Source organism: Photobacterium sp. GB-50 (assembly GCF_003026755.1).
GTDB lineage: Bacteria > Pseudomonadota > Gammaproteobacteria > Enterobacterales > Vibrionaceae > Photobacterium.
In genome coordinates this window covers 173,014-222,410 of the sequence record NZ_PYNX01000006.1, presented here as the reverse complement: position 1 = coordinate 222,410, position 49,397 = coordinate 173,014, and the positions used below count along the sequence as shown (strand labels likewise).

General features: G+C 39.2%; 43 protein-coding genes and 1 pseudogene (1 of these 44 running past the window's edge). 23 read left to right on the top strand and 21 right to left on the bottom strand.

The features are described 5' to 3' along the window. The first annotated feature begins 474 nt into the window (after nt 1–474). Both C9J41_RS10965 and C9J41_RS21920 read left to right on the top strand, forming a co-directional pair. Nucleotides 475–1,677 carry an ion channel gene (locus tag C9J41_RS10965; protein ID WP_107294561.1) on the top strand — a complete coding sequence of 401 codons (1,203 nt, stop codon included), beginning with the start codon at nt 475–477 and terminating at the stop codon, nt 1,675–1,677. A 91-nt stretch (nt 1,678–1,768) separates the two neighbouring features. Next, nucleotides 1,769–2,065 (top strand): hypothetical protein, encoded by a 297-nt coding sequence (locus C9J41_RS21920; protein ID WP_199194436.1) that lies wholly within the window; start codon nt 1,769–1,771, stop codon nt 2,063–2,065. 356 nt (nt 2,066–2,421) lie between these two features. Here C9J41_RS21920 and C9J41_RS21805 read toward each other — a convergent pair whose 3' ends face one another. Continuing rightward, nucleotides 2,422–2,592 (bottom strand): hypothetical protein, encoded by a 171-nt coding sequence (locus C9J41_RS21805; protein ID WP_158259622.1) that lies wholly within the window; start codon nt 2,590–2,592, stop codon nt 2,422–2,424. A gap of 35 nt (nt 2,593–2,627) precedes the next feature. Then, a complete protein-coding gene (locus C9J41_RS10955) occupies nt 2,628–2,936 on the bottom strand; it encodes a helix-turn-helix domain-containing protein (protein ID WP_107188500.1) in 309 nt (102 codons plus the stop codon). Between the two features lie 101 nt (nt 2,937–3,037). On the opposite strand from C9J41_RS10955, the gene C9J41_RS10950 reads away from it, so the two are divergent. From C9J41_RS10950 to C9J41_RS10910, 9 genes are all read left to right on the top strand, one after another. Next, nucleotides 3,038–3,565: a hypothetical protein gene (locus C9J41_RS10950; RefSeq protein ID WP_107294560.1), complete on the top strand. Its 528-nt coding sequence runs from the start codon at nt 3,038–3,040 to the stop codon at nt 3,563–3,565. Continuing rightward, nucleotides 3,559–4,935 carry a DEAD/DEAH box helicase gene (locus tag C9J41_RS10945; RefSeq protein ID WP_107294559.1) on the top strand — a complete coding sequence of 459 codons (1,377 nt, stop codon included), beginning with the start codon at nt 3,559–3,561 and terminating at the stop codon, nt 4,933–4,935. The genes C9J41_RS10950 and C9J41_RS10945 overlap by 7 nt, the downstream gene beginning before the upstream one ends. Nucleotides 4,936–5,057: 122 nt before the next feature. Further along, nucleotides 5,058–7,517, top strand: a complete 2,460-nt coding sequence (hsdR, locus tag C9J41_RS10940) for an EcoAI/FtnUII family type I restriction enzme subunit R (protein WP_107294558.1) — start codon at nt 5,058–5,060, stop codon at nt 7,515–7,517. A gap of 176 nt (nt 7,518–7,693) precedes the next feature. Further along, complete coding sequence (locus tag C9J41_RS10935) at nt 7,694–9,169, top strand: N-6 DNA methylase (protein WP_107294557.1); 1,476 nt, start codon at nt 7,694–7,696, stop codon at nt 9,167–9,169. Nucleotides 9,170–9,171: 2 nt separating this feature from the next. After that, on the top strand, nt 9,172–10,866 hold the full coding sequence (locus C9J41_RS10930; RefSeq protein ID WP_107294556.1) for a restriction endonuclease subunit S: 1,695 nt from the start codon (nt 9,172–9,174) through the stop codon (nt 10,864–10,866). Between the two features lie 2 nt (nt 10,867–10,868). Beyond that, nucleotides 10,869–11,075 (top strand): DUF262 domain-containing protein, encoded by a 207-nt coding sequence (locus C9J41_RS10925; protein WP_233220409.1) that lies wholly within the window; start codon nt 10,869–10,871, stop codon nt 11,073–11,075. A 101-nt stretch (nt 11,076–11,176) separates the two neighbouring features. Continuing rightward, nucleotides 11,177–13,384 carry an AAA family ATPase gene (locus C9J41_RS10920; RefSeq protein ID WP_107294555.1) on the top strand — a complete coding sequence of 736 codons (2,208 nt, stop codon included), beginning with the start codon at nt 11,177–11,179 and terminating at the stop codon, nt 13,382–13,384. A 2-nt stretch (nt 13,385–13,386) separates the two neighbouring features. Beyond that, nucleotides 13,387–15,969 carry a nuclease domain-containing protein gene (locus C9J41_RS10915; RefSeq protein ID WP_107294554.1) on the top strand — a complete coding sequence of 861 codons (2,583 nt, stop codon included), beginning with the start codon at nt 13,387–13,389 and terminating at the stop codon, nt 15,967–15,969. Nucleotides 15,970–16,005: 36 nt separating this feature from the next. Beyond that, nucleotides 16,006–16,998, top strand: a complete 993-nt coding sequence (locus C9J41_RS10910) for a hypothetical protein (protein ID WP_107294553.1) — start codon at nt 16,006–16,008, stop codon at nt 16,996–16,998. Between the two features lie 291 nt (nt 16,999–17,289). Here C9J41_RS10910 and C9J41_RS10905 read toward each other — a convergent pair whose 3' ends face one another. The 4 genes from C9J41_RS10905 to C9J41_RS10890 are packed head-to-tail and all read right to left on the bottom strand — an operon-like array spanning nt 17,290 to nt 24,060. After that, entirely contained in the window at nt 17,290–18,714 is a 1,425-nt protein-coding gene (locus C9J41_RS10905; RefSeq protein ID WP_107294552.1) for a tyrosine-type recombinase/integrase, read from the bottom strand. After that, nucleotides 18,711–19,238 carry a hypothetical protein gene (locus C9J41_RS10900; RefSeq protein ID WP_107294551.1) on the bottom strand — a complete coding sequence of 176 codons (528 nt, stop codon included), beginning with the start codon at nt 19,236–19,238 and terminating at the stop codon, nt 18,711–18,713. Before C9J41_RS10900 ends, C9J41_RS10905 begins: the two co-directional genes overlap by 4 nt. Further along, nucleotides 19,238–21,706, bottom strand: a complete 2,469-nt coding sequence (locus C9J41_RS10895; RefSeq protein ID WP_107294550.1) for an integrase — start codon at nt 21,704–21,706, stop codon at nt 19,238–19,240. The genes C9J41_RS10900 and C9J41_RS10895 overlap by 1 nt, the downstream gene beginning before the upstream one ends. After that, nucleotides 21,700–24,060: a hypothetical protein gene (locus C9J41_RS10890; protein WP_107291359.1), complete on the bottom strand. Its 2,361-nt coding sequence runs from the start codon at nt 24,058–24,060 to the stop codon at nt 21,700–21,702. Before C9J41_RS10890 ends, C9J41_RS10895 begins: the two co-directional genes overlap by 7 nt. Nucleotides 24,061–24,209: 149 nt before the next feature. Between C9J41_RS10890 and C9J41_RS10885 the strand changes: the two genes are divergently transcribed. Further along, nucleotides 24,210–24,515, top strand: a complete 306-nt coding sequence (locus tag C9J41_RS10885; RefSeq protein ID WP_199190656.1) for a GNAT family N-acetyltransferase — start codon at nt 24,210–24,212, stop codon at nt 24,513–24,515. Nucleotides 24,516–24,588: 73 nt separating this feature from the next. Here the strand turns inward: C9J41_RS10885 and C9J41_RS10880 are convergent, their stop codons facing one another. The 5 genes from C9J41_RS10880 to C9J41_RS10860 form a co-directional block, all read right to left on the bottom strand. Next, nucleotides 24,589–24,921 carry an SMR family transporter gene (locus C9J41_RS10880; protein ID WP_199187113.1) on the bottom strand — a complete coding sequence of 111 codons (333 nt, stop codon included), beginning with the start codon at nt 24,919–24,921 and terminating at the stop codon, nt 24,589–24,591. Nucleotides 24,922–25,340: 419 nt separating this feature from the next. Next, nucleotides 25,341–26,276: an amino acid ABC transporter permease gene (locus C9J41_RS10875; RefSeq protein ID WP_107206870.1), complete on the bottom strand. Its 936-nt coding sequence runs from the start codon at nt 26,274–26,276 to the stop codon at nt 25,341–25,343. 4 nt (nt 26,277–26,280) lie between these two features. Continuing rightward, the gene (locus C9J41_RS10870; protein ID WP_107206871.1) at nt 26,281–27,093 is read right to left on the bottom strand and encodes a transporter substrate-binding domain-containing protein; all 813 of its coding nucleotides are present in this window, start codon (nt 27,091–27,093) and stop codon (nt 26,281–26,283) included. A gap of 29 nt (nt 27,094–27,122) precedes the next feature. Beyond that, nucleotides 27,123–27,941 carry an amino acid ABC transporter permease gene (locus C9J41_RS10865; RefSeq protein WP_107206872.1) on the bottom strand — a complete coding sequence of 273 codons (819 nt, stop codon included), beginning with the start codon at nt 27,939–27,941 and terminating at the stop codon, nt 27,123–27,125. 7 nt (nt 27,942–27,948) lie between these two features. Continuing rightward, nucleotides 27,949–28,689, bottom strand: coding sequence for an amino acid ABC transporter ATP-binding protein (locus C9J41_RS10860; protein ID WP_369917496.1), 741 nt, complete (start codon nt 28,687–28,689; stop codon nt 27,949–27,951). 451 nt (nt 28,690–29,140) lie between these two features. On the opposite strand from C9J41_RS10860, the gene aroG reads away from it, so the two are divergent. After that, entirely contained in the window at nt 29,141–30,193 is a 1,053-nt protein-coding gene (aroG, locus tag C9J41_RS10855; protein WP_107206874.1) for a 3-deoxy-7-phosphoheptulonate synthase AroG, read from the top strand. Nucleotides 30,194–30,288: 95 nt separating this feature from the next. Here the strand turns inward: aroG and C9J41_RS10850 are convergent, their stop codons facing one another. Beyond that, on the bottom strand, nt 30,289–30,477 hold the full coding sequence (locus C9J41_RS10850) for a hypothetical protein (protein WP_045082326.1): 189 nt from the start codon (nt 30,475–30,477) through the stop codon (nt 30,289–30,291). A gap of 278 nt (nt 30,478–30,755) precedes the next feature. Between C9J41_RS10850 and C9J41_RS10845 the strand changes: the two genes are divergently transcribed. The 5 genes and pseudogenes from C9J41_RS10845 to C9J41_RS10825 all read left to right on the top strand — a co-directional run bounded on the left by C9J41_RS10845 (nt 30,756) and on the right by C9J41_RS10825 (nt 35,142). Continuing rightward, nucleotides 30,756–31,229 carry a hypothetical protein gene (locus tag C9J41_RS10845; RefSeq protein ID WP_107247267.1) on the top strand — a complete coding sequence of 158 codons (474 nt, stop codon included), beginning with the start codon at nt 30,756–30,758 and terminating at the stop codon, nt 31,227–31,229. Nucleotides 31,230–31,682: 453 nt separating this feature from the next. Continuing rightward, nucleotides 31,683–31,976, top strand: a pseudogene (locus C9J41_RS22035) (transcriptional regulator); the annotation flags it as partial. Between the two features lie 475 nt (nt 31,977–32,451). After that, on the top strand, nt 32,452–33,930 hold the full coding sequence (locus C9J41_RS10835; protein ID WP_107247268.1) for an aerolysin family beta-barrel pore-forming toxin: 1,479 nt from the start codon (nt 32,452–32,454) through the stop codon (nt 33,928–33,930). 219 nt (nt 33,931–34,149) lie between these two features. Further along, nucleotides 34,150–34,743 carry a rhomboid family intramembrane serine protease gene (locus C9J41_RS10830; RefSeq protein WP_107294549.1) on the top strand — a complete coding sequence of 198 codons (594 nt, stop codon included), beginning with the start codon at nt 34,150–34,152 and terminating at the stop codon, nt 34,741–34,743. 51 nt (nt 34,744–34,794) lie between these two features. After that, nucleotides 34,795–35,142 (top strand): DUF1840 domain-containing protein, encoded by a 348-nt coding sequence (locus C9J41_RS10825; protein WP_107206879.1) that lies wholly within the window; start codon nt 34,795–34,797, stop codon nt 35,140–35,142. Between the two features lie 4 nt (nt 35,143–35,146). Here the strand turns inward: C9J41_RS10825 and C9J41_RS10820 are convergent, their stop codons facing one another. Then, on the bottom strand, nt 35,147–35,764 hold the full coding sequence (locus C9J41_RS10820) for a DJ-1/PfpI family protein (RefSeq protein ID WP_107206880.1): 618 nt from the start codon (nt 35,762–35,764) through the stop codon (nt 35,147–35,149). A 177-nt stretch (nt 35,765–35,941) separates the two neighbouring features. Between C9J41_RS10820 and C9J41_RS10815 the strand changes: the two genes are divergently transcribed. Together C9J41_RS10815 and C9J41_RS10810 are read left to right on the top strand one after the other, a co-directional pair. Further along, a complete protein-coding gene (locus C9J41_RS10815; protein WP_039871979.1) occupies nt 35,942–36,148 on the top strand; it encodes a DUF2986 domain-containing protein in 207 nt (68 codons plus the stop codon). Between the two features lie 147 nt (nt 36,149–36,295). After that, nucleotides 36,296–37,789, top strand: coding sequence for a DEAD/DEAH box helicase (locus C9J41_RS10810; protein ID WP_107206881.1), 1,494 nt, complete (start codon nt 36,296–36,298; stop codon nt 37,787–37,789). A 136-nt stretch (nt 37,790–37,925) separates the two neighbouring features. Here C9J41_RS10810 and C9J41_RS10805 read toward each other — a convergent pair whose 3' ends face one another. After that, nucleotides 37,926–38,984 carry an endonuclease/exonuclease/phosphatase family protein gene (locus tag C9J41_RS10805; RefSeq protein WP_107294548.1) on the bottom strand — a complete coding sequence of 353 codons (1,059 nt, stop codon included), beginning with the start codon at nt 38,982–38,984 and terminating at the stop codon, nt 37,926–37,928. A 78-nt stretch (nt 38,985–39,062) separates the two neighbouring features. Next, a complete protein-coding gene (locus C9J41_RS10800) occupies nt 39,063–39,686 on the bottom strand; it encodes a PolC-type DNA polymerase III (protein WP_107294547.1) in 624 nt (207 codons plus the stop codon). A gap of 219 nt (nt 39,687–39,905) precedes the next feature. Between C9J41_RS10800 and mrdA the strand changes: the two genes are divergently transcribed. Next, on the top strand, nt 39,906–41,891 hold the full coding sequence (mrdA, locus tag C9J41_RS10795) for a penicillin-binding protein 2 (protein WP_107206884.1): 1,986 nt from the start codon (nt 39,906–39,908) through the stop codon (nt 41,889–41,891). A 111-nt stretch (nt 41,892–42,002) separates the two neighbouring features. On the opposite strand, the gene C9J41_RS10790 is transcribed toward mrdA, so the two are convergent. From C9J41_RS10790 to C9J41_RS10780, 3 genes are all read right to left on the bottom strand, one after another. Next, nucleotides 42,003–43,733 (bottom strand): ATP-binding protein, encoded by a 1,731-nt coding sequence (locus C9J41_RS10790; protein WP_107206885.1) that lies wholly within the window; start codon nt 43,731–43,733, stop codon nt 42,003–42,005. Further along, a complete protein-coding gene (locus tag C9J41_RS10785; protein WP_107247274.1) occupies nt 43,733–44,269 on the bottom strand; it encodes a heme NO-binding domain-containing protein in 537 nt (178 codons plus the stop codon). The genes C9J41_RS10790 and C9J41_RS10785 overlap by 1 nt, the downstream gene beginning before the upstream one ends. A 162-nt stretch (nt 44,270–44,431) precedes the next feature. Next, nucleotides 44,432–44,953, bottom strand: a complete 522-nt coding sequence (locus C9J41_RS10780) for a hypothetical protein (protein WP_107206887.1) — start codon at nt 44,951–44,953, stop codon at nt 44,432–44,434. A 265-nt stretch (nt 44,954–45,218) separates the two neighbouring features. On the opposite strand from C9J41_RS10780, the gene C9J41_RS10775 reads away from it, so the two are divergent. Continuing rightward, entirely contained in the window at nt 45,219–45,674 is a 456-nt protein-coding gene (locus tag C9J41_RS10775; RefSeq protein ID WP_107292222.1) for an Ivy family c-type lysozyme inhibitor, read from the top strand. A 435-nt stretch (nt 45,675–46,109) separates the two neighbouring features. Continuing rightward, nucleotides 46,110–46,748 (top strand): glutathione S-transferase family protein, encoded by a 639-nt coding sequence (locus C9J41_RS10770; RefSeq protein ID WP_107247275.1) that lies wholly within the window; start codon nt 46,110–46,112, stop codon nt 46,746–46,748. Between the two features lie 360 nt (nt 46,749–47,108). On the opposite strand, the gene C9J41_RS10765 is transcribed toward C9J41_RS10770, so the two are convergent. The 3 genes from C9J41_RS10765 to C9J41_RS10755 form a co-directional block, all read right to left on the bottom strand. After that, nucleotides 47,109–47,900, bottom strand: coding sequence for a nitroreductase family protein (locus C9J41_RS10765; RefSeq protein ID WP_107287830.1), 792 nt, complete (start codon nt 47,898–47,900; stop codon nt 47,109–47,111). A gap of 257 nt (nt 47,901–48,157) precedes the next feature. Beyond that, entirely contained in the window at nt 48,158–48,898 is a 741-nt protein-coding gene (locus tag C9J41_RS10760; RefSeq protein WP_107206446.1) for a DUF2931 family protein, read from the bottom strand. 81 nt (nt 48,899–48,979) lie between these two features. Beyond that, nucleotides 48,980–49,397, bottom strand: the 3' portion of a protein-coding gene (locus C9J41_RS10755; RefSeq protein WP_107206447.1) for a DUF2931 family protein. The gene runs 317 nt beyond the window's last position; 418 of the gene's 735 nt are visible here — the last part of the coding sequence; its start codon lies off the right edge, out of view; it ends in the stop codon at nt 48,980–48,982.

Sequence of the window (49,397 nt, the reverse complement as noted above, 5' to 3'; positions counted from 1 at the left end):
CTGACTAGCCCATATTGATAGTCAAAGAATTACGTAAAAATGGAGACCGTCAATTTCCCTCGGTAATTAAGCAAGCGACAAAGTCGCTTGGTAGTTAGGGTACGACAGAATCGCTTGGTGATCACATCGTTTCATTCGTTCAGGCTGAAACATTTCTGCCCCATTCTCATTCAGAGCAAATACTCATTCATATCGTATTAACGTGATTTGGGATTAGTTTTATTTACTGTGTATCACCAGTTATTATGAAACGTGGTGATTTTATCGCTTTAGTTCTGTTTTTAATAAGACTGATTAAATACATTTCTTACTTATCACATCCTCTCATTGAGCGTTAGACGTGAAAAATTGTTATCAATTTCATGATATATATAGATTATATCTAGTATGATAAAGGTTTTTATGTGTGTGTTTTTGCGCGAAAGTAAGAATGCTTATTAATATACTGTTAGGTGAAAAAGGTAAAAGGAAGATATGTACTTACCTGAAAAAGTAGAAAAAACTCTCATGAAGCTAGGGTGGGATACCTCTACAAATATCGCAGAGTTTTGGTTCGGAAATAGATGCACTATCGCAGAAGAGCTACGACGATTTTTTATCGATACCGAAATACAGAAATTTGAAACACAAATTAGATGGAAATCTGAAGCTGGGATTGAGTGTCAAAAAGCTGTTCTTGCTTACATTGAAAACCGAGTTAAAGAAATAGAAGAAGCTGCCAATGATGCAGTTAAAACTGGCACCTGGCATCTCCCCGAACATATAAAAACAATAGAATTTTCTTCATTTAGGTTCAAATTCAACGGCAAAGACTTATCTCTTGATGATTTTCAACAGATGTATGCTAATCCTAAAATCAGCCCTTCAGAAAATCTGATGGGCATAGATTTAAATGGTATAAAAATAAATCACTGCATATTAGTCAACACTTGTCTTGCTAACGCAAACTTAACTAATGCTCAACTAGGCTCTATCACATTTAGGGATTGCTCATTAAATGGAGCCATTCTGGTAAATGCTAGGCTAGGTCAGGTAAAGTTTCAGTGCTCATCTATGGCTGGAGCGGATATTGATGGAGCTTTTTTAAATGTCGTGGAGCTGAGCGATCAATCCGCCCCTGATGGACTATCTTACAAAAAAGTTTCATATTTATATTTATTAAAATGCTTATTCTTAGCAATATTCAGAAGTGGGATATTCTCTGAATCCCCCAAAAACAGTCAAAAACATACTATATTTCTGTTCAATGACACAGCTAAACTAACTAGCCCTTACAATTTATCATTCAAAAACTATGTAGACTGGTATCAATATATATTTGTCCAGCTCAGGAACTTTAAAAGGTTACCGATTGGTGAAAAACTTCTTTTTTCGTTTTCACTTATAATAACAAAATCATGGACCTCGTACGCTGTTCTAGGGATTTTTGCACTAATCGCAAACATAGTTTTCGCATTAATCTATCAGGTTAACTCGTGTGGTCTTAAAGGTTTTGACGGTAGCTTTCTTACTGCTTTCTATTACAGTGTGGTCACATTCACAACTCTTGGTTATGGTGAAATTACTCCGTTAACTGATTTCACAAGAATTATTGTAATAATTGAGGTTCTACTTGGGTATATCACACTTGGTAGTTTTGTTTTTCTTATTGGGCATAAGGTTAATGATAGATTCTGAGAAATATCACCTAACAAGTGCGTCAATTAGGACGCTCGCAAACTCGCGCCTATTACGCAGGCGTTAGGGCTCATAGGAAGATTCAGTGTAAATGAATGAAATGATAGAAAAGTTGGGCTTCGTTTTACTAGGAGCTCTCACGACTGGCATTTGTTATCTTATAAAGCGAAAAATCGAATCAAAGCCTGAATTAGAAATTTTGGATAAGCAGCAAAAAGTTCTAGATATACATAAAAAAATGAGTGAGCAAGGTTTAGATATCTCAGGCTTTAACCAATTTGCTCTCAATGCAAGGGGGCTTGCTGTAAAACCTGCTTTGAAAAGGGGGGTTAAACAGTCGACAGGAAAAATGAAAATAAATCTAGTTGCACGTAGGTGGTCGGTTTAACGTAACTGCACTTGGTATATATGAATAGAATTACCTCTAAATGACTGCCCACAGTGGCGGTCTTTTTCTATTCTTAAAGGAACGTCATGGAGGAGTTATCAAAACTTTTCCTAATACTTACCAGCCTAAATAAATTAGAAAGCCTAACAATGTTATGTCCAAAAACGAGCTAGCTTCCATGGCTAGCTTATGTCTTGTGTCGCTTGTTGTTCAGCCTAACCTTACTGTACGTGCTTTGTTTATATACCTTCAAAGTGTATTACCTTCAAGTAACTAAGACTTTTTAACACTAAGCTCAAAATACAAACCTAATATAGATACTTCTTACTTAGGTTTGATGAGATGGTACTCTCGCATTAACTATTCCGGCTTGAGAGTTTTTTGGCTTCAGCGATAGTTTTATTTTGAGTATCACAAACTACTGCCAGAATTTTTTTGAATATTTTCTCTTTTTCTTCTGGTGATGTATTTCTTACAAAGTTAGATAATGCAGTCGAGGCAACTTTATTAACTGTATCTTTTCTCATAACCTATTAATTAAATTCATATTTTAAATATCCTCTTAATTAGAGGAACACAACTTTTCAAGTAACGAAGCTTTATCTTCATCACTTAGCTTTTCAATGGCGCACACAAGTTCTGCACTTAATTCATTCTCACAGAAGAAATAATGCAGCGGAACACCTAGCTCTTCTGCCATACGCTTCAAAGTACCAATATCTGGGACATGTCGCCCTTTTTCATAATGATTCATTCGGCCGCTTGCAGAGCTTTCTTCCATACCTATTTTCACCCCTAAATCCTTCTGGGTGATTTTTGCTTTTTTACGCGCAGCTTTGAGCCTCGCTGGAATGGGGTTGTTGTATTCCACTTAGACATTTCTTTTAAACCTATAGATAACTTAGATTGTCTAAGTTTTACCGATTTTTGTATACTTAGCAATCCTAAGTTTTTATTGGTCTAAATTTACACATGAATACAATCATCAAAATAAATGCTCATATGTTTAACCTATTGATTGAAAATAAGATGGATGATTTTTCGGTGATAGAGCTTAGAGATGCGCTACTGAGTCAAGATGTGTCGTTTACTGATAAAGAAGAAGCAAGGCAATATGTCTATAGACAACTTCTATCGTTTGAAAAAAATGGATGGCTAACATCTTTAGGCAAAAGAAGAGATAAACGTTACTCAATAACAGATAAATTTAGAGCTCAATCTTTTGCGCCAAAAAGTGATGAAAAAGTAAAATCACCAAATTGTGTTGGCAACATTATTGAAATCCTAGTTCAAGAGAAAAAGGAGTATGAGGCTGAGCTCGCAATTACACTGGGCGAAGTAGAAGAATACCAATCACTGCTTAATCGTTTTCCTAATGACGAGGAAATATTGATCCCGCTTTTTGATACAGCTAAAGAACGTTCCGCTAAACTTTTGGGCAGAGTAAATGCATTAACAAATCGTTTGCAGGTAAAAAATACTAAGGTGTCCCTATGCTGAGGTTTTGGCAGTCGGAATGCGCTAATAAAGCGTTAGATAAATATATAAATGGACATTCACACTTCTTTTGCCAAGCAACTCCAGGTGCTGGAAAGACCATTATGGCTGCAGACGTCGCCAAATCATTATTGGATAATGATGAAATAGACTTAGTACTCTGTTTTTCGCCTTCTTCTGCAGTCGCAGAGGGAATTAAAGCGACATTTTCATCTTATTTATCATGCGCGTTTAGTGGCGGGTTAGGAACTTTAGGAGCATCGTACACATATCAAAGCATCAAATATCTTGATGATTCCTTTTGGGAAACGTTAAAGAAATATCGAATATTTGTCGTGTTTGATGAAATCCATCATTGTTCGTTTGATGAGGATGGGAAAAGTAATTCATGGGGAGAGCAAGTCGTATGTAAAGTACAGCGACTAGCTAAATATACATTAGCGCTATCTGGTACGCCTTGGCGCTCTGATCGTTTCCCTATCGCAATGGCGGAATATTCTGATCTTGAAGGAATGCTTGTCTGTGATTATCAATATACGTTAAATCAAGCTGTTAAAGATAATGTCTGTCGTCGGCCTAAGATTGTATTGGTTGATAATGAAGGTTTATCGATTAAAGATGAATCTAGTCACTCATTTTCATCAATTGCCGACTTACTTCAACATACAAAAGCGTCATATCAATCGATTATTCATAATCAAGCTGCTGTTATCTATATATTAAAATTAGCTTGTACAAAGCTCTGCGAGATTAGAAAAAGAACACCGAATGCAGCAGGGCTGATTGTTGCAGCTTCAGTATCACACGCTAAATGGATACAAAAGTTGTTAGATGTTGAACTTAAGCAAACTGTTTCTATCGTTACTTATCACCATCAATCTCCAATGGAAGAAATTCAACGTTTTAGAAATGATAAAACACAATGGATAGTCAGTGTGGGAATGATTAGTGAAGGTACTGATATACCAAGACTTCAAGTTTGTTGTCACTTAAGTGCGGTTAAAACTGAGTTATATTTTAGACAAGTCTTGGGGCGTATTTTGCGTGTAACTAATAGCGTTAATCAAGATGCATGGCTTTATACATTTGCTGAAAGTAATTTGGTCGAGTTTGCTGAGCGTATAGAGCAAGATATACCAGAGTCTTGTTTGTATATCGATGCAGCTCAGCCTGTCGAAGACATCATTAGTAACACGAAAGTAAAAGCAACTGAAAGTAGTACGACTACAGGTAGTGTCTGTTCTTCAATTTTAATTGATTGGGAAGACGAAGTGTCAAATAGCACTAACAGTAGTAGCGAAATGATTTATCAAGAATCTGAACGCATCAAATTAGGGCAATATAGAGAGCGAGTAATTGCAGCTTTTAGTTAATTAAAGTGAAGCTAACTATGTGATCAAACAACATAAATAACAAATCTTGTTACGATCAAATACTACTATCATATGAACTTTGTTATATAATCATCTGCAATAACAGATGGAATGAAAGTCACATGGTCGAAAAATTTTCCAAATCTCAGCTTTCTGAAGCCGACATTATTTCTAAATTTATCCTTCCAGCTATTAAAGCTAATGGCTGGAATGATATGACGCAAATTCGTCAGGAAGTAAAATTACGAGATGGTAAGGTCGTCGTACGAGGTCAAATTGCGGCTCGTAAAAAAGTGAAATCGGCCGATATTGTGTTGTACCACAAGCCGAGTATTCCGCTTGCCGTTGTTGAAGCTAAAGCTAACAAGCATGAAATCGGCAAAGGCATGCAGCAGGGGTTGGATTACGCATCATTGCTTGAAGTTCCATTCGTCTTTGCTAGTAATGGTGACGGTTTTATTTTTCACGATAAAACAAATCCAGCAAAGCTAGAGTCTGAAATTAGCTTAGAAGATTTTCCTTCCCCACAAATGCTTTGGGAAAAGTATTGCCAATGGAAAGGCTATACTGCTACGCAATTACCATTGATCACGCAAGATTACTATGACGATGGTAGTGGTAAGTCTCCACGTTATTATCAATTAAATGCGATTAATAAGACTATTGAAGCCGTATCTTCAGGTGAAAACCGAATCTTGTTAGTGATGGCGACAGGTACAGGCAAAACCTATACCGCATTTCAAATCATCTGGCGCCTTTGGAAATCAGGGGCTAAGAAACGTATTCTTTTCCTAGCAGATCGTAATATTTTGGTCGATCAAACCAAAAATAACGATTTTCAGCCTTTTGATACCGCAATGACCAAAATTGGTAATCGTAGTATTGATCCTGCGTTTGAAATTCACCTTGGCCTTTACCAAGCAATGACTGGACAAGAAGAAGACAAGAAAATATTTAAGAATGTCAGTCCAGACTTCTTCGATTTAATTGTTGTGGATGAGTGCCACCGGGGTAGTGCGTCAGAAGATAGCGCATGGCGAGAGATTTTAGAGTATTTCAGCTCTGCAACTCAAATAGGCTTAACTGCAACACCAAAAGAAACCGATGAAGTTTCTAACATCGAATACTTCGGTGAACCTGTCTATACCTATTCGTTAAAACAAGGTATTGAAGACGGTTTCCTTGCTCCTTACAAAGTGGTTCGTGTTGATTTAGACGTTGATTTACAAGGTTGGCGACCAACAAAAGGGCAAAAAGATAAACACGGTGAAACCATTACAGATCGAATCTACAACCAGAAAGACTTCGATCGCACCATGGTGATTGATGAGCGTACAGAATTAGTCGCTCAAACCATCACGAACTATTTAAAACGTACCGATCCAATGGCAAAAACAATTGTCTTTTGTAACGATATTGACCATGCAGAGCGTATGCGTCGTGCCATTGCCAACTGCTGTCCTGAGCAAATGGCTAAGAATGAAAAGTACGTAATGAAAATTACCGGCGATGATGAAATTGGTAAAGCTCAACTAGATAATTTCATTAACCCGAAAAAGGCATATCCTGTAATTGCAACAACATCAGAGTTGATGACCACAGGGGTTGATGCAAAGACGTGTAAATTAGTTGTTCTCGATACCACGATTAAATCGATGACGAAGTTTAAGCAGATCATCGGTCGTGGAACACGCATTGATGATCGCTACGGAAAATTATGGTTTTCGATTTTAGATTTCAAAAAAGCGACAGAGCTATTTGCTGATGAACGCTTTGATGGAACACCTGAGCGAGTAAAAGTGGCGAAGCCTGATGACTTTGAAAACCCAGAAGATCTGGATGATATTGTCAATGGCATTGATGACGAAGATACGTTAGAAACACCGTTTGACGATGATGATATTGATCCGAATACAATTTTAGAGCCGACACCACCGCCATATACACCATCAGGAGAGGACAAGACACCGCAAGGTGGAGATGAACCGGTTCAGGAAGAAGTGAAGAAATTCCATGTATCAGGTGTCACTGTCACTAAAATTGCTGAGCGTGTGCAATATTATGATAGTGATGGCAAGTTGGTGACAGAGTCATTCAAAGACTACACACGTAAAGCCATGGCAACGCAATTTTCCTCGTTAGATGACTTTACCAAACGTTGGAATGATGCCGATCGCAAGCAGGCAATTATTGATGAATTAGCTGAGCTTGGCATTATTTGGGATGCATTAGAGCAAGAAGTGGGTAAAGAGATGGATCCATTCGATATGATTTGTCATGTCGTTTACGATCAGCCACCACTAACCCGAAAAGAGCGTGCAGAGAACGTTAAAAAGCGTAATTACTTTACTAAGTACGGTGAAACAGCGCAGCAGGTGTTGAATAATCTACTTGAAAAGTATGCCGATGAAGGTGTGCAAGAGATTGAAAATATTCACGTTCTAAAAGTAAAACCGTTTGATGAACTAGGGCGCCCAATAGAAATCATCAAAAAAGGCTTTGGCGGCAAACCGCAATATTTAGAAGCAGTTAATGAGTTAGAAGCCGCTATCTATCAGCCTCAATTAGATCAATCCGCATAAACGATGACCCTTTCATCACATACTTGTATGAAAGGGTTGTTTTAAAACTAGTCGAGTAACTTGTAATTTGTCGTAACTGAGCAAATACCTATCAATTTAGACTGGTATCTATCAGTTATTTCAACATCTACTCTGTTATAATTCCCCACAATTTCAGTTAGCTAAAGTAGTAAAACATGTCTATCAGTTCCGTAATTAAATCTATTCAAGACATTATGCGTAAAGACGCAGGTGTAGATGGTGACGCACAGCGCCTTGGTCAAATGTCATGGCTATTATTCCTTAAAGTTTTCGATGCTCAGGAAGAAGAGCTAGAACTTGAACAAGATGATTACCAAGCACCGATAAACGAAAAATACTTATGGCGTAACTGGGCTGCCGATGCAGAAGGGATCACAGGCGAAAAATTACTTGAGTTTGTTAATGATGACTTGTTCCATCATCTAAAAAATATGCCCGTTAATGGCGAGAAAAATCCCCGTGGTTTAGTAGTAAAAGCCGCATTCAGTGATGCGTTTAACTACATGAAAAACGGCACATTGCTTCGCCAAGTGATCAACAAACTCAACGAAATTGATTTTACCGATTCAAAAGAGCGTCACTTATTCGGTGATATTTACGAGCAAATTCTTCGTGACTTACAAAGTGCGGGTAATTCGGGTGAATTCTATACGCCTCGTGCGGTAACACGCTTTATTGTTAATCGCCTCGATCCTAAGCTGGGTGAAACCATTATGGATCCAGCATGTGGTACCGGTGGTTTCCTTGCGTGTTCTGTAGATCATGTTAAAGAACATTACGTGAAAACGGCAGCAGATCACCAAACACTGCAAACCCAAATTCACGGTGTTGAAAAGAAACAGCTACCGCACTTGTTGTGTACTACTAACATGATGCTGCACGGCATCGAAGTACCAGTACAAATCAAACACGGTAATACCTTAAACAAACCGTTGGCAAACTGGGATAGCAACATAAACGTGATTGCGACCAACCCGCCATTTGGTGGTACAGAAGAAGACGGTATTGAAAAGAACTTCCCAGCCGAGATGCAAACCCGTGAAACCGCCGATCTGTTCTTACAACTGATTGTAGAAGTGTTAGATCAAGACGGTCGTGCAGGTGTGGTATTGCCAGACGGTACGCTGTTTGGTGAAGGTGTTAAAACCAAAATCAAAAAAATGCTAACGGAAGAATGTAACTTACACACTATCGTACGTTTACCAAATGGGGTATTTAACCCATATACAGGTATTAAAACTAACATTCTGTTTTTCACTAAAGGCAAGCCAACTAAAGACGTGTGGTTCTATGAGCACCCATACCCAGAAGGTGTGAAGAACTACAGCAAAACCAAACCAATGAAGTTTGAAGAGTTCCAGCAAGAGATTGATTGGTGGGGCAATGAAGCTGACGGTTTTGCAACACGTGTTGAAAATGAACATGCATGGAAAGTCTCGATTGAAGACATTATTGCGCGTAACTTCAACTTAGACATTAAAAATCCACATCAAGATGAAGTGATTGCCCATGATCCCCAAGAGCTATTGGCAAGCTACCAACAGCAGCAACAAGAGATCGCAGATCTACGTAACCAGTTAAAGAACATCTTAAGTGATGCGCTGAAATCATCAACTGGCAGCGAGGCGTGATCATGACCGTTGAATCGTTAATTACCCAGCACATTGATACGTGGACATCAGCGGTAAAAACCAAATCCACTTCAGGGCGTGGCAGCAGTAAAAAATTAGAGTTGTATGGCGTGAAGAAACTACGTGAGCTGATTTTAGAATTGGCTGTGCGTGGTAAGTTAGTGCCGCAAGATCCGAATGATGAGCCTGCGTCTGTATTGCTTGAGCGCATTGCGGCTGAAAAAGTACAGTTAATAAAAGATAAAAAAATTTCAAAGCAAAAAAAATTACCCAATATTACAGAAGACGAAAAACTAGAAAAGTTACCAGAAGGATGGCAGTTGTGCCGTTTTGGTGAACTTTATAATTTGGAGTACGGTGATAATCTTCCTAAAACCAAGCGTTCAGAATCTGGAGAATATCCAGTTTATGGTTCGAATGGTATTGTTGGTTCTCATAGCGAATTTTCAGTTAATAAAGGATGCGTTGTTGTTGGTCGTAAGGGGTCTGCTGGAGCTTTAAATAAAAGCATTACATCATGTTGGGTAACTGATGTTGCTTACAGTGTTACACCTCCCACTGGAATTACCCTTGATTATTGTTTCTTACATCTGAGCACTTTTGGATTAGATACTTTAGGTAAAGGTATAAAACCAGGCTTGAATAGAAATGAAGCAAATATTTTAATAGCTTGTATTCCACCAACAGAAGAACAACACCGCATTGTCGCCAAAGTCGATGAACTTATGACACTCTGCGATCAGCTTGAGCAACAAACCGAAGCCAGCATTGAAGCGCATCAGTTATTAGTGAGTACGTTACTCAACACATTAACGAACTCTGCTGATGCCGATGAGTTAATGGAAAACTGGGCACGTATTAGCGATCATTTTGATACTTTGTTCACCACAGAAGAGAGCATCGACCAGCTAAAACAAACCATTCTGCAACTGGCGGTGATGGGTAAGCTTGTCCCACAAGATCCAAACGATGAACCAGCATCTGTGCTGCTAGAGCGTATTGCAGAAGAAAAAGAGCAACTCATCAAAGAGAAGAAAATTAAAAAGCAAAAAGTGCTACCACCGATCGCTGATAATGAAAAGCCGTTTGACTTGCCGAATGGGTGGTGTTTTTCAAGATTAGAAAGCTTAAGTGAATTAATTACTAAAGGTTCATCACCTAAATGGCAAGGTGTTAACTATACAGAAAATTCTGAAGATGTCCTTTTTGTTACGAGTGAAAATGTAGGTGCATTTAAGCTTATTCTTGATAATGAAAAGTATGTTGAGAAAAGTTTCAATGATATTGAGCCTCGTTCAATTTTAAAAAAATATGATTTTTTAATGAATATTGTAGGTGCATCGATTGGAAGAACTGCACTATTTGATAGCAATCGTGTAGCTAATATTAATCAAGCGGTATGCCTTATTCGTTTATTTCCGTATCAAATAATTCCTGAATTTTTCCTAATTTTCTTTAATAGTCGTACTTGTATTTCCTATATGTACGATAAGCAAGTGGATAATGCTAGACCAAACTTAAGTATGGGGAATATATCTAAATTTCTTATACCTATTCCTCCTATACGAGAACAAAAATTTATTGTCGATAAAGTTAATAATTTAATGGAAATTTGTGATCAACTGAAATTGCGATTAAAAGGCTCTCAAATAACTCAACTACATCTCACTGATGCTATCGTTGAACAGGCTGTATAAGCATGGCCATTGTCTTCAATCAGCCTCAAACCATTGCGCAGTTGTTGGATAAATCACTCATCATTCCGGAGTACCAACGCCCTTATAAATGGCAACCAAAGCATGTTAATCAGCTGATTGATGACATTATTAATCACCGTACTAAGCCATGTTATCGGCTTGGTACGGTGGTACTGCATCAAGACAAAGCTCCAAAAGACTATTGCTAGACTGGCGGTATAAAACCTACATTTTCGGATTTTTTAACACATGATTGGCAGCTACAGTGCTGCTAACCTTCCCTTGTTTATATTTTGCTTGAATAGAAATCATGGATTTAGAACACGTTACTTATAACCTTGATGAGGTTAAAGGGCTCTCTGATGAAGAGCTTTACCAACGCCTTTATGATAGTTGGGGCTTGGAAAATCATAAAATTGATGTCTGGGGTGAGCTAAGTATTAACGAGGCAGGGAACTGGGCTGGTATCCGTAACGCAAAAACTCTTAGTGGCAACCAAAGCATAGAATACCCTCTGACTGATTCGCATGAATTGCAATCAGGTGTGTTTTTAAACCCATCAGTAGCAAAAATAGTGTTAGGTAATGACACTAAAGGGATGGTTGCTTGCGAACTGATGCTAGCATCCATCCCGCAAAGAGCTAAAAAAAATAACCCATTTTTATTAGCCGTCAATGATAAGACGGTTGAGCGTTTGACCTATCTGCCCGATGCATTACCTAATGTAGATCGGCAAGCCCTAATTCAAAATGAAGATGAAACACTCCTACGCAAAGTTATTTATGACGCAGAAGTTAAGCGCGTTAAACACAAAATCGCCTCAGAAACAGAAGCGTTAGAGGTAGCGTTGCAAGAAAAACAACAGGATATGACTGACAAGTTGGCGGAGTTGTCAGACGCATTCAAAAGTACACAGGATAAAATCACAGCATCAACGACTGAGCTTGAAAGCTCAATAAAGAGAAATGAAGAACTGAATAATGATAATCATCGGCTAAATCTGAAGATTGAAGAAAGCAAAGCTGAGTTAGACGTCATTATCGAAAAGAGCCGAAGAGTAGAGGAAAGTATGGCAAGAAAAGTCGAGAAACTAATAGATTTCATCAAAGAGAAAGCCATCTTCCTCAAGAATTTTGAGTTCTTGGATGAGGAAGATTTCAACTTTTTTGTTGGAAGCTCCTTGTCTAATAAGGAGCGTGGCGAGCATATATCTTTTTCGCAAGCTTTTAATTCTAACTACAGCGATGCAGTTTCATACATTCAAGCGCACCTAAAAGAACGAGATATTCTCTACCCTCGCCACATCATCGAGAACTTCATGACGCTTATTCGGGCTAATGATCTAATCATTTTGGCGGGCGACTCGGGTTCAGGCAAAACAAACCTAGTTCAGTCGTTTGCCAAGGCAATTGGTGGGGTATCGAAAATAATACCTGTTAAGCCAAACTGGACCAGTTCAGAAGACTTGTTGGGTTATTACAACCCGCTAGAGAAGAAATACTTGGCTACCCCCTTCCTTGAGGCATTGATCGAGGCTAAGCAAAACCCAGATGTTCCATACTTCATCTGCTTAGACGAAATGAACCTTGCCCGAGTGGAATATTACTTTGCAGACTTTCTTTCTAAGCTTGAAGAACGTAACGAGCAGCCGACTATTCAACTTTACTCGGATGATGAAGCCGCACACGTTCTCGCCGAGCTAAAAGGGGTTGTTTCGATCATTTCTAACGCGCAAGAAAAATTCAGTAAAAATGGTATCGTGGACTTCGTTGCGCTCATGCAAGACGAAGAGATTAACGCAGAGATGAAACGCGCATTTGGCTTTAGCGATAAAGACTCACTGATCAAATACCACGGTGACATCAGACGTATGTTGGCTGGTGTTCTCGGCACGCCTTCGTCGATCACGATTCCAGCGAACGTAAGAATAATTGGTGCTATCAATATCGACGAAACGACGCATTACCTATCACCGAAAATTCTCGACCGTGCGCACGTGATGAAGTTTAAGAGTCCTTTGCTGACCGACTGGGATGCCATTTTTGATGAGATTGACTCTTACGGACTAGACGACGTTACTTTGCCACTTGTATTTGATATTGCAGAGCTTGGTGAGCGCACCCCTTATCCGAAATTTGAACGCTCGAATGAATTCTGCGAGTTGTTTACGACCTTAAACCGAGATGTCTTTGACCCGCTTGGCGTGGAGTTTGGTATGCGTACCATTCGACAAGGGCTTAACTACGTAAGTTTGTTTAGCGATGTAAACGACAATAAGTCTCTGGCCATCAACAACTTTATCGTTCATAAGGTGCTACCAAAATTCACATTTGATGGTGATAAGCAAGTAGGCGATTACAGTAAAGCTGAGCTTGTTAGCCGTGTATTCTTACCTCGCCTTGAGTCGCTGTTGGATAATCAAGCAGAGATAGCAGCGGAGTTTTCTTGCACCAAATCGGTAGAGCGTTTGGTTAAAACGGCTGAATCGAATGATGGCGTTGTGAACTACTGGGCGTAATCATGGAAGCTGCATTCATTATCAAGTTTATCGAGACCAAATGGCACGATAAGCAAACCTTAGTCAGTGTTAGCGAGTCAGAGTACTCGTTAAAGCTTGAGTCCACAGGAAACAATGCGTTTTCCGCACATACCACTATCTACCCTAAAGTCGATGAACTGCGTTTTGCTCAACTTGCGATTAAAACTAGGCATTGTCAGCAATCACCGCCATACATTGCCATGCCCAATGGCGAAAGTAGGCAGTTAGAGTCGATTATCGATCCTGCCTCTAAAACTGTGTGGTGGGTTGAGCCTGCTAATTGGGATGCAAAACAACGGGTTTGGCGCAGTGAGGCGCGGCGAACGGCTGGTCAGATCGCGTTTGTTATAGGTAACTCGACACTAAAGCTTGATATTGATATTTCCGAACAGACTAAATCGGACCTTTCTCACTACCTATCAGATTTTAAATCGGACCTGTGGGAGCTGATCCTTGATGATAATAGCCATATTACGGGTGATGCAAAAAACTCTCAGGTTGCGGCAATCGATCAGGAAGCGTTGTCATTGGTCGCTTCAATTCTTAGCAATGCACAAACAATCCTCAAAAAGCCCAAAGTTGAGCTGAAAGAAGTTCAAGCATTGAAGCCGGCCAAAGTGGTACGCCCTGTTCCACGTACATTTATGGAGATTTGTACCAAAGGTTCGCGTAAACATTTAACGAGCCGCGCATCTGAGCCGATTTACAACGTACCCGAAAACCAGTATGTGCTATATGTGGTTTCGAGCACGCTGAGCATTGTAAAGCAATTGGTTAGGGTGGCTGAGAACAAAAAGAGTCGTTTTTCTGGTGCTATTGAAAAGCTTAATGAGCGTTTAGACAGTTTAAAAGACTATCGTATTATCAACCGTGACCTTGTAGTTAAAGACTTAGAAAGACTTAAAAAGCGCTTTGATACAGAAGTAATCAATGCCGAGTTGGCGAGTCAGTTAGGTGAAATTAATGCCAATAAGTACTTTTCACTGAATCATGCTGCCAAAGGCTACCTCAGACTAGAAAAAACAACAGGCTCTGAGAACGAGTGGTGGGCAAAAATCAAGCCATCCCTGCATGATGATTGGCAACAGTTTGAACTTAATGGACATACCATTTTTAGGTCTGGTGAGCATTACGCGAGCTTGTTTAAGCCATACAGCGACTATGACATGGTGGCAATTATGCCTCCTCCCTCTAGGAGAGGAACAGCTTCGATTTTGTACCCAGAGTACATATCTAAACTAACGATTCTGGCGGATTCGCGATCACTCTTAAGAGATAAAGAGAAGTTTTCCAAGTTGCGCGAGCAAGGCATTGCTCTAAATGAAAATGGCTGGAAAACGAAGCTGACACCGGAAGAGCTCTCTGAACAGGAGAAAGAACGTTCTACCATCAATAAGCGCTTGGGTTATTTCGCAACTGAACATGAAAAGGTGGGAATAGTACACAAAGCGCTTGAGCCAAAACTGAAACCTTTCCAGCAAGTAGAAAAAGAATGGCGTCAGTGCAAAGTCAAAAGTAAAAGCACCTTTCCTAACTCTATGACTTTTGTGCAAAACCCTGCCTATCAAGCGGTTCACTCGGGTTTTAAAAAGTTAAAAGAGCAGATTGGCTTGGCCGATGAGGACATTTTGCTTTCGCTGGAGAAAGTCGAGGCGATTGGACTAGTCAACATGCCATTACTTTATGAACGTTGGTGTTTGTTGCAAATCATCAAAGTGCTGACTCAGGCATTCCGATATCAGCCAGAGGAAAACTGGAAACGAAAATTGATTGCGAATATTCAAGGCAATGAAGAACAAATCAGCATTCAGTTTTTCAACCCAAGTGTTTCAAGAGCTATCACTCTGCAATACGAACCGTTCTTAGCAAATGGCAAGCGCCCTGATTTTGTTTTGGATGTAGAAGCGACTACCAAAAGTGGTTATCAGGTTTCAAAGCGGTTAGTCGTCGACGCAAAGTACTATTCTGCTGCCTATCTCAAGCAAAGAGGTGGGATCGGTGGGGTTATCCATGAACTATATAAAGTTAAGGATTATAGCGAAGGCCAAGAGAATAACGTGTTTGTTCTTCACCCCGTGTTAGATGCGGTTGAGAAAGTCGTATCCCCTCAGGAATGGGCGAAAGACAGTTATTTAGGTGAGCTATCCATGTTTGATTGGGAGCCTACATACCATCAACGCCAGGCTACAAACTATGGTGCAGTATGTGCTAACCCAATGAAGTCGCAACGCTACCTTGATGAAATCCAACGTATGCTAGGGATGTTTTTGCAATATGGCATTGAAGATAATACGCCATCTCGTGCAGAGTCTGATGATACTCAAGCCATAAATTTCTGCGTGTCTTGCGGTTCAGAAAAAGTTTCTGATGTAACTAACTCAATGAGATCAAATCATCAAAAGCGTTGGTATCGATGTAATGAGTGTACTCAGTTTACCGTATATAACCACTGTGGTACCTGCAATGCACGATTGATTAAGAATGGCGAGTATTGGACCTATTTATCTTTGATGCCGATGTCTTCAATTAACATTAAATGCCCAAGTTGCGAATCGCCAGTTTAGTAAAAATATAATAAAATTAAAGGTATAAGCACAATAATGAGCCTCTATAATATCTCCAACAAAAATCTAACTGCTTTAACGCAAACTACTTTTGCAGCTGAGGGATTACTTGAACGTCAAGATTTACAAGAAGCGTTAAAAGGTTGTATTGGTGCTATTGCACCTGACTGCTTAGTTATTTCTGAGGAGTTTTCAGATTGGGAAGACAGTCGTCGGCGTATTGATTTACTCGCTATTGATAAAAGTGCCAACTTGGTTGTAATTGAATTAAAACGTGATGAAATTGGGGCTCATATGGAGCTTCAGTCTTTACGTTATGCGGCCATGATATCGACGATGACGTTTGATAAAGCGTGTTCTTACTTTGAAGAATATATCGAAAAAGAAGAGTTAGAGCTGAATGCGCGTCAAACTATTCTCGACTTTGTTGATTTGGATGAAAGCAGTTTAGATGACTTTGGCAATGATGTTCGTATTGTTTTAGCTTCAGCTGATTTTGGCAAAGAGCTGACAACATCAGTGCTTTGGTTACGTGATAAAGGGATTTATATTAGTTGTGTGCGATTAACGCCATATCGTTACAATGACGATGTTTTAATCAATGCAGAGCAAATCATTCCTGTTCCTGAGATTGAAGAGTATCAGGTTAAGTTTAGAGAGAAGCAGGTAGAACAACGAACGAGTAAAAAAACACAGCGTGATTACTCAAAATATCGTTTTAACGGGCAGGTTTACAATAAACGTAAATTAGCATTAGCGATTTTAACCCATTGGATTAACGTTAATAAGCCAACAGACTTAGCTGAAATCCGCCGAGCTTTGGAAGGTTATAACCTACAACGAGCGGTTGCATTATTTGATCAGATTACTGAAAAGTACCTAAGTCGTTACCATTCTTCTGAAAATGATCTTTTGACTTTAGATTCAGGGGAACTCATCGCTATTTCTAACCAATGGGGGGATAATATCCCTAGATTGCTGGAGGCTATGAGTCGTTACGGGATTCATGCTGAGAAGATAGAGAATTAAGTTTTTACGGGTATTAGATCGGCAATTTGAATCTTTTGGGTAATTAAACTGGAAATTATCAAATTAGGCGCCACACGCTAAAAACTTAGCCATTCTAAGTTTAGTGGTGAGTATAGATATTCAGTTGTATTAAGACGAATCGCTCGAAAGTATTCTTTTGCGACTCTCGCATTAGAAAGGCTACGAGCGATTTTCACATTAATGATAAAGTTTCGTTTGATCAACGATGAGAACAAACCACTATTATTTACGAGGTTAGATAGATTTGTGGTTATGATTATATGAAATGTATTAGCCTTTAATCTGGTTTGAGCTAAGAACATCTTTCTTGAATGCGGCTATAACCGATTTTATATTCTGAATCGCTTGTACAGGCGTTATTTCCTTACGTTCTATTTGCGCCTCAATGCACTCTATTTCTCGTTCCATACTCTCTACAGTAGTTTTGAGTGAGGCTGCATTGTAAACTTTGGTATAGCCATGCAGAGACTCCCAAGCAAGGTCGAGGTAAGTATCTAGTGAGCTAATCAAGGTGTGACCTGAAAATTGCTGTAGCTCTTTCTTAAATTGCATGGTGTGAAGCACGTTCTTTCTAAAGTCGTCTTTACTGTTGATTTCTTTTGACGCAAGAATCCGATCTATCATCCAGTTAGTTAAACGCGCATGTCGCCATAAGTGCGGTGAGACTTGACCTGTAATCCCTAGTTCGTCAGCCCATTGTTTGATGTATTTTGTCCAAGATTTAGCGTTAAAAGGTTTACCGTTAGTTAAAGAAATAAAGAGGTAGTCGTGCTTAACGCCAAACTTTTTCATCACCCGTTTTCTCACATCGGTATAGTTAGCTATTTGCTCTAAAAGTATGTGATCGACAGGTAAGTAACGATGACTATCTTCATCATTACGCTTCTTGCTGGTTTTTATTTTGAGTTTTCCCGTTTCTCTCGCTGCAAGGTAATCGCTATACCTCAGCGAATGTAACTCACTCACACGACCACCAAGCATTTCCATCGACACATAGATGGCTTTATCGCGTATTCGTTTATCGTATTGCTCTCGTTTTGCCAGTCGTTTGGCTTTGGGGTCTGTGAAAGAAGATAGGTCTTTTTTCTGAGTGTTGATGTATTGCCAAATTTTAAGCGCGTCTTCTTTGCTAACAGGATGGCGACTTTTTACAGCCCCTTTTTTTGGCAATGAAGCGTGTGTGATAGTGATGACTTCTTTTTTATCTTTTCGTCCCTCAATTGAAATTGAGTGCCTTTTCTCTAATACGGTAATGGCATTGACTTCATCTTGTCCGATGAAGTGAGTTAAGTCATGGAATGACTGAACAAATTGAAGAAACTGAATGCACGTTTCACCGATTTTGGCGACCTCAGTTGATGAACGTTTAGGCTCACCATTGGGCTTAACTTCCAATGTTAGATTCTGAATAAAAAGCGTAAACGAACTGTCTGTCAGTTGACTAAATCGACTCAACATTGGCTGCGTTTCGATAAATCGAATTAAATGGACGATTTTAGATGCATACGTTCTAATGCTGGTTGCTTTAAGGTGCTTCTGAACGACTAAATGATGCATATAAGCATTGGCTTCTAGGCATGGTTTATAGTTGGAATAACTTAGGAATGGCACATCAATAGGGTTTATCTTCCTAGCGTGACTCGGTACACCTATATGTAGCCAAAACTCCATATCCTTTAGCGTGTTAGTTATCATATCTCACCATCAAAATATAAATCGCTCACGTTTTGGATTTGGTGGTTAGCATCCAGATAGGCTTCCCAACGCGCTTCCTCTGTGCCTTTGTGTGATGCTAATGTTTTCATTTTTGAACGGGCTTCGCGCAGCAAGGCAGTAAATAACATATTTTCTCGCTGTAACGCTTCAATTTCCTTTTTTTGCTCAGCAATACGGTTCTTTTGTCCAGCTTGTGTGTTCAGGCTACCTTTGCGTGACTTTTTGCCCTTAATTTCAAACTCAAGCGCGTTTACAGCGTTTTTTCTTAGGGCATCGATTGCATCAAAGCCTCCACGAATCACCTCGTCAGCATTGGTTTTAAAGGTATTTAAGCTGCATGGTTCAATATTACGTTCACTGCACTCAAATTTTGCCAGTCCACCTTGCGACTTCAATTGCTTGACTAATGCGGTATCTTCTTGGAACGTTTTCGGTGAGCGAATGATTTCTTGTAGAAAGTCCCGTGTTTTTATGACTTTGAGTTGGTTTTTCTCTTGATTCATTATTCAGCCTCTAACTCATTAATTTTTAATATAAGGTTGAAAGTTTTGATGTCTTCTCCGTTTTCATCTTTGATTGTAAAAAACTCTGGCTTTAGGCTGATAATATCGCTTTCGAGTAACATTAATACTTCGTTCTCAAGGTCTTGCTCGGTTTGAAGTTGTGATATGTGGGGGGTTGTGCGGTGTTCACTTTCATCGCCATAATCAAAGATAGCATCATCCAACGTGCGAATATGCAGTGCTTTATTAGCATTACCTGTCAGTCGTTTAGCGAGGATTTTACGTAAGTGTTCGACTTCATCAAGGTTGTCAATCTGTGATTTATCACTGATAACACTTTGTACGATAACACTCGCTTTCGCGCTGTTAAGTACGCCACCTGTATCTGAATCGGTAATGTAATTGTGCAAGTGCTCTAAATCGGAATGAGCAAGCATCCAGCGCAGTGCTTCCATGTTTTCATAGTTTTTTGACCAGAAGAACACCAAAGCAAAGAAGCGTCTTAACTGGTGCTGTCTCACGTAGTGACGACGATACTCACCATTATCCATTTCCACGATTGCGGTTTCAAAATAATCACACAGCGCATCAAATGCATCATTAAACCCATTACTATTACGCTTATTCAGTTGAAAGGTTTGCGTATCAATGTGATTAAATAAAGCGAGAGCGTTTTTTGTCGCGATACCGCGCTCAATCGCTTGCCGATTAAACTGTTCGAGCTGGTACACAAATCGGGCAACAGATAAAGGTATCGGTCTATCGATGGTTATGTTTTCCCCTTTTACCCCTGTTTTCTTGGCTTTAAAGCGTAAGTGCCAGTTATCACTGTCTTCAATATATGGGCTGGCATCCGTTGTGCGTTGCCCCTTCCTGCTATTAAAAACAAGGTTGCCGAAAGGTTTCAGTTGAACCATTTCACCTTGTCGTCTTGCTATAGTTGCGCCAAGCACTAATTGAATTGCGCCCTGTAGTACAGTGAAAATCTCAAGCATGGATTCGTTATGACGAATCCGAGTATGACGATTTTCAGCACTTGCAGGTAGTCCCTCTAATTGTGTTATGCCTTTTTGCTTAAAATCAGGATGGATTAAATCGATCGCATTAAATTTAAGAAAATGTCCGAGTTCAGTTTGTGGTAAATCACGGTGAAGAGCCTCATTAAATGCCTTTGAACTAGGGTAAGGGCGGTGAGTGTTGGAGAACGCAGCAGTCGATTTTGAGTGGACTGTTGTTAATACATCAAGTAGGTTGTCGAAAAAATTCACCTCTTTTGTATCAGGTGCAGGGCAGAAATCTTCCAATAGCTCATAGCTATTTCTAAATAAATCAAACACAAACTCAGGCGGTAAGGTGCGGGTACGTCCTTGGTTACGCAGTGTCGTTAAGCTTTGTACCGCATCAACGGATACCTTGCTGGTCACAGGGGAAAATGTGCTGACATCGTGTTTATCGATATTGGTGTTTATCAGTTGAATAGCATGATGCCATGGTTGAATATCCTTTGCTGAGCATCCATTGCCCTTATCTTGATTTGGAACAGCTTGATACTCAGACATAAGTGGGGTGGGCTTTAATGCCAACTCAGGAAAAGGGGAGAGTTGAATTGTACCGGTCAGGATTTTTCCCTCAAAAAGTTTTGCCGTGAGAATGGTGTTGTTGCCTTGAGGATTACGATGACCAAATTTGTCGCGTGTTTTATTTGCATAATATCGTTGCTGATGTAGCCAACAACAGGCTTTGACTCTATCGTTAAGGTTGAGAGTGTTTTCATCGCTGGCAATGTCACGGGTCACATAGGGGTATTTTGCTTTAAATGCGTTGACTTCCTCTATAGAAATTTCAACGTTATCCAGTAACGCCTTAATGCGATCATGGGTTTGGTATAAAGCGGTACTAATTGAGCCTGCATGTTCTCCGATAGTTAATAGCACATTGAGCCAAAATGCTTCGCTGACTTTTTCTAAATGATATTGCGATAACTTTAACGCCTGACCATTGAGTAAAATGGTATTAATGAGCGTCAAAATATGACTATATTTCCTCGCAGCGCTTTTAGAGCTTGTTAACTTACCGCCATTATCTAACGGGTTATCACACGCGATTAGCCAGTGTTTAAAGGCATTAAGTAAGGGTTGGTGTTTTTCACTGGTTAGCGGCTCATTATCATCTAAAGTGATGTCACACCAGCGGATTTCTTTCACCTTTTTTTGGTGCTTAAAATGTATTTTTGAAATGTCGTCATGAAAATTTGATAACCACCATTCGGGCAACGAGTCAGATTCCATTGGAATGCCCGTGTGAATTTCTGTCAGTAAAGCAAGGACGCGAAAATCATCCGTTGCAACTGCATAGTTGGTTAATTGAGAAAGCGTGTTTACGTGCATCCCATTAAGTTTTTCAGGGTTGTTCACGATATCATTGGTCAATTTTTCAAGATAAGCGAGATTATCTACCGCGGTTAGCATGAAAGCACTCCCTCTATGATGGTGTGGTCTAGAGGTGATTTTTTCGCCTCTTCGTACATGTCCAAGATGTCGTCATCATCAAAGCCAGGCATTTCAATGCATTTAAAGAGATAGGTTGCTGATTGATACCAATGTTGGACTAACTCATTAAAACGGGATGCATCATTGTCGTTATCAATGATTGTTTTAATGCTCATCAACAACTGAAATATTGGCACGGTGACAGTCAACACCACGCTATCGAAAATACTTTGTTCAGCTTGTTGTGAGGCGGCTTTATCAAACGTGGCTGCGTTTAAATCTGGGAGGTCATTTAAGCCATGATTTTCCAAAAACTCCTCTAACTCTTGATATGTCATATTGACAGCATCCAGCAAATAAGGTGATTTTTTCATTGCCTCAAAAATGATTGCCTTTTGGAACTGCCTGATAACACGTTCGGTAAAGAAGTCCATTAAAGGTTTAGGTAGGTAGGTATCAAGTAAATCTTGATTTACTTCTTTATGACCAAGCGCGTCAGCCACGGCACTTTGTGAGCGCGTTTTGAGATAGATTTGCAGTCCACGATGACGACGAATTGTCCTGTGCGTGGTGATGCTGGCGATGATATCGAGTTCTTGTGCTGATACATCATATTCAAGTGGCAACGCTGCTTTATCATTTAGTCGTTTTCTGACAAGTGGCAAGGGGTTGTATAATTGACTTTGAACACTTGGATTCACAGCCTTATTTAATGTGCATGTTAATAACAAAAACTTCCAATTAGGATCACCAATCGCTTTTAAATGCTGTCGGGCTATTTGTGTGTGTTGAACGATAAAGTCCACGATGGATTTAGAAAACTCATTGAGTATGACATCCTGCTGCGCTAAATTTCGTCCTCTACGCGCTTTCTCACTGGTTAAGATAAACTGCTCACCGACTTTTTTATAACCTGTTAACTTACCGTTTTCATTGAACAATTGCAGCTTTTGCAGCCAAGACGGGGTGATTTTCGGGTGCTCAATGACAAGTAAGGCAGTTAAAGTAAACAGCGTGGCATTCGTTGATAGGTTTAGCTCTTCGATTAGCTGTTCGTTTTTCCCCTCGAACCCTAGAAACACTCCGTACTGATAACCCTTATAGCCACTAATGCCATACTTATAGAACGTTGCAATGGTGTTATCTAAGTGGTGTTCGCCAATAGCATAAGCTTTACTACCTGTATTGCTGCCTTTACGAGGACCAGAATTCCCCTTAATAGGCTTCACTATACCTTTATCGATAAAGCGTTTATTTCGCTCTTGTCGCTGTTTTAATTGATTAAAATGCGTGGTGAATACCGTTTTCAATATATTTATGTCTCGTTCAATACGAGCCTCTATCACCGCAATGGCTTGCTCATCTTTGATGTGCAAAGGGATATCAGCAAACCATCGCATTTTCTCTAACTCACTGGTTTTACCGCCTGTTGAGAAGCTAGGCGGATTTTTAACGTTTAAAATTATAGGGGCTATAAACGCTTTTAATGGTGCAGGATAAAGCTTTGTGTTGATAAACACAGAGGTATAAATATCAAGTGAGTCATTAAATGCTTTATTAAAGTATACTGGGTCATTGCCCTTAACCAGACATTCAGAAAATTGCAATTGGTACGCTTTATAGAATGTCGATTGCACATACTTTTCACTGAGCAATAACTCAAAACTTTCCACCGTTGCTTTCATATCAAGCGTCGAGGTCGTTTCAAGCAAAGATTTAATTTTAAATAGATTACCTCTTAGAGATTTTGTTTTTTGGGTTAAGCCATACCGGTTGAGGGTATCATGAATTTTGTCGGTAAAAGCTTGTTTGTATTTCACATAAAGAAAATCAAGATCGACAAGAACTGCTTTACGCTCTTGTGATGTCACCGACCAGCCGTTTAAATACGTGAGTTTTTCTTCATTACGCTCAAGGGATTGATAGCTTTCAATGCAGTGCTGTACGTAATCGTTTATCTTTTCGACACCAATAGATTGAGGCGTAATATGGATATGATTTGCTTTCGCAAGGTCGCACATCATACGGTGAAGACGAAACGCCAAATTTCTTTTAGAAGCGAGAGATAGGTTGTTAGATTCGCAATAAAAAAAACCAATAAACTGATCTGTATGAGCTTTAAACGTATTTTCATCATTAAGTATCTCAATGCCGCTATAGTTAAGCTTGCCTTGAGAGAAAATAAAAGCCGCATAAACATTCAATAATTGCAAGTTTTTAAAGCTTTCGTATTTTGGGTAGCGCCTCTCTAAATAGTTCAATAATTGTGTGTGAAGTGGCTTAGATAATGCTTGAGATAAAAGCGATAACTGTTTCAGAATTGTTGTATTCACGTATATTTCCTCTTAAAAAAGGATTAACAATACATTAACAAGTTGTCGAAATGTTGTCAAAAAAAGTTGTCAGTAAAATTTTAGTTAAAGCAATGAATCTATTATGATTTTATAACTAATGATAAGAAATTTGATTCAAGAGAACTGAAATTGGACTGTCGGTTTGTGATAACCCAAGGCGCAGGCACGTTGCGAGCTTTGGTATGGGGGTGAAAGAGACATTTCAAGGTAGAGGTGTTGGTGGGCAATTGTTACAGTCGGCATTGATGTTGGCAGATAAATGGCTCAATGTTCAACGTATCGAGTTAGAAGTGTATACAGACAACATTGCTGCAATGAAGCTTTATCAAAAACATGGTTTTGAAATTGAAGGCGAGGCGAAAAACTTTGCGTTTCGTAATGGCGAGTATGCCAATGTATACCATATGGCGAGGCTACGAACATACACTGTATGATTCGATAAAGTGGATAAGTAAAAAGGCAGTAATCATACGCAATGATTACTGCCTTTTTTATTGAAGTGATTTATTAATGGCCGACGGTTTTCGACAATAGGTTAACAATTAAAACACCAACAATAATAAAACCAATACCTACAATTGCGGGTAAATCTAAGCGCTGCCCATAAATAAAAAAGCTAATCGTTGCAACGAGGACAATACCAGCGCCACTCCAAATCGCATAAACAATACCAACAGGCATGGTTTTAACGGTGACAGATAAGAGAAAAAAAGCGACAGCGTAACCGACAAGTACAACCGCACTTGGAACGAGTTTAGTAAATTGCTCGGCTTTAGGAATGAAAGATGTTGCGATCACTTCAAACACAATGGCAATAGATAAAGCTAAAAAAGGTGGCATAGAAGTTAATAGTTTAAACATTACGATTATCTATCATTAAAAAAGAGATGCGCATTTTAGTGTCAAAGAATACGTTTCACCAAGTGATATTTATACAAATCATTATTACCATCTAGTAATAATAATTACTAACGAGGTTTTACTATTGATATAAAACAACAAATGAATACGAAACAGCACGACAGCTTAAAGGTATGCTTATATTTCGTAAGAATTCTGTAGTTAGAAGATTGTATTTATCATTATTTTTTAATTATTCGTTATCCGAAATAGCGACAAAAATTGGCATTAAACAAACAAGAGCATATACAAGTAAATGCTGATATTACATTGATCTTAATAGATGAAGTTGTGAGTCAAATAAGCCTGAATACAATGATATATTCATTCAATATGTATTCAGGGCTTATTTGTCATATCTAACGCTGAAGATGACGTAAGCTACGTTTCTCTAATTGGGTGAATAAAAGAGATAAAGATAGGCATAAAATTAAGTAGACAGCGCCAACAAGTAACCAAATTTCAAAGATTAACCCCGATGAGTTCGCCATTTCACTGCCGACGAAGGTTATCTCCTGTATAGAGATCAATGAAATAATTGATGAATCTTTCACTATTGAGATAAATTGACCAGCCAGTGCTGGTACTATGCCTGCGATTGCTTGCGGGAAAATAACAAAGCGGAAACCATCAAGACGAGAAAGCCCAAGAGAGCTGGTTGCTTCCCATTGTCCTTTATCTATTGCATCAAGCCCAGAGCGAATGACTTCAGCGATATAAGCAGCAGCTATTAAGCCAACGCATAGAATGCCAGAAAAAAGGTTTTCCCATAACTGACTATTACCAAAGAGGATATCTTGCAGAAGATTCTCGTTACCATGGTAATTACGAAATAGATTATCGAGTCCTAGCAATGGAACTAATTGGCTAGATATAAAGAAATAGAAAATGAAAACAAAAACCAGTGGCGGGATATTTCTGACTAATTGAATATAAGCATTAGCTGGCAGACGGAAAAAGATAAAAGAAGAACGACGCCCTAAAGCTAAAAGCAGCCCGAATACCGCAGCAAACAGCATACCCCACAAACTTAATCGAATAGTACTGATAATACCTTGAAAGAAATAAGGAAGCTCTCCGTTTTGGCCAGGGGTAAAAACCAAATCAAAGGCTTTATGCCATTGCCAGTGGTAATTAATGCCAACAGATGAACGATAATATAACCACCCGATGAAACAGCTCATTATCACTAAGAGAATGTAATCAAGTGGTTTAAGTTTTTTTAATGAAAACTTAGCAGCCAGAATTTTTTCTGGCTGCGAGAGTGTTTTCTTTGCAGTTGAGCAAGAAGACATTAATTTATTGACCTTCTTTTACCTGGTTCTGCCAATCAACTGTGGTAAACCAATAGTTATAACGCTCTTGTAACCAACCATCTTGAGTTCGAAGTAAAATCCAGTTATCAAAGAAGTTTAACAAGTTGAAATCACCTTGGCGGATAGCAAAACCTTCAGAGCCTTGGCTTAGACGCTCTTTAAATGGTAGAAATAGCTTATCTTTGTATTGCAGAGCCATTTGCTCTGGTTTTGGTGTTGATGCTAATACAGCTTGCGCATTGCCATTTAAAACTTCTTGGAATGCTTGTGCTTCATCATCGAATTGACGTAATTTCGCTTTCGGGAAATATTTCTTCGCCGTTTGTACTGTTACAGCACCGCGACGCACAGCTAGCGTTACGCTACGTTTATTGTAATCAGCAATGGAGAGCTTATCGCCAGCTAACTCTTTATTGGCGGCAAGTTGAACACCTGAATGAGAGTAGGGTGTTGTAAAAAGAACACTCAGATTTCGTTGTGGTGTTATCGACATTCCGCCAATGATAACATCAAATTTACCTGCTAGCAGGGCTGGGATAATACCGTCCCATGCTGTAGGTATAAACTCTACTTTTACACCCGCATCTTTAGCGACACGTTTAGCGACATCGACTTCAAAGCCAATGAGTTCACCTTGTTTATCACGCATTGCCCAAGGTACAAATGTTGATAAACCTACGCGTAATGTGCCTCGTTCTTTAATTTGTTCAAGGGTACTTTTATCAGCAGCAAAAGCATGGCTTGTGGTGAAAAAAAGAGTGAGTGCAGTAAATAAAACCGCCAAAAAACGCTTCATTATATTTTTCTCCATATCGTTAAAAATCATCAATGATTAGGTGTTGCAAGTTTGTACTCTAGCAGTGTTGCAAAAGCAGATAAAACTAACGTTATACATAAATACATTGCCGCAATAGTAAACCAAACTTCAAATGGCATGGCGGTATCAGCAACAATATCCCGTCCTTGTGTTGTTAGATCAAATATAGCCATGATACTGACTATAGAAGAGTTTTTAACCAAAGAAACGGCCTCATTGGTTAATGGTGGTAAAACTCGACGTAACATTTGCGGCAAAATAATATAGCGATAACTATCTATTTTACTTAACCCAAGGCTTTCAGCTGCTTCAAATTGACCTTTAGGTATATTGATTAAGCCAGAGCGGAAGATTTCTGCAGTGTATGCTCCTTGAAATAAAGATAATGCCAGCACTGCTGTTGTAAACCGTTCTAACCCTAATACCGGACCAAAAACAAAGTACAGTAGATAAATTTGTACGAGTAGCGGTGTGTTACGAATGAGTTCAATATACCCCCGTGCAAGACCACGACCGATAATAGAATGAGATACGCGTAACAGTGCGGTTACCAAGCCAAATATGATTGTAAAAATCAGGCTAATGGCTGAAATTTTGAGGGTGACAAGTAGGCCATCAATAAGCTCTGCAGAAAACCATTCTCCGTCTTCTTTAAAAAACAAATATTGAGGAATACGGTACCATTGCCAGTTGTAGTTCATTGCATCAGCACCACTATTGAGTAACCATATAATGGCGAAAGTAATGACGGAAATTTGCAGTAAACCACTGAGTACTGGTTTCAGTATTCTTACTATTGTTGAAGGTGACTGAGGTTTCGCTATCATATTTACCTCAGTAACTTAGAATTTTTTTAAGAAACGCCTGAGTACGTAGGCTTTGTGGCTGATCGAATAAAATTGCGGGCGGTGCAATTTCAACAATTTCACCTTCATCCATAAATACAACCCGATCTGCTACTTTGCGAGCAAACCCCATCTCATGGGTTACGCATACCATTGTAATGCCTTCATCTGCTAATTCTTTCATGACATCAAGTACTTCATGGATCATTTCAGGATCTAGCGCGGAAGTGGGTTCATCAAACAAAAGAATATCAGGCTTCATACAAAGAGAACGAGCAATCGCTACACGCTGTTGTTGCCCTCCTGATAATTGCCCTGGGTATTTATTCGCCTGATGGCCGATATGCACACGTTCTAGATATTGATTCGCTAACGCTTCAGCATCTGTTTTTGACATACCCAATGTGCGTCGGGGAGCAAGGGTTAAATTATCTAATACCGTCATATGAGGAAAAAGATTAAAGTGCTGAAAGACCATACCAACTTTGCCACGAACGGCTTTTAGGTTGTTAGGATCTAATAAGTGATTTCTTACTCTAATTTCGCCTGAATCATATTGCTCAAGCCCATTAATACAGCGGATAAGCGTAGATTTTCCTGAACCGGAAGGGCCACAAATGACCAACCGTTCACCTTTATGAATGGTTAGGTTGATGTCTTTTAATGCATGGAAATCGCCATACCATTTGTTCACATGCTGGAATGCTATTATTTCGTCTTTAGCCAACAAGACGTACCTCGACTCATAAATTAGTAGCTTTTCACAATACATGATAAATACCAATGTATTGATGTAATAGCTTGTACCTATTAAAAATAATTAATCATTTCAATACTATATAACAATGAACTTTTAATTTTTAGAAGTCATCATTTAAATAAATAATCTGTGTCTATGTGAGTGATTATTACCCATTTATTTATCAACTTAATAGCGATCTATATCATAAAAGTATTTGCTTTGTGAGGTAATTAGGGTGGGTGTAATTATTTTGTTATGGCACATAATACGTATTATTACGATTAATGAAGTGAAATGGTTAAAAAATGTCGACTTTACAGCCATAACCCATTGCACAAAAGGGGTTAAGGCGATAAGTTAAGAAATGACTATTTGGAGATAAGTACACTACATCGATTGACCGACATAGACGTAGTGTAGCGATACGGGAAGTATAAGCATGCATAAAACAGATGATGTCCGCATTAGCGAGATCAAAGAACTATTACCACCAGTTGCAATACTGGAAAAATTTTCAGCTTCAGAAACAGCTTCAGAAACAGTATATCAAGCTCGAAATGCCATTCATAATATCTTAAATGACGAAGATGACCGTCTTCTTGTGATTGTTGGACCTTGTTCTATACATGATACTGATGCAGCAATAGAGTACGGTAAAAAGCTAAAAACACTACGTGATGAGCTTAACGCTGATTTAGAAATTGTTATGCGCGTTTATTTTGAAAAACCGCGTACAACTGTAGGTTGGAAAGGGTTGATTAATGACCCTTACATGGATAACAGCTTCCAATTAAATGATGGCTTACGCATTGGTCGTAAACTACTTCTTGATTTAGCTGAATTAGGCCTCCCAACAGCAGGCGAATTCCTTGACATGATCACACCTCAGTACATGGGAGATTTGATCAGTTGGGGAGCAATTGGTGCGCGTACAACAGAATCTCAGGTTCACCGTGAACTTGCGTCAGGTTTGTCATGCCCAGTAGGTTTTAAAAACGGCACAGATGGCAATATCAAAATTGCAACAGATGCGATAGGTTCGGCAAGTGCGCCTCACCACTTTTTATCTGTGACTAAATACGGTCACTCTGCGATTGTATCAACGGCAGGCAATGAAGATTGCCATATTATCCTTCGTGGTGGTAAAGAGCCAAATTATAGTGCTGAGCACGTTAAAGCAGTGACAGATCAACTTGAAGGTGCTGGTCACCGTTCTAAAGTGATGATCGATTTTAGTCATGCAAATAGCTTGAAAAAATTTGATCGTCAGCCGCTAGTATCACAAGATGTTGGTGAGCAAATTGCGAGTGGTAACAAATCTATCTTTGGTGTGATGATTGAAAGTCACCTTGTTGAAGGTCGTCAGGATATTGTTGATGGTGTTGAACCGACTTACGGTCAAAGTATTACAGATGCCTGTATTGGTTGGGAAGATACTGAAAAAGTACTTCGTCAATTAGCGTCAGATGTACAAAAGCGCCGCCAAGCGTAACAACATGTATATTAATAAAAACCGATGTTTCTACACATCGGTTTTTTTATATCTTTTTTATACCCAATCTAGATTTATAAAAGCCAGAATTAAAATCATTTCTCATTGTAATGGCGATAACCATCATTAAATTCAATATCATAGCTTTCATCGTATTGGTGCTTTTCTATCAAGCTTTCACAATGAGGGAATTGACAATAAATAGGGTATGTACGATGTAATCCATTTTCGATGAAGGCTTCAAGAATGCCATGAGTATCTGCAATGAGTGTTTTATCTTCCATATATCGACTCCAAACAAATATATGTGATATCAATATGAACATTGTATCATAATTGATACGACCTAGTTGTCTTATTGGCAATAAATATGACTGAAAGGGATGTTGTAATTATAGCGGCTTTTGTGATGTACAGATTTATTGACAATGTTTTCGCTATCTAAAAATGGAAAATATCTTTAAATTTAAACGTTTATAAATATATCTGCTATAACAATATAAAGTGATAGGGTAGTTATTGATTGAAACTATGTATGCCAATAAGCGATAGGTCGGTGTGTATGAAGAGTTTGATATTAAGCGTTCTGTACGGTGTATTTTTATTTGGTCCACTGATGATACAAGCTGAAATCGTTTCAAAACCATTAGAGTCAACAACAAGTTTTATTGAAACGGTTGATAGTTACGAATCATCACAAACACAGCAACAGGGAATTACGGTTTATCATCCAGTATTGGGCTATGCGAATTATGAAAATATCGTTTGTGATTCTAACGATAATCATCAACGACAATTTCAAGACCTAGTAACAAGCTACTGTTTACAGCACAGCGGTAAACTTGTAGGCAATTGGTGTGTGGACACACAAAACAATATGCCGTTGTTTCATACAGAATTAAACCAGCATAGTATGGATTGTCGTTCAGGCGGAAACGCATCAATAATCCATGTTCTTGAGTTTTTACCTTCAGTAGAACACGATCAGCGAACACAACAGAATTGGTTACAGGTCGCGACTGCTTTTGGTTATTAATCTCTGAATGATGTGCTTTATAACGTTGAATGCATCTACGGTGTATTTTCAGATATTAGGAAAGCATTAAAAATTAGCTGTAGACTCTACAGCTAATTAAAGAGATGGCTCGATGAGAAATAAATGGAAGAACACTATGTTTGTTGTTTTAGATTAAATAATAGATAGCTTCTATAAGCTCTATTTTATCTAAAGGCTATATATTATGAAGTGGCATTAATTCTTGTTAACTGCCCATTACTGTTCATCTTTATTAACAATTATATCTAATTATAAATCTTCCCTTACAAATATATAAATGCTGAATTTCTAGTAATGCCTTTGCTTTCTTTAAATTAATGAGATAGATAAAGTTTAAGCTGGATCACACTCAGCTCTATTTATATATGCTAATTATCAATTATAAAATATACATCTATCTTCTCTTTATTGATAAAGTTACGGGGGAGTAACATAGTATTATATAACCCTATAAAAAATACGCTTTCTAATCGTAAAAAAATATTAAAAATAGGATATCGAGATTCACAGATTCTTTATCTCTTGCTTAAACACTCTCCAAATGTTGTCCCAAAGAAAGATATTATTAAATTTGCCTGGGGCAGTGAATGTATTGGAGAGACATCATTAGCGAAAAGTATCAGCAAAATTAGACTTTCACTGATAAAGTTAGGTATTAAGGAATCACCCATAGTGACAGTACCTAAAGTTGGATACCGTTTAATTGAAGGCGTGTTATTTGATGAAGTGCTTAATGCTAAAATATTGATAGAGAAAAGCGAAAAAAATAAGGATTTCTCAACTGACTATACACGGCAAAGCAATCATGGAAAGAGATATCGGCCTTTAGTTTGCTCTTTTCTTTTATTTGTCATTTTAATTTCCACACTACTTGTAACAATCAATAAAGGTCATAGCATTAATACAGATCTTGAAATGAATGCGTTGATAAATAAACCAAGGGTAAGTTTATTAAACGATTATCCTAATTACAAAATTTTGGAATTAAACGTTAAAAAATTATCTTAATCAAAATTCAGTTTATTACGATAAAGTTTTTTAAAAAAGACTGATTTATCAAATTACAAGTCACTTATAACATGTTGAAAATTATAGTCATAAAATTTCAAGTAATTTCATTTTTACTAAATTTATTAATATGGAAAACTGGCATAGCTCTACTTTGAGTGCATCATCAAATTAATATATATGAGGATTGTTCATGCGAAGTATCTACATAAGTATATTGTTAGCTACTGTCCTTCCAACCTTAACAAGTCGTGTATATGCACAGAAGGTGTACCCTGAACAAATTGTACTGGATCACTTAGGTTCAAATATTTGCCGAGCAGGCTACCATCCTCTTGACCATTATGAAGCTGGGGAGCATGTAAAATCTCTTCTTCCTTTTATGGATGACTGGCAAATCGTCTCGCTAAAAGGTCTATGGGTCGTTATGGGACCGGGTTACAAAGGTTTGATAAAACAACAACCCGCAGGAACTAGCCCTCCCAACACTTTTTGTTATCCTGATGAAAACCACACAGAAATCCCTAACTACACTGCACTTGAGCTACCAGAAGGTGATGAAATCGATGTTCAATATGCACTATTACATGACCAAGATAATTTTATTCGGCCTTTAAGCCAACTTGCTGATTATCTGGGTTATGCATGGGTTGGTGGCAATCATGCTCAATACGCTGGCGAAGATATGAACATTCAACATATCGGTGATGACTGGGTTATCCAAGGAAATGATATTGGAACGTGTACCGGTTATCGGTGTGATGAAAAGACTAAAATCACAGTAAATAATTTTGCCTATCGTTTAGATGATGACAGTTTCTGGCATGGTGATGTCACTGAGTCGGACAAAAAACTAGTAAAAACCATTACCGCGTTAGCGAGAAACGACAGTGATCAAGATCAGAAAATTTCCGTTAGCTTAAAGTTGGATGAATCAACAACGTGGTCAAAAACTGATAATTACGGGTTTTCTGCAAGAGTAACAACTGAAGATGCTTTCAATTGGCCACTCGTCGGAACGACAAGGCTAAATATTAGCATTGAGGCAAATAAAAACTTTTCACAATCTAAAGGCGAATCAACCAGTGAGCAAGTTTCGTTAGAAGCACAACCAACGGTGCCACCTCACTCAATTATACCGGTCCGCGTCGATTTATATCTCTCATCTATTGCTTACCCTTACCAGTTTAATGCAGATATAAGTTACGACGTCAATTTCAATGGATTTCTACGCTGGGGAGGTAATGCGTGGCATACACATCCAGAAAAACGACCATATAGAAGTTATACGTTTACCGTGGGACGTGGCAGTGATAAGCCCGCGAATATTCCTTATCAATGGGAACATCGATATATTCCAAATGAAGTACAGTGGTGGGATTGGAGCTGGGCGATAAATGAAATCGGACTGGGCAATATTCAATCTGCCCTTGGTATGAGTTTGCGTCCTTTCCATTCTTTTGTCTCTGGTGATTTTTCTGCCGAGTCTCAATATGCTGGCACTATGGATATTGGTAAAGCGCAGCCTATAGACAAAAGTTCTCTATCATTAAAAGATAATGTTACGACTCAACGTGCTGGTAATGTAGAGGTAGCATCGAATTTTGATGCTGATGAACTTAATTCATTAGGTTTTACTAATGCAGAATTGAGCGTACATGCAGTAAATTAACGTCATCGTATAAAGCGGTATTCACTGTTTGCCCGTAACTACGTGTTGCGGGCTTTATCGTTGTTAAAAATAATCTGTTTATTACCCATTTCATGCTTTAAGTGTCTGTATGGGGAGATGTATTGTTTTTAGACTATCAATCAGACATAAGATAGTTAGCTATAATAGTAGGGATAATGTTACGTTACATGAATGTTTTATAATCCGTGGTGTATTTTTATGTCTGACTTTAAAAAGAAGTGGCGAGATGTCTTTTTTGTCATTCTATTCTTTTGGGGGATTTCGTTTGTTGCTTTTATTATCAATCATAGTTTTAATGGCGCATTAAATAGCTACGGTTTATTACCTCGCCACGTTAGCCATCTTAGCAACATTGCGTTTTATCCTTTTATCCACGGCAGTTGGTCTCATTTAATTTTTAATCTTACTTCTTTTACACTATTGGCTCTTGGGGTGGGGATTAATGGTGTTGCTCGGTTAATTAATGTCATTTTGTTGTGCTGGTTATTTGGCAGTATCAGTGTCTGGTTGTTTGGACGTATCAGTTACCATGTCGGATTAAGTGGGATCATTTATGGCATTTGGGGCTACTTGCTTATCTATGGTTTAGTCTTAAGAAGTATCATGTCATTAATTATTACATTTTTAGTGCTGGTTTATTTTAGCTCGATGATTTGGGGTGTCTTCCCATTTAATTATTTGGTGAGCTTTGAAAGCCATTTATTTGGTGCTATCGCTGGTGGCTTTATTGGTTACTTTCTTGGCAAAAAAGACCATGGAAAATTAAATTGCCATTACGATCAGAAACCCTAACAGAATATAATGGTCTAATAGCTATATGAATAAGAAAAGGATAGGTGAATTATGTTAATTACATTTCATAGTAAAGGAAGTAACGATATTACAATGTTTGGTGATATCGCACAGCAATTGATTCATATGATGGGGTTTTGCGAAACAGTCCCTGGTGCTATTCGAGAAGAAGATATCGCACAAGCGCTAACAAACCTAAAAGATGGTATTAATAAAGCTAAACAAGAGAATAAGCAGAGTGGCATTACTGCTGATCCCGCAATAGAGCCAAACCCGCTTGATGCCGATTTAGATGACGCTGAATTTGAGCCAGAAATTTCTTTATCAGTACGTGCTATGCCGTTGATTACCTTATTAGAATCAGCAGTAAATGAAAAAAGTTATGTTATGTGGGAATAGGAAACTATTTAACAATATGTAGCGGAGCAAAAGGATCATCGTCAGGATCGTTTTGCCACAAATATTCTGCTTCAACAGCGACTTTTCGTGCAACATTGTCACCAAATTGGTAGGCAATAACCGCTAATGCCATGTCTAAACCTGACGAACAGCCTGAGGCAGTAAAGATATTGCTGTCTCGCACCCATCGGGCTGACGATTGCCAATCTACATGATGTCCAAGCTTTTTAACCCAATGAAATTGCTTTTTATTTGTTGTTGCTTGGCAATAGTTGAGTAATCCCGCATTTGCTAATAATGCTGAGCCTGTGCAAACAGAGCAGATTAATTTTTGTTTAGGCGCAATGCGTTTCAACCAAAACAACACCGTGGGATTGTTAATTACCGATTTAATCCCACTGCCACCGGGAATGAGCAAAATATCAGAGCCGAACGTATCATTAAAATTGAGTTGCGGTGTAATCGATATATGTTGTTGGCTTAAGATTGTTTTTCCATCAACAGAGATTGTTTGAGCGTGATAAAGGTCCGGTAACAAGCCGAACATTTGTAACGGTCCAAAAGCATCAAGCAGTTGAAAATTATCAAACAAAAATAGCGTGACTGTTTGTGGCTTTTTCATTGTTATAAAACCTTTTATATGCCTTTTAACGATTAGCATAGCTAAGATTTTGAAACCATTTGTCCGATATTGAGATGGTTTTCGAGGCCTGTTGATGGATAAAGCTTGTTATTCAGCGCTGAACCATTACAATCAGCGCCTTGTTTAAAAATGATGAAAATATCAGCTGGCGCGATTATGAATAGAAAAAAGAAAATTAACGAAACGCTTAAAAAGAGAATGAAAAAGGCGAATGCTAAGTTGCATAAAAGTAATAAGCCTCGCTACATCTCTAAAGCGGAACGTGCCAAGTTAGACGCTGAAGCAGCACAACAAGTGTCTGCCGAAGAAACCATTTCACCATCAGAAACTGAAACTATGAGTACAGAAACAACGGTTTCATAACTACGTATTTATCAGTAAATTTTCAACAGGGAAGGTAAGCATTACCTTCCCTGTTTTATTCTCATTGAACAGCACGTTTGTTCAATAGCTGGCTTAAATTAGCCACTACTATCGCCAAATTGGCGTTTTATATAAAAGAGAGATGCTATGAGTTTTGCCTCTTTAGGCCTATCTGCCCCAATTCTTGAAGCTGTTGCAAAGCAAGGCTACGAAAAACCATCACCGATCCAAGAGCAAGCGATCCCAGCTATCCTTTCGGGTAAAGATGTAATGGCGGCGGCCCAAACTGGTACAGGCAAAACAGCAGGCTTTACCTTACCTTTGCTAGAACGTTTAGCGAATGGTCGACCTGCTCGTTCAAATCACGTACGCGCACTTGTATTAACCCCAACACGTGAGCTAGCTGCTCAAGTAGGGGAGAGTGTTGCGACTTACGGTAAAAACTTACGTTTAAGCTCTGCAGTTGTTTTTGGTGGCGTTAAAGTAAACCCACAAATGCTGCGTATGCGTAAAGGTGCTGACGTATTGGTGGCAACACCTGGGCGTTTAATGGATCTTCATAGCCAGAATGCTGTGAAATTCCGTGATGTTGAAATTTTGGTTCTTGATGAAGCTGACCGTATGCTAGATATGGGCTTTATCCGTGATATCCGTAAAATTTTAGCGTTGCTACCAAAAGAGCGTCAAAACTTACTATTTTCAGCAACGTTTTCTGATGAAATTCGTGAGCTTGCAAAAGGCTTAGTGAATAATCCTGTAGAGATTGATGTTAACCCGCGTAACCAAACAGCGCGTACCGTGAAGCAGTGGATTTGCCCTGTTGATCAAAAGAAAAAACCTAACTTATTAACTAAGCTACTTAATGAGCGTAATTGGAAACAAGTGCTTGTTTTCACTAAAACAAAGCACGGTGCTAATAAGCTTGCTACCCATTTAGAAAGTCGTGGAATTTCTGCGGCCGCTATCCATGGTAATAAGAGCCAAGGTGCGCGTACTAAGGCACTTGCTAACTTTAAGTCTGGTAATATTCGCGTACTCGTTGCGACAGATATTGCAGCTCGTGGCCTAGATATTGAACAACTACCACAAGTTGTGAACTTTGATTTACCACACGTAGCAGAAGACTATGTACACCGTATTGGTCGTACTGGTCGTGCCGGTTGTGTTGGTGAAGCGATTTCATTAGTGTCGGCAGAAGAAGCAAAAGATCTTGCTGCAATTGAGCGTTTAACACAGCAAGTGTTTGATCGTGAAATTATTGAAGGTTTTCAGCCAACTAACGCATTACCACAAGCTAAGCTAGATACACGCCCAATTAAACCGAAGAAGCCTAAAAAGCAGAAAACGTTTGTGGCGCGTGAAGGTGCAGCGACAGGTGAAAAGCGTAGCGCAAACAATAATAACGGTGGCGCAAAGCGTAAACCTGCCTCTCGTCGTCCACAGGGTCAGTCTACTGATGCTACAAACAACGAGAAGCGTTCAGAGCAAGGTGCAAGACCTGCACGTAAGCCACGCAACACAGATGCGAAACCACAATCAAATGGTGATAAGCCTCGTCGTCGTTTCAACGATGAAAAGCCTAAATCAGATGGTCGTCGTCGCTCTCCACAGCGTAGTCGTGCACCAAAAGCGACAGCGTAATAACGTTTAACACGTTAAATAAAAACGACTGATAAATACCTTTTACAAAAACGGTATATCAGTCGTTTTTTTATCTGCTTATTTTAGCAAACCGTGGTTATAAGCCGTTATCAGCGAACCGAAAGTTAGCTTTGTACTAGGAGCGCAGTGATAAGGTCACAATAGGGATAGCGTGGTCAGTACTGTAGCCGTCAATATCAAAGCTTGAATTGACCAAATGCTTATCTTCAGTGTGATAATGGCTAACTTCAAATAATGAGCCTAAATAACTCGCATTGAACTCTTGTGATAACAGAATGTAGTCTAATACCGATCCTTTGCCATTAAAGTAATGGGTAGAAGGGCGAGTTGTTTCTTCATCTTGTGGATTGACTTGAGTATAAAGCTGCCAACCATCGTAAAGGCAATAGAAGTTAATTAAGCGCTCAGTGTCACTTTCTGACATCCCATAAACACGACTTGCCGTTAACTCTTCTAAACAACTACTCGAAATAACATCGTTATAATCGCCACACAGCACCATCGGATGACTGGTTTGCTCACGTCGCTTCACCATTGCAAGTTGCAGTAATGCCGCTTCAGTGCCCCGTAGCATGGATGAACCCCAATTCCCTAAACGTTGACCAAGAAAAGAAGAAAGCGCACTGCCTGATTTCGCCATTGTCTCAGGAAGTGGATCATCAAATAGAGAACGCTTGGATTTTAAATGAGTGACATAGCAGTCTGTTGCGCCAATATGAGGCATATCAACCGTCGCCCGCAGTGGCTTGCGACTAAATGAAAACTCAGTCCAGCCCAGTAATTGTGCCGCTTCCTTATCGGCTTCAACAGCGATAACTTCAGTGATGGGAAATTTAGAAGCAATGGCGACAACGGGGCTACGATAAATAAAATCGCCTTCTACCTGAGGTTCATCAACGACTGCAAAATAGGGATAGCCAATATCGCGCAATAATGCTTGCAAATCCTCTGCGCTAAACACTTCTTGAAAACCAATAATATCCGGTTGTTGGGCTTCTAAAATCGAAGTTAGCCAATGCTGTTTTTTATGCCATTGTTCGTAGCTATAAATATTTTCAAAATCATAATAAGCATTAGGGGGAGCAAGATAATTCAACAAATTAAAACTTGCGATTTTGATCTCCGACTGAGCGATAGGCACTTGGGGGAAATGTTCAGCATCTGACTGTTGCAAAATCGAACTCTCAGTGAAGTTATTAAAAACTGTATAGCTGTTTTAGCATACTTGTTACGTTGAATATACGACTTATTGTTAAGCGTAACGGTGAAATAAGGTATCGATTTTGGCTTTTGGTGTTTTTGCTAGTTTTATCATTAATTCAAAAGAGACAGAGTGAAGATGATATTGTCGCTTAATATCTTCAAGCATGACTAACCATAAACGAGCTGTCATTTCAGAATCGGCTAACGCGCGGTGAAATACACCATTGTGCTCAATGTGTTTGTAATCCACTAACGTGCCTAATTTATGATTCGGTGCATCTTGATATAAACGTCGTGCAATCAGCATTGAACAGGCAAATGCACCTGTATAGTGCCGGCCAATATCCGCCAGCTCTGCATCTAAAAAACGCTGATCAAAAGAGGCATTATGCGCCACAAGGTTGGCATCACCAATGAAATCAGCAAAGGCATCCATTACCTCATTACACGGTGGTGCAGTGCGTAACATGTTATTGCTGATCCCCGTGTAACCTTCAATAAAGCTACAGACACGAAAACCAGGATTCATGAGCTGTTGGAATTGATCAACAACTTCGCCATTAACTAATTTAACAGCACCAATTTCGATAGCGCGATCGCCTTGATTGGGAGATAAACCAGTCGTTTCGAAATCGAGAACAACCACGCTGTCAGCGGAGCGAGAAAGGGTCATGGTAAAACCTATAGAGAGAGAAGGTGGTCATTTTAATGGTCGTAGAGGGCTTGTAAACTCCTCAAACACATTATATCGCGATAACTGAGGTTAAATTATCGTCAAACAGGCAACCAGTTATTACATTCTAGCGAGAGATCACGCATTATACGGATTGGGTATAAGTACAATTCTTTGTTAACGACGGCACATATGGCCATTGAGATCTCATAAGCATCTATGAAGAAAGAAAGAAGTCAATTTCGTGATCACCAAGCTGAAGTGTCGCTATTTAAGCGTCGAGCGCTGGCAGGGTTTATTGGGATTATCATTTTATCGTTTGTGTTAATCGGTAATTTGTATCACTTAGAAGTGCAAGATTACAGCGAATATACTGCTCGTTCGAATGATAACCGCATTAAAATTATCCCAGTAGCACCGAATCGAGGCCGTATTTACGATCGAAATGGCGTTATTCTCGCAGAGAATATACCGGTCTATTCTTTAGAAATTATTCCAGAAAAAGTCGCACACCTCACTGAAACACTCGACAGTTTAAAAACCTTACTGGGTGTAACGGATGATGAAATAGACTCTTTTATGAAGGATAAGAAACACACCCGTCCGTTTATGCCGGTGACATTAATTGATCAGATGACGGAAAAGCAAGTTGCAGAGTTTTCCGTTAATGAATTTCATTACCCAGGTGTTGATGTTGATGCACATTTAGAGCGCTATTACCCTTATGGCTCAGCATTAACACATACGTTAGGCTATGTGGCTAAAATCAACGATCGTGATATTAAGTCATTAAAAGAACAGGGTATTTATAATAACTATAAGGCCACGCGTACGATCGGAAAGCTCGGTGTTGAACGCTACTATGAAGATTTACTTCATGGTCAATCTGGTTATGAAAAAGTCGAAGTGAATAACCGTGGCCGTATTATTCGTACCTTAGAATATGTTCCGCCTATTTCGGGTAAAGATATTAAGTTGACGATCGATCTTAATTTACAGTTGTTCGCCAACAAGCTATTAACGGAAGAAGTCAAAGATCCCAAAACAGGTAAAATGGTGACGAAAACTCGTCGTGGTGCGATTGTGGTATTAAACCCGCAGGACGACGGCGTATTAGCGATGGTATCAAGTCCTAGTTATGATCCTAACTTGTTTGTGCATGGTATTACGTCCAAAGAGTACAGCAAATTATTGAATAGTCCTGCGCACCCGTTGGTAAACCGAACCACATTAGGGGTATATCCTCCGGGTTCAACGGTTAAACCACAAATTGCGGTTGCGGCATTAGCGACAGGGGTTATCACACCTAACACAGTACGTAATAACCCGGGTTGGTGGCGAATTCCTAATTCCAAAAGTCGTAAATTCCGTGATGATGTTCGTTGGGGACACGGTAACGTTGATGTATATAAAGCGATTGAACAATCAGTAGATACTTTCTTCTACCAAGTGGCTTATGACATGGGCATTGACCGATTATCGACATGGATGAACAAATTTGGTTACGGCGAACTCACCGGTATTGATATTAAAGAAGAAACATCCGGTAATATGCCGACTCGCCAATGGAAGCTCGCACATACCAAACAACCTTGGTACCAAGGTGACACCATCCCTATTGGTATAGGTCAGGGCTACTGGACAGCAACACCGATGCAAATAGCCAAAGCAACCTCGGTTGTGGCAAATTCTGGTGTCGTTCATCGCCCTCACTTGCTATATGCGATTCTTGATGGCAAGAAAGAAGATATTGTTAAATTTAAAGACTTTCCAAAAGTCGAGCCTGTGCCATTAAAAGATTGGAAAATTGCACAAGAAGGCATGCACTTAGTGACGACGAAAGGGACGGCACGTAAAGAGTTTAAAAACTTAGCGTATGAAGCCGCTGGTAAAACTGGTACCAGTCAGGTCTATACCATGTCTGATACTCAAAATTACGATGCGAATGAAGTTGCGGAGCATTTACGTGACCATGCATTGTTTACCGGCTATGCACCGTTACATGATCCTAAAGTACTGGTATCCGTTATTTTAGAACACGGTGGATGGGGACGTAACGCCGCACCACTTGCTCGTAAAATCATGGATTACGTGTTAGTCAAACCGACCCTAGATCCCGCCGTACAGAAGCAGGCGAAGAGTGATAAAACGAAGGCTGAAACGCCTGTAGATGTGTCGAAAACGGCTGAGATAAAGGCCAGCTAGTGACGATAAACGCACATTGATTAAAATACGAAAAGGTCACGTCAGTGGCCTTTTTTACTTTTTAGCGATGTGATTTTTTAAACCGTAATTTAAACCGTAATAGAGAGAGGATTATTCAATCACACTGCCCCAAATGGTTAAAATATCATGAAGCTCGGAAGCCAAATAAGGTTTACATAAAATGTCATTCATACCCGCTTGAATACACGCTTCACGTTCAGCGCTCGTTGTACCGGCGGTTAAGGCAATAATGGGTTTGGAATAGTCTTGCTTTCGTAATTCTCTAGTTGCGGTGTAGCCATCCATAATCGGCATTCTGCAATCCATAAACACCACATCAAATGATTCCGCATTTAATATATCTAATGCTTTTTGTCCGTTATCGACAATGGTTGGTTCAATTTGGATTTTGTTTAGCATCAGCTTAATGATCATTTGATTGGTCTTTAAATCTTCAACCACTAACACTTTTAAATGCTTAATTGGCGTTTTATGCGGTTGTCTCACTTTGGCATTAAAATGAGTATGATCACTTGTGGGCAAGGGTAAGGAAACATTAAAACATGCACCACGCCCGAGCGAGCTTTCAACGCGGATAGAGCCACCCATTTGTTCACATAGCTGTTTGCAGATCACTAAACCTAGCCCTGTGCCTTCATGGCTTCGCTTGCTGGTATTATCCACTTGGCTAAAAGGTTTGAATAACTTGTGTTGGTTTGAGTGATCAATACCACAACCGCTGTCTTTTACCGTAAATTGTAGCTGTTTGTTTTGCCACCAGAACTTAGCGTGCACAAAACCTGCAGGGGTGAATTTAATCGCATTAGAGATCAAATTAACAAATATTTGTTTAATCCTATCTTCATCACCAATGAAAAATCTTGGTAAGTCATGGGAGTAATAAATGTTAAAATCTAATCTTTTTTCGTGGGAACGATGGGTAAAAATATCTTCCAATTTTACTGCTAATAAATGGCAATCAAAGGGTTTTTCAATCAGCTCCAACATACCTGCATTTATTTTGCTGTAATCGAGTAAGTCATTAATGATCGCCCGTAGCAATTCACCTGAGTGATTCAATGTGGTTAACAATTTCTGTTGGTCGTTATTAAGCGGTGTATCTTGCAGTAATTCTGCAGCACCAAGAAGCCCATTAAGTGGTGTCCGTAATTCATGGTTGATCATAGCGAGAAAATCACGGGTTGAACGCTCTGAATCTTCTGCCCGTTTTTTAGCATCAATAGCTTGATTAAACGTTATTTGCCTACCAATAGCGGATCGAAATAACTCACCAAACAGCGCCATATGTTTTTGAATCGCTGGCAATCGGTCATCTGTACATATTATTCTGACGGCTAATATACCTATTTGCCCTCTGTTATTAACAATATTTATCCAAAGAGTATGGCCGCCTTTATCCCATAATGAATGGGTCGATTCTAGCTCAGCTGGAGGTGTCCATTGCTGTAAACGGCCGCTGGAGTAGCTCCCTGATATATTAATATTATCGGCAGGGTAAATGGTGATATGACAACCTGATATGTAATTACCATCAACGAGGCTGTCTAACAATTGTTGAATACTTTCCCTCGTCGCACTGTGCTTTAAGAATAATCGGGCATAAAGAAGTAACAAGTTTTCCATTTTGTTCTGATAAGTTAAAAGCTCAGAATCAAACTTCGCCTGCATTTGTAATTTTTCGTACGAATCATTAAGCATTTGATTTGCATTATAAAGCTCATGACTTTTCGCTTCTAATAACTTTTCAGCGGCTAATCTTGATGCATGTTCGCGTTGGAGTTTTTGTTTTAATAAAGCAATATGTTTTTCAGGATCGATCATTAATTATCACTCAATGACAAATGAAAGCGGACACTGTTTTTGCTTGTTGTTGGTACCAGTTCGATAGCAAGATGTTGCTTAAAATAATCGGCACATCCTTCTAATAACCCCAAACAGACATAACCCATGCATCGCGCTGAATAATAATCCATTGTCAGGGTGGTTTCTGTTTCATTAGAGAATTCAAAGCGAGGGGGAGTTGTATCCGGGTAAAGCTTTTTAACTTCTTGATGTATGTATGACTCCACACTGCGAATAAAATCGAAGGTGTTGGAATCGGTAAAGTCATGATTTGGTAATAAAGTGAGTAAGCGAGGGAAAACAGCGCGACCGAAGGTTTGTTGAAGGCTTTCAGCGGAAACGCCGGTAACCTTATGTAAACAAATAATCAGCTTGACTAACCGTTGGTGCTCATAGCTACCGACAGAGGTATAAACACCTGGGTCGTCAGCCATATCTAGCATTGACTGGCACACTTCTAGATCGAAAGTACGTTCAACAATATCGAGAAATTCAGTAAAAATGATCCCTTTCATACTCTTCTCCGATGTATTCTAGATACAGACTTTAAACACGTAATAAAGGAATTAAAGTCTGTAATTTAGTATGGCAGAGATTGAAGGTTCGTCAAAAACAACAGGTTAGTTGTTGAAGAAAGGGCTAAATTACGAAGCTGATTATTAGCTTCGTAATCATTTTTATTTTTGGATAATGACAGCTTGCGAGAATTGCTGCGCAGAATGGATAAGGTAATCTTCCATATCTGTAATTAATTGCTGCTGGTTCGGTAATGGCAATGCATACACGTCAGACACCAGGCTATATTGCTCACCATCTTCTGCATGAGTATAAATCATGCCACAAGCGGCCGGTTTTCCTTTGAAAAAGCCAACATAAAGCGTCGCTTCTGCATTAGGCTCAAACATAATTTGAGTTAAATACTCAATAACCGCTTCTTTTTCTTGTTCATTTTCCCATTGAGAGGCACGAACTAAAGAATAGCGAATAGTAAGAGGGTGGCAATCAACCGGGTAGAAAGATAAAGAGGGTTCGGGTGTCGGTAACGAGGTATCGATGCAATGCGTAGTTAAATCAGTTTGAGATAGTTGATACAGTTCTAATCCCTTTACACTTAGCGGTGTTGGAAACTCAGCATCAGTAATATGGCTTGCCATCCAAGCGTTTTTTAAAGTAATTAGTTGTTCTGTAATAACCTGCATATCGTCGCTTCTTTTATTTAATTGCTGATACCTTAACTTAATTACGGTAAAGAAGGTATGTTAATTCAAGTAATTGAGTGAAAAACACACACATATGTAAGTGTAACGTCAGTATTTTGCTTGTTTAATAATGTTTGCCAAAATTTAGATACTTTTTGCTCTTATATTGGATAGGGTGTGAGCCTAATAAGCGTTATCTTGTAAAAGTATTAGTGCCGCAGGCGTAAAATGATTTGAGCGGTACTCAAATTTAGGACTGAATAAAATGAAAAAGCTATTACTAGCCACCTCCATTGTTTTGTTACTTGCAGGTTGTAATGACCAAGCACCTAAAGAGCAATCGCCAAACGATCAAACGCAAACTGTCGCCACAACTGAAACCGTTGTAGAGCAAACCCAATCTGTCGCGCCAGAAACGCAAAAAATCCCTAAATGGGTATCAGAAAATAAAGTGACAGCGCCGCTAGATAATATTGTAGATGGCGATGAAACTTACAAAGCCGTTTCTTATTGTAAGCCGCATGATTGTGCCGGTAACTTTATGATCACCCTAACGGGTAAAGACAACAAAGAATATTCCATGATAGTACATGTTAAAGATACCAATGGTGCTATTACCAAGCCTAGTGAATACGCGAGTTACCAATTTATTGGTAATCCTGATGACAACATGAAAGGGCTACTACAACAAGCGTTGCTACAAAATCCGAACTGGAAATAAATACATTGAGCTAACGTTTGAAGTAAGAATGATAAAACGTGCCGTGCTAGTGACAGCACGTTTTTTTATGCCTGAATTTTTCAGCACGATACGTCATCAATGAAGAGAAGAGTAAGCGTAACATCACTTTTGTTGGCAACATTCTAAACTCAAATATCGAACCTTATACTCACTCAACAGGCCATGGGTATGATCTTAGTGTGAATGAATGTGTAAACAAGACATTATCCAATCTGCTTTTCATCGATAAATGCCCTTTAATGAGATGCAATCAAGTTGCTATGTTTGTGACAGCTACGCAGAAATGCGATTTATCTCACGAGTTACAACGAGTTATAAAACGATCGTTTCATTAACTTCATGCTTTATTTAGTAAGATAGATATGTGATTTTTAAAACGAATGATTGATCTGTTTTACAGGCAAGGAGCCAAGATTGTTCAAGCTTTACTATTACCCTAATAACGCGAGTTTAGCGCCGCATTTTTTACTTCATCATGTAAAAGCGGATTACCAACTATTGCTGGTGGATAAAAAATCCAACGTTCAAAAGTCAGCCGATTACCTGAAACTCAATCCAGCAGGGCGCATACCAACATTGGTGATAGGGGAGCAAGCGATCTTTGAAAGCTCTGCTATATGTATTCATCTTTGCGAACTCCATCCACAGTCTGGATTAATGCCTGCAATTGGCAGCCCTTTACGCCCGATGTTTTATCAATGGTTAGCGTTTCTAAATAACACCTTACAAGCTGAATTAATGGTACGGTATTACCCACACCGCCATACCAATGATGCCGCGACGATCCCGAATGTTGTTGCTGCGCAAGATGACAGAATTGCCGATGCACTCTCTATTATTAATAACCAACTTAAACACAATACATATTTGCTTGGTGACAGCCTAACCGCCTGTGATTACTTCTTGTTTATGTTGGCAGAGTGGTCGTTACCAATAAAACAATCACCACTGACATTTCCATATCTTGCAAAGTACCTAACGAACCTTTGTGATAACCCAACCATTAAAGCCGTGTGTGAAATAGAAGGTATCGATCTCACGCCGTTTAAATAACAAACGCCTGTTGTGACTTTGTTTTCTGTACCTAGGCTGACTTGCAGATTGAATTAGCGCGTAACTGTAACAAGATGTTTATGCGCTATATTCAAGTGCTTTTTAAATGAAGTAGATTTAGATAAAACACCATTCAATTACAAAAAGCGCGCATTAACCATGAAACTATTACTACTTATACCTTGTTTATTTCTGTCGGCTTGTAGCTTAACCCCACATAAGGGATCGCCAATATGTATTCCGATGCCGGTAGGTGGTATTTATTGTGGTAAGTAACAAATTACCTTGTGATGAGAGAGCAAAAGGTGGGGAGAACTGGCGGAAGACTCATTCGTTCCGCCATATTGTTAGGCAAGGGGATCAGTGCTTAATAATCACTTCGCTGTTGTCTACCCGATGGCGGTCGCCATAAATGCCGTCTTCAGTACGGGTGCCACAACCAATCACCATTGTGATTTCAGCTTTAGGGTTTAAACCAAGCAGTTGTTTAACGCGCTTAGAATCAAAACCTTCCATTGGGCAGGTATCGTAACCTTCAGCGCGCATTGCGGTCATAAAGGTCATCGCCGCAAGAGATGTGCTTTTATGTAAACACACACGCAAATCCGCTTTACTCACTTCACGTACCATCGGCTTTTTACGCCCTAAATACGCCACAATTACCTTACGAATAGTGCTCATAATGCCAAAGCTATCATTACGGTATAAAAATGGGATCAGCTTTTCATAGTATTTAACGGCACGTTTAGATGTTGCATCTTCACGACCATTAAAGGCATCACGAATTTGTGCCGCATTCATTTTCGCCCGTTGTTTCCACATATAAGGCGTAGTAGTGATAACAATTAACTCGCGTGCCGTTTTTGCCGCATTTTGCCCCATACACAGCTTTGCCAATTGCTCGCGTTTATCGTCACTGATGACACGATGAAATTGCCACAATTGCATGTTTGAACTGTTAGGGGACAAGGTGGCGAGGTTAAGTGCACGGGTTACCGCTTCATGATCAAAAGCACTGTCTGCATCATATTTACGTACCGAACGACGGCTATGCACCAACTCGGCATATTGCTCGGCTTTAGATGATGTTGTTAATGGTGAAGATGCTGGTGAATGAGACGCAGAGCGTTCTTGTTCAAGTGTATCGTTCATGTTTTAAACAACCTATGTAATATGAAAATTGTTGAGCGTATTTCTACCTGTTATTGGGTTGTGAAGCAAGTCGGTGATCACAATGAGTTAACTATTCGGCTAACTCATATTTGCCCCTTTATCAGTTAGACCTAATACTCATTCATATTGTGTTAACGTGATTTTGGATTAGTTTTTATAATGTTTTAATGTAATGGTTTGACGAATCATATAAAACTAAAACGCCTCACAGAAACCTGTGAGGCGATAGGCCAATATTAATGAAGCTGATCTACAATATAATTTTCTGATGTATAAACCTTATTTACCTTGTCCCAAGGGATAGGTGTCAAGGTTGCGTGAGCTTTTTTAGCTCTTTTTTTTACATATTCTGTTGCTTGGAAATATTGTTTCGATGTGATTGAATTATAGTCAGTATCAGGCATGCTAGTTGGCGATAGCTCAGTAACGTACGTATACTTGCCACACCCTTCAAGCCACACTTTCACTTGCCCATTTGGTAGGAAACCAAAATCAAATTGACTTTGATAGCAAGTACGTTTTATTCCGTCAGATTCCACATGATGCTGTTGTGTATACATCAGCGCTTTCATTTTTGGGGTGACATCTAATTCAGTAATATAGAACTTCGCATCAAAAAGGGATGTCCAGTAAAGCACGACTTTATCGGGTAGATGATTGGTTTTCATAATCTGTTCATAGTAAGCAATTGTAGAATAACTTCTTAATGGCATACCATAACCATCATAATTAGGTAAAAAGCCTTTTATACGCTTAAAATCACTAACCGTCATAAATTGACTATGAGTGTGTAAAATAGAGGTCCAATCTTCTTGCGTGTTAATACCATATGCTTTAGTGACTCTGACAGGGTAAAATGATGGCATAGCGTAACCAACCGTCCAATCAGGAACTTCATCAGGTACGCGTTCTCTATTCATCATGCTACAACCAGCCAGTAATAGGCAGAGCACCCCTGTTGATATAATATTTTTCATTTACTGTCCTTGTGTAATGAATGCTGAATCTAGCTCTTTCATTGAGCGCCTCACAGGTTTCTGTGAGGCGATAAGTCAATATTAATGAAGCTGGTCAACAGTAAAATGTTTAGATGTATAAACCTTATTTACCTTGTCCCAAGGGATAGGCGTTAAGGTTGCGTTAGCCTTTTTAGCTCTTTTAAGTACAGCGTTTCTTGTCTGGTTATGATCAGAGTAAGTACTTCCGTTATAGTCCGTTTCGGGTGTGCTCGTTGGTGACAGTTCAGTAACGTACGTATATTTGCCACACCCTTCAAGCCACACTTTCACTTGTCCATTTGGTAGAAAACCAAAATCAAATGTCGTTTGGTAGCAAGCTCGTTTTATTCCATCTGGTCGAATGTAACTTTGCTTTTTATAGGCCAGCGCTTTCATTTTTTGGGTGACATCTAATTCAGTAATATAGAACTTCGCGTCAAAAAGGGACGTCCAATAAAGCACAACTTTATCGGGTAAA

Coding starts and splice junctions, on each gene's coding strand:
- C9J41_RS10935 (WP_107294557.1), top strand. CDS start 7,694: ATGTCTATCAGTTCCGTAATTAAATCTATTCAAGACATTATGCGTAAA.
- C9J41_RS21805 (WP_158259622.1), bottom strand. CDS start 2,592: ATGAGAAAAGATACAGTTAATAAAGTTGCCTCGACTGCATTATCTAAC.
- C9J41_RS10800 (WP_107294547.1), bottom strand. CDS start 39,686: ATGACCCTTTCTCGCTCCGCTGACAGCGTGGTTGTTCTCGATTTCGAA.
- C9J41_RS10920 (WP_107294555.1), top strand. CDS start 11,177: ATGGATTTAGAACACGTTACTTATAACCTTGATGAGGTTAAAGGGCTC.
- C9J41_RS10905 (WP_107294552.1), bottom strand. CDS start 18,714: ATGATAACTAACACGCTAAAGGATATGGAGTTTTGGCTACATATAGGT.
- C9J41_RS21920 (WP_199194436.1), top strand. CDS start 1,769: ATGAATGAAATGATAGAAAAGTTGGGCTTCGTTTTACTAGGAGCTCTC.
- C9J41_RS10780 (WP_107206887.1), bottom strand. CDS start 44,953: ATGCAGGTTATTACAGAACAACTAATTACTTTAAAAAACGCTTGGATG.
- C9J41_RS10950 (WP_107294560.1), top strand. CDS start 3,038: ATGAATACAATCATCAAAATAAATGCTCATATGTTTAACCTATTGATT.
- C9J41_RS10930 (WP_107294556.1), top strand. CDS start 9,172: ATGACCGTTGAATCGTTAATTACCCAGCACATTGATACGTGGACATCA.
- C9J41_RS10915 (WP_107294554.1), top strand. CDS start 13,387: ATGGAAGCTGCATTCATTATCAAGTTTATCGAGACCAAATGGCACGAT.
- C9J41_RS10760 (WP_107206446.1), bottom strand. CDS start 48,898: ATGAAAAATATTATATCAACAGGGGTGCTCTGCCTATTACTGGCTGGT.
- C9J41_RS10775 (WP_107292222.1), top strand. CDS start 45,219: ATGAAAAAGCTATTACTAGCCACCTCCATTGTTTTGTTACTTGCAGGT.
- C9J41_RS10945 (WP_107294559.1), top strand. CDS start 3,559: ATGCTGAGGTTTTGGCAGTCGGAATGCGCTAATAAAGCGTTAGATAAA.
- C9J41_RS10865 (WP_107206872.1), bottom strand. CDS start 27,941: ATGATAGCGAAACCTCAGTCACCTTCAACAATAGTAAGAATACTGAAA.
- mrdA (WP_107206884.1), top strand. CDS start 39,906: ATGAAGAAAGAAAGAAGTCAATTTCGTGATCACCAAGCTGAAGTGTCG.
- C9J41_RS10850 (WP_045082326.1), bottom strand. CDS start 30,477: ATGGAAGATAAAACACTCATTGCAGATACTCATGGCATTCTTGAAGCC.
- C9J41_RS10820 (WP_107206880.1), bottom strand. CDS start 35,764: ATGAAAAAGCCACAAACAGTCACGCTATTTTTGTTTGATAATTTTCAA.
- C9J41_RS10785 (WP_107247274.1), bottom strand. CDS start 44,269: ATGAAAGGGATCATTTTTACTGAATTTCTCGATATTGTTGAACGTACT.
- C9J41_RS10835 (WP_107247268.1), top strand. CDS start 32,452: ATGCGAAGTATCTACATAAGTATATTGTTAGCTACTGTCCTTCCAACC.
- C9J41_RS10845 (WP_107247267.1), top strand. CDS start 30,756: ATGAAGAGTTTGATATTAAGCGTTCTGTACGGTGTATTTTTATTTGGT.
- C9J41_RS10895 (WP_107294550.1), bottom strand. CDS start 21,706: ATGCTAACCGCGGTAGATAATCTCGCTTATCTTGAAAAATTGACCAAT.
- C9J41_RS10965 (WP_107294561.1), top strand. CDS start 475: ATGTACTTACCTGAAAAAGTAGAAAAAACTCTCATGAAGCTAGGGTGG.
- C9J41_RS10875 (WP_107206870.1), bottom strand. CDS start 26,276: ATGTCTTCTTGCTCAACTGCAAAGAAAACACTCTCGCAGCCAGAAAAA.
- C9J41_RS10925 (WP_233220409.1), top strand. CDS start 10,869: ATGGCCATTGTCTTCAATCAGCCTCAAACCATTGCGCAGTTGTTGGAT.
- C9J41_RS10900 (WP_107294551.1), bottom strand. CDS start 19,238: ATGAATCAAGAGAAAAACCAACTCAAAGTCATAAAAACACGGGACTTT.
- C9J41_RS10910 (WP_107294553.1), top strand. CDS start 16,006: ATGAGCCTCTATAATATCTCCAACAAAAATCTAACTGCTTTAACGCAA.
- aroG (WP_107206874.1), top strand. CDS start 29,141: ATGCATAAAACAGATGATGTCCGCATTAGCGAGATCAAAGAACTATTA.
- hsdR (WP_107294558.1), top strand. CDS start 5,058: ATGGTCGAAAAATTTTCCAAATCTCAGCTTTCTGAAGCCGACATTATT.
- C9J41_RS10830 (WP_107294549.1), top strand. CDS start 34,150: ATGTCTGACTTTAAAAAGAAGTGGCGAGATGTCTTTTTTGTCATTCTA.
- C9J41_RS10825 (WP_107206879.1), top strand. CDS start 34,795: ATGTTAATTACATTTCATAGTAAAGGAAGTAACGATATTACAATGTTT.
- C9J41_RS10765 (WP_107287830.1), bottom strand. CDS start 47,900: ATGAACGATACACTTGAACAAGAACGCTCTGCGTCTCATTCACCAGCA.
- C9J41_RS10810 (WP_107206881.1), top strand. CDS start 36,296: ATGAGTTTTGCCTCTTTAGGCCTATCTGCCCCAATTCTTGAAGCTGTT.
- C9J41_RS10870 (WP_107206871.1), bottom strand. CDS start 27,093: ATGAAGCGTTTTTTGGCGGTTTTATTTACTGCACTCACTCTTTTTTTC.
- C9J41_RS10815 (WP_039871979.1), top strand. CDS start 35,942: ATGAATAGAAAAAAGAAAATTAACGAAACGCTTAAAAAGAGAATGAAA.
- C9J41_RS10790 (WP_107206885.1), bottom strand. CDS start 43,733: ATGATCGATCCTGAAAAACATATTGCTTTATTAAAACAAAAACTCCAA.
- C9J41_RS10880 (WP_199187113.1), bottom strand. CDS start 24,921: ATGCCACCTTTTTTAGCTTTATCTATTGCCATTGTGTTTGAAGTGATC.